This window comes from Microcoleus sp. A2-C3 (genome assembly GCF_036706065.1).
Lineage (GTDB): Bacteria > Cyanobacteriota > Cyanobacteriia > Cyanobacteriales > Microcoleaceae > Microcoleus.
In genome coordinates this window covers 1-43,734 of sequence record NZ_JAUBVX010000054.1, presented here as the reverse complement: position 1 = coordinate 43,734, position 43,734 = coordinate 1, and the positions used below count along the sequence as shown (strand labels likewise).

At 45.2% G+C, this 43,734-nt stretch carries 36 protein-coding genes and 1 riboswitch; of the genes, 21 read left to right on the top strand and 15 right to left on the bottom strand.

All coding sequences use genetic code 11. From position 1 onward, the window contains the following. Positions 1-1,172 (top strand): leucine-rich repeat domain-containing protein (locus QUB66_RS24030; protein WP_332969946.1); only part of this gene is annotated, 1,172 nt, incomplete at its 5' end. Between the two features lie 321 nt (positions 1,173-1,493). On the opposite strand, the gene QUB66_RS24025 is transcribed toward QUB66_RS24030, so the two are convergent. The 3 genes from QUB66_RS24025 to QUB66_RS24015 all read right to left on the bottom strand — a co-directional run bounded on the left by QUB66_RS24025 (position 1,494) and on the right by QUB66_RS24015 (position 7,749). Next, entirely contained in the window at positions 1,494-4,697 is a 3,204-nt protein-coding gene (locus tag QUB66_RS24025) for an efflux RND transporter permease subunit (protein WP_332969947.1), read from the bottom strand. Between the two features lie 278 nt (positions 4,698-4,975). After that, positions 4,976-6,754, bottom strand: a complete 1,779-nt coding sequence (locus tag QUB66_RS24020; protein WP_332969948.1) for an efflux RND transporter periplasmic adaptor subunit — start codon at positions 6,752-6,754, stop codon at positions 4,976-4,978. A 455-nt stretch (positions 6,755-7,209) separates the two neighbouring features. Then, positions 7,210-7,749 (bottom strand): PadR family transcriptional regulator, encoded by a 540-nt coding sequence (locus QUB66_RS24015; RefSeq protein ID WP_265237381.1) that lies wholly within the window; start codon positions 7,747-7,749, stop codon positions 7,210-7,212. An 84-nt stretch (positions 7,750-7,833) separates the two neighbouring features. Between QUB66_RS24015 and QUB66_RS24010 the strand changes: the two genes are divergently transcribed. Next, positions 7,834-7,968 carry a hypothetical protein gene (locus QUB66_RS24010; protein ID WP_265237380.1) on the top strand — a complete coding sequence of 45 codons (135 nt, stop codon included), beginning with the start codon at positions 7,834-7,836 and terminating at the stop codon, positions 7,966-7,968. Positions 7,969-8,076: 108 nt separating this feature from the next. Here QUB66_RS24010 and QUB66_RS24005 read toward each other — a convergent pair whose 3' ends face one another. The 3 genes from QUB66_RS24005 to recQ are packed head-to-tail and all read right to left on the bottom strand — an operon-like array spanning position 8,077 to position 12,164. Continuing rightward, on the bottom strand, positions 8,077-8,775 hold the full coding sequence (locus QUB66_RS24005; protein ID WP_265237378.1) for a hypothetical protein: 699 nt from the start codon (positions 8,773-8,775) through the stop codon (positions 8,077-8,079). After that, positions 8,772-9,917 (bottom strand): AAA family ATPase, encoded by a 1,146-nt coding sequence (locus QUB66_RS24000; protein ID WP_265237376.1) that lies wholly within the window; start codon positions 9,915-9,917, stop codon positions 8,772-8,774. The genes QUB66_RS24005 and QUB66_RS24000 overlap by 4 nt, the downstream gene beginning before the upstream one ends. Positions 9,918-9,977: 60 nt before the next feature. Then, positions 9,978-12,164: a DNA helicase RecQ gene (recQ, locus tag QUB66_RS23995; RefSeq protein ID WP_332969949.1), complete on the bottom strand. Its 2,187-nt coding sequence runs from the start codon at positions 12,162-12,164 to the stop codon at positions 9,978-9,980. 97 nt (positions 12,165-12,261) lie between these two features. Here recQ and QUB66_RS23990 point away from each other — a divergent pair, with 97 nt between their 5' ends. Continuing rightward, positions 12,262-12,546, top strand: a complete 285-nt coding sequence (locus QUB66_RS23990; RefSeq protein WP_190656114.1) for a DUF427 domain-containing protein — start codon at positions 12,262-12,264, stop codon at positions 12,544-12,546. A 310-nt stretch (positions 12,547-12,856) separates the two neighbouring features. On the opposite strand, the gene QUB66_RS23985 is transcribed toward QUB66_RS23990, so the two are convergent. Beyond that, positions 12,857-13,522: an L-threonylcarbamoyladenylate synthase gene (locus QUB66_RS23985; protein ID WP_332969950.1), complete on the bottom strand. Its 666-nt coding sequence runs from the start codon at positions 13,520-13,522 to the stop codon at positions 12,857-12,859. A 75-nt stretch (positions 13,523-13,597) separates the two neighbouring features. Here QUB66_RS23985 and larC point away from each other — a divergent pair, with 75 nt between their 5' ends. Next, positions 13,598-15,085: a nickel pincer cofactor biosynthesis protein LarC gene (gene larC, locus QUB66_RS23980; RefSeq protein WP_332969951.1), complete on the top strand. Its 1,488-nt coding sequence runs from the start codon at positions 13,598-13,600 to the stop codon at positions 15,083-15,085. Positions 15,086-15,240: 155 nt separating this feature from the next. Here larC and QUB66_RS23975 read toward each other — a convergent pair whose 3' ends face one another. Together QUB66_RS23975 and QUB66_RS23970 are read right to left on the bottom strand one after the other, a co-directional pair. Then, on the bottom strand, positions 15,241-16,089 hold the full coding sequence (locus QUB66_RS23975) for an energy-coupling factor ABC transporter ATP-binding protein (protein ID WP_332969952.1): 849 nt from the start codon (positions 16,087-16,089) through the stop codon (positions 15,241-15,243). Between the two features lie 271 nt (positions 16,090-16,360). Continuing rightward, on the bottom strand, positions 16,361-17,230 hold the full coding sequence (locus QUB66_RS23970) for a class I SAM-dependent methyltransferase (RefSeq protein ID WP_332969953.1): 870 nt from the start codon (positions 17,228-17,230) through the stop codon (positions 16,361-16,363). Between the two features lie 213 nt (positions 17,231-17,443). After that, positions 17,444-17,599, bottom strand: a riboswitch (cobalamin riboswitch). Here QUB66_RS23970 and QUB66_RS23965 point away from each other — a divergent pair. The 4 genes from QUB66_RS23965 to QUB66_RS23950 all read left to right on the top strand — a co-directional run bounded on the left by QUB66_RS23965 (position 17,560) and on the right by QUB66_RS23950 (position 20,525). Further along, positions 17,560-17,760 (top strand): hypothetical protein, encoded by a 201-nt coding sequence (locus QUB66_RS23965; protein ID WP_332969954.1) that lies wholly within the window; start codon positions 17,560-17,562, stop codon positions 17,758-17,760. (Overlaps the previous riboswitch by 40 nt.) A gap of 3 nt (positions 17,761-17,763) precedes the next feature. Further along, positions 17,764-18,828 (top strand): metal ABC transporter substrate-binding protein, encoded by a 1,065-nt coding sequence (locus tag QUB66_RS23960; protein ID WP_332969955.1) that lies wholly within the window; start codon positions 17,764-17,766, stop codon positions 18,826-18,828. A 66-nt stretch (positions 18,829-18,894) separates the two neighbouring features. Further along, entirely contained in the window at positions 18,895-19,671 is a 777-nt protein-coding gene (locus QUB66_RS23955) for a metal ABC transporter ATP-binding protein (protein WP_332969956.1), read from the top strand. After that, positions 19,671-20,525, top strand: a complete 855-nt coding sequence (locus QUB66_RS23950; protein WP_332969957.1) for a metal ABC transporter permease — start codon at positions 19,671-19,673, stop codon at positions 20,523-20,525. The genes QUB66_RS23955 and QUB66_RS23950 overlap by 1 nt, the downstream gene beginning before the upstream one ends. A gap of 52 nt (positions 20,526-20,577) precedes the next feature. Here QUB66_RS23950 and QUB66_RS23945 read toward each other — a convergent pair whose 3' ends face one another. Together QUB66_RS23945 and lepA are read right to left on the bottom strand one after the other, a co-directional pair. Next, a complete protein-coding gene (locus tag QUB66_RS23945; RefSeq protein ID WP_332969958.1) occupies positions 20,578-21,171 on the bottom strand; it encodes a Uma2 family endonuclease in 594 nt (197 codons plus the stop codon). A 406-nt stretch (positions 21,172-21,577) separates the two neighbouring features. Continuing rightward, the gene (gene lepA / locus QUB66_RS23940) at positions 21,578-23,392 is read right to left on the bottom strand and encodes a translation elongation factor 4 (protein ID WP_332969959.1); all 1,815 of its coding nucleotides are present in this window, start codon (positions 23,390-23,392) and stop codon (positions 21,578-21,580) included. A gap of 514 nt (positions 23,393-23,906) precedes the next feature. Between lepA and QUB66_RS23935 the strand changes: the two genes are divergently transcribed. Both QUB66_RS23935 and QUB66_RS23930 read left to right on the top strand, forming a co-directional pair. Beyond that, complete coding sequence (locus tag QUB66_RS23935) at positions 23,907-24,134, top strand: type II toxin-antitoxin system CcdA family antitoxin (RefSeq protein WP_265237347.1); 228 nt, start codon at positions 23,907-23,909, stop codon at positions 24,132-24,134. Positions 24,135-24,891: 757 nt separating this feature from the next. After that, positions 24,892-26,790, top strand: a complete 1,899-nt coding sequence (locus tag QUB66_RS23930; protein ID WP_265237345.1) for an ATP-binding protein — start codon at positions 24,892-24,894, stop codon at positions 26,788-26,790. A gap of 628 nt (positions 26,791-27,418) precedes the next feature. On the opposite strand, the gene QUB66_RS23925 is transcribed toward QUB66_RS23930, so the two are convergent. Next, positions 27,419-28,945 (bottom strand): PAS domain-containing protein, encoded by a 1,527-nt coding sequence (locus tag QUB66_RS23925; protein ID WP_265237343.1) that lies wholly within the window; start codon positions 28,943-28,945, stop codon positions 27,419-27,421. Between the two features lie 634 nt (positions 28,946-29,579). Here QUB66_RS23925 and QUB66_RS23920 point away from each other — a divergent pair. The 7 genes from QUB66_RS23920 (at position 29,580) to QUB66_RS23890 (ending at position 37,491) form a co-directional block, all read left to right on the top strand. Beyond that, a complete protein-coding gene (locus QUB66_RS23920) occupies positions 29,580-30,230 on the top strand; it encodes a DUF3386 domain-containing protein (RefSeq protein ID WP_265237341.1) in 651 nt (216 codons plus the stop codon). 129 nt (positions 30,231-30,359) lie between these two features. Further along, entirely contained in the window at positions 30,360-30,599 is a 240-nt protein-coding gene (locus QUB66_RS23915) for a NifU family protein (RefSeq protein ID WP_193975189.1), read from the top strand. A gap of 313 nt (positions 30,600-30,912) precedes the next feature. Beyond that, positions 30,913-33,159: a glycoside hydrolase gene (locus QUB66_RS23910; RefSeq protein WP_332969960.1), complete on the top strand. Its 2,247-nt coding sequence runs from the start codon at positions 30,913-30,915 to the stop codon at positions 33,157-33,159. A 229-nt stretch (positions 33,160-33,388) separates the two neighbouring features. Continuing rightward, positions 33,389-35,929, top strand: a complete 2,541-nt coding sequence (locus QUB66_RS23905; RefSeq protein ID WP_332969961.1) for a PAS domain S-box protein — start codon at positions 33,389-33,391, stop codon at positions 35,927-35,929. Between the two features lie 406 nt (positions 35,930-36,335). Then, positions 36,336-36,728: a response regulator gene (locus QUB66_RS23900; RefSeq protein WP_265237324.1), complete on the top strand. Its 393-nt coding sequence runs from the start codon at positions 36,336-36,338 to the stop codon at positions 36,726-36,728. Between the two features lie 82 nt (positions 36,729-36,810). Next, positions 36,811-37,173: a hypothetical protein gene (locus QUB66_RS23895; RefSeq protein ID WP_265237322.1), complete on the top strand. Its 363-nt coding sequence runs from the start codon at positions 36,811-36,813 to the stop codon at positions 37,171-37,173. Positions 37,174-37,368: 195 nt separating this feature from the next. Beyond that, positions 37,369-37,491, top strand: coding sequence for a hypothetical protein (locus QUB66_RS23890; protein WP_332969962.1), 123 nt, complete (start codon positions 37,369-37,371; stop codon positions 37,489-37,491). A 192-nt stretch (positions 37,492-37,683) separates the two neighbouring features. Here QUB66_RS23890 and QUB66_RS23885 read toward each other — a convergent pair whose 3' ends face one another. Beyond that, a complete protein-coding gene (locus QUB66_RS23885; protein WP_015176459.1) occupies positions 37,684-37,827 on the bottom strand; it encodes a chlorophyll a/b-binding protein in 144 nt (47 codons plus the stop codon). A gap of 626 nt (positions 37,828-38,453) precedes the next feature. On the opposite strand from QUB66_RS23885, the gene QUB66_RS23880 reads away from it, so the two are divergent. Beyond that, positions 38,454-39,119, top strand: coding sequence for an NYN domain-containing protein (locus QUB66_RS23880; protein WP_332969963.1), 666 nt, complete (start codon positions 38,454-38,456; stop codon positions 39,117-39,119). A 216-nt stretch (positions 39,120-39,335) separates the two neighbouring features. Next, positions 39,336-40,049, top strand: coding sequence for a ribonuclease III (rnc, locus tag QUB66_RS23875; protein WP_332969964.1), 714 nt, complete (start codon positions 39,336-39,338; stop codon positions 40,047-40,049). Between the two features lie 241 nt (positions 40,050-40,290). Here the strand turns inward: rnc and QUB66_RS23870 are convergent, their stop codons facing one another. Next, a complete protein-coding gene (locus QUB66_RS23870) occupies positions 40,291-41,226 on the bottom strand; it encodes a polysaccharide deacetylase family protein (protein ID WP_332969965.1) in 936 nt (311 codons plus the stop codon). A gap of 217 nt (positions 41,227-41,443) precedes the next feature. Between QUB66_RS23870 and QUB66_RS23865 the strand changes: the two genes are divergently transcribed. Beyond that, positions 41,444-41,923, top strand: a complete 480-nt coding sequence (locus tag QUB66_RS23865) for a DUF1824 family protein (RefSeq protein ID WP_332969966.1) — start codon at positions 41,444-41,446, stop codon at positions 41,921-41,923. Beyond that, positions 41,904-42,101 carry a hypothetical protein gene (locus tag QUB66_RS23860; protein WP_332969967.1) on the top strand — a complete coding sequence of 66 codons (198 nt, stop codon included), beginning with the start codon at positions 41,904-41,906 and terminating at the stop codon, positions 42,099-42,101. The genes QUB66_RS23865 and QUB66_RS23860 overlap by 20 nt, the downstream gene beginning before the upstream one ends. A 28-nt stretch (positions 42,102-42,129) precedes the next feature. Here QUB66_RS23860 and glgA read toward each other — a convergent pair whose 3' ends face one another. Then, positions 42,130-43,557: a glycogen synthase GlgA gene (gene glgA, locus QUB66_RS23855; protein WP_265237306.1), complete on the bottom strand. Its 1,428-nt coding sequence runs from the start codon at positions 43,555-43,557 to the stop codon at positions 42,130-42,132. Positions 43,558-43,734 lie beyond the last annotated feature (177 nt).

Below are 43,734 nucleotides of genomic sequence, written 5' to 3'. Positions count from 1 at the left end.
CCTCATTCTCTCCCGGCGCGGTGGCTCTAGTTCTTCTTTTGCCACCGTTCTCATCTTTATTTAGTCTAAACTACAGTAAACTGAATACGCTCTCCCTCGGCGAAAATAAAATCAGCGATATCCAACCGCTAGCATCCTTGACTAACCTGAGACAGCTCGCCCTCAGTAACAATCCTATCAGCGATATCAAACCGCTAGCATCCTTGGCTAACCTGAGACGGCTCGGCCTCAGCAACAATCCTATCAGCGACATCAAACCGCTAGCATCCTTGACTAACTTGATTTCACTCAGCCTCAACAACAATCCTATCAGCGACATCAAACCACTAGCATCCTTGACTAACCTGAGTGAGCTCAGCCTCAGCAACAATCAAATCAGCGACCTCAAGCCCTTACAATCTTTGACTAACATTCAGAGTCTTCGTGTCAACAACAATCCTATCAGCGACATCAAACCGCTAGCATCCTTGACTAACCTGAGTGAGCTCAGTCTCAGCAACAATAAAATCAGCGATATCAAACCACTAGAATCGTTGACTAAACTGGTTCGGCTCGACCTCAGCAACAATCAAATCAGCGATATCCAACCGCTAGCATCCTTAACTAATCTAATTCGGCTCGAACTCGACAACAATACTATTGGCGACACCAAACCGCTAGCATCTTTGACGACTAACCTGACTGAGATCAGCCTCAGCAACAATCAAATCAGGGACATCAAACCGCTAGCATCCTTGACTAAACTGATTTGGCTCCACCTCAGCCACAATCGAATCAGCGACATCAAACCGCTAGCATCTTTGACTAAACTGGGTTGGCTCTGGCTCGACAACAATCAAATCAGCGATATCAAACCGCTACCATCTTTGACTAACCTGATTCAGCTCAAACTCGACAACAATACTATTGGCGATATCAAACCGCTAGCATCCTTGACTAACCTGAGTGAGCTCAGTCTCACCAACAATCAAATCAGCGACATCAAACCGCTAGCATCCTTGACTAACCTGAGACAGCTCAGTCTCACCAACAATCAAATCGAGGACATCAAACCACTAGCATCTTTGACTAACCTGAATCTGCTTTCCCTCAGCGGAAACTCTATCGCACCCAAGACTTGTCCTCTCAAGCCAGAGTCTATCTGTAAGTGGGAACCACAAGCTAAACCATAAAACTTGAAAATGACGCCCGATCGCACTTAAATGCTTTAGTCGCGATGGCTGTGGTGCTGATAAAGTACGATCGCCAATTCTATCCTCACATCGGCTTCAGTCAGGGGGAGATTGTCGGGAAGGTCGATCGTAATTTGCATGATTTAAGGTACTTTTTAATTTCTAGTTTATCTTTAAGTTTCACAATTTGACAATCCTACCAGAGCGCAATTATTAGCTAAATCTGCCAATTCTTGCCAAGTGTGAAAGGAAAAGTAGCGTTTGTTTGTTGCCTGATTCCATTCACCCTTTGGAACACTCCTCTCATGGCCGATCGGGCGGTTAAAGTGGCGCTACTGGATCGCGTTCAACCTCCTCGCGAGGAGCCGTTTTCCCGTCCAAATTTGTGTCATCATGGGGCGGATTTTGCGGGCGATCGCGTTTCGTAAAGCGATCGCGAGCCGAGACAACCACCACATACAGCACCGGCACCATAAACAAACTCAAGAACGTAGAAACAACCATCCCGCCCGCGATCGCATTCCCCAGCGATCGGCGACTTGCCGCCCCCGCACCTTCCGGGTTAATTAGGGGAGCAATCCCCAAAATAAATGATAAAGAAGTCATCAAAATCGGTCGCAAACGCTCTTGAGCCGCCTCAACTGCCGCCTTAGCAATTGGATATCCCCGCTCCCGCAACTGATTAGCAAACTCCACGATTAAAATCGCGTTTTTACTAGCCAACCCAATCAACATCACCAAACCAATCTGGCAATAAACATCATTCGCCAAACCCCGCAACGACTGAGCTAAAAGTGCACCTAAAATCGCCAGAGGAACCGCCAGCAAAATAATGAAAGGATCGACATAATTCTCGTACTGAGCCGCCAAAACCAAGAACACAAAAACCAGCCCCAAACCAAAAATAATCGGCGCTTGACCCCCAGACTCAATTTCTTCTAAAGAACTCCCCGACCATTCATACCCAAAACCCGACGGCAAAACTTGAGCCGACACCTTTTCCATCGATTTTAGCGCCTGTCCAGAACTCGATCCCGGAGCCGGAGAGCCACTAATTTCAATTGACCTATATAAATTGTAGTGGTTAACAGTTTGCGCTCCCACCACCGGAGTTATCTTCACCAAATTGCTCAAAGAAATCATTTCATTCTTTCCAGAGCGGACATACAACTTACTAATATCTTCAGGGTTATCACGAAACTGTTTATCCGCCTGAACATACACCCGATAATTGCGCTGCTGTAGATTAAAATCATTCACATACTGAGAGCCCAGAGCCGTTTGTAACGTACTGAAAACATCATTAATGGGAATATCTAGAGCCTTAGCTCGATTGCGGTCAACTTCCACAATTAACTGAGGCGTATTCGCAGCAAACGTACTAAATACCGCTTGCAATCCCGGCGTCTGATTCGCCTGCTTTAAAATTCCACCCATCGCCTCAACCAGAGAATCTAAACCGCTGTTACCTTTGCGGTCTTGCAATTGAAATTGGAAACCTCCAAATTGACCTAAACCTTGAATAGCCGGCGGATTCACAGGGAAAATTCTAGCTTCTGGAATCGCGAAAAACTTACCCCGCAATTGACCAATAATCGCCTGTACAGTTTGCTCTTCTCCGAGACGTTCTTTCCAGGGTTTAAGGGTAGTAAATATAATCCCCTGATTGGAACTGTTACCACTAAAACCAAAGCCACCTACAGAAAAAGTCCCCACAACTTCAGGAACTTTGAGGATTTCTTTTTCAACTTCGTCCATCACCTGCTGAGTGTATTGCAGCGAAACGCCTTGAGGCCCTTGAATAATTGTCAGAAAATAGCCCTGGTCTTCCTCTGGGATAAATGCAGTCGGTACTGATAAATAAAGCCAAGCTGTGAATCCCAGAGAAGCAATAAACAACAGGGTGACAACGGTTTTAAATCGGGTTAAGAATATTAAGGAATCTCTATATTTCTTTTGCATCCAATCCAGAAAAATATTAATCCGGTTAAACACCCAACCCAACGGGCCGCCAAACTTCTTACCTGGGCGCAGTAATATAGCGGCAAGTGAGGGAGTAAGAGTAACCGCCATAAAGGTAGAAATGAGCACTGAAAAAGCAATTGTCAGGGCAAATTGTTTATAGAGTGCTCCCGTTGTCCCAGGGAAAAATGCCACGGGTATGAACACGGCCATCAATACTAAGGAAGTGGCAATTACAGCACTAAAAAGTTCCCGCATTGACTCGGAAGCTGCTTGGCGGGCATTCATACCTTGGCGGACTAGGCGGTCAATATTTTCGACTACGATGATCGCGTCATCAACCACTAAACCTGTTGCTAAGGTAAGACCAAATAGAGACAAACTGTTAATCGTAAAGCCGAATGCTTTGATAAAGGCAAATGTCCCAATCAAGGAAATGGGAATTGTGATGGTGGGAATAATCGTAGTGCGCCAATCTTGCAGGAAAACAAAAATTACTATTACCACTAGCAAGACTGCTTCAAACAGAGTTTTGATTACTTCTGCCATTGACTCTTGGACAAATTGAGTCGTATCTAGTGCGGTTCTATGTATCACCCCTGGAGGGAAGTTTTTAGCTAATCTTGCCATTTCTGTTTTGACGGAATTGGCAACATTTAGAGCATTACTTCCGGGCAATTGGTAAATTCCTAAACCCACCGCGTCCTTACCTCGAAATCGCAGAAAAGAGTTATAATTTTCTGCTCCTAATTCGGCTCTACCAACATCTTTTAACTTAACTAAAGTTCCATTTGTTTCGTTTTTAATAACAATTTCTTCAAATTCTGTGGGGCTTTTGAGACGGCTTTCTGCACTTAAATCAATCTGATACATTTGCCCTTCTGGGGCGGGTTCTTGACCAATTCTTCCTACACCAACTTGCAAGTTTTGTTCGTTAATTGCTCTTGTTACATCTTGCATTGTTAGATTACGAGCCGCTAATTTATTGGGGTCGATCCACAGGCGCATAGCATAGCGTCTTTCCCCAAAAATTCGCACGTCGCCCACGCCTTTTACTCTTTTTAAAGTATCTGCTAAATAGAGGTCGGCGTAGTTGCTTAAAAATATGGTGTCGTATTCTTTGTTTTCGGTGAATAATCCTATAGCCAGCAGCAGGCTGTTAGATTGTTTTGTAACTGTAACTCCTGTGCGTTGTACGGCATCTGGGAGTTGTGGTTGAGCGACTGCAACTCGATTTTGCACATCGACGGCGGCGATATCTTTGTTGCGGGAAGTATCAAAGGTGGCTGTAATGGTGCTGGTTCCACTGTTAGTGCTACTGGAAGTTAGATATTTCAGTCCTTCAATGCCGTTGATTTGCCTTTCTAGGATGTTTGTTACCGCATTTTCGACAACTTCAGCATTGGCACCGCTATAGTTGGCTGTGACGTTGATTTGGGTGGGGCTGATGTCCGGGAAGCGTTCGATCGGCAATGTGGGAATGCTGATTGCGCCTACCAAAATGATAATTAAGGCGCAGACGCTCGCAAAGACAGGCCGTTTGATAAAGAAATCTGCAAACATTATTTGGGTAATTGGTAATTGGTAATTGGTAATTGGTAATTGGTAATTGGTAATTGGTAATTGGTAATTGGTAATTGGTAAGTAGGTGGGTACAAATAAACATTAAATGGGTCGGGCGGGTTTTGCCTTCATCTTCGGGCTGATCTCATAGATTATTAGCTAAACCCGCCCATACAAGCGATTGGGATTTAAGGATTAAAGGATGAACAGGATTAATTTTAGTCATCTTCAATTCAATCCTATTAATCTTCAAAATTCTGTAAATCCTGATGCAGAAATTAATTTTTCCCTCCCACTGGTAATTTTCCCCCTTCCCCAACAGCTTGCTCTTGAGCAGTAACTGGAGCGCCGTCAGTCAAGTTGAGAATGCCTGCTACAATCACTTTTTCTCCGGCTTGCAAACCTTCGATAACTTGATAATTGTTCCCCTGAATGGTTCCCAATTTCACTGGTTTTTGCCGCGCGATTAAAGGTGGCATTCCAGGTTTTGGCTGTTCCGGTTTTTGAGCTGTGAAGACAAACGTTTGCCCGCCCAAGCGAGTGACTGCGATGACGGGAACTAAAATTCCCGGCTTTTCTTGCCAGATGACTTTGGCTTTGACAAATTGCAGGTTGAGCAGTTCGCCGCTGGGATTGGGAAAGGTGGCTTTAGCTAAGATTGTTTGGGAATTGGCGCTGACGTTTGGGGAGATGAAACTGATTTGACCGCTCGCGATCGCCTTGCCTTGATTATCCAGCATTTCTACGGGCAGCCCCAAGCGTAATTGAGGCTGACGCTCTAAAGGAATTGATAACCGCAAGTCGAGCAATTTGTTCTCTGTCAAAGTGGCGATCGGGTCACCTGTTTTCAAGTAATCACCCACTTTCACAGGTATGTCGCCGATGACTCCGGCGAAGGGCGCGGTGACAGCAGTTTCTTGCAGTTGTATTTCAAAGCCGCGCACTTGGGCTTGAGCTTGGGCAACTTGCGCTTCGGCTTGATCTATCTGCTCTTGGCGAGTGCCGTTGGCTAACTGGGCTAATTTGCTCTTGGCTTGTGCGACTTCGGCTTCGGCTTTGGCTATTTCTTCTGGGCGCGCACCGTTTTGCAATTGCCGCAAGGCTTGCTGCTGCTGTTGCAAGGCTGCTGTGCGCTGCTGGATCTGGGTTTGCCTGTTTTTTTGGCGCTGATCCAACCGCCTTTGAGCTTCTCGGAGGTTGGCTTGGGCGCTGGTTTGTTTTTGGATGTATTGCTGGAGGGTGTTTTGTGACTCTGCGCCTTCTTTTGCCAATGCTTGATATCTGGCCAACTGCTGGCTGGCTAACTGTGCTTCGGCTTTGCTTGCCTCTATTTGGGCTCTGGCTTGGGCGATGTCTTCTAACAGAGTTCCGCTTTGGGCATCGGCTAGGTTGGCTTGGGCTTGGGCGACGCGGGCTTGGCCTTGGCCAACTTCTTCTGGGCGATTGCCCGATCGCAGTTGAGCTAGGTTGGCTTGGGCTTGGGCTACCTGGGCTTGAGCTTGGGCGATTTCTTCTGGCCTGGTTCCGGCTTGCAATTCGGCTAAGCGCGATCGAGCGGCGAGCAGGCTGGCTTGGGATTGTCTTAATTGAGCTTGGGCGCTGTCGCTTTTGATCCGGGCGATGGCTTGTCCTGTTTCGATCGAGTCCCCGGATTTGACAAAAATCTGCGTGACTAGCCCTTCTGTTTGGGGTTTGATTTGTACAGAACGCTTGGCTTCTAGGCTGCTGACAAATTCCGAAGCATCTTGGACTGAGCTGGTTTTAACGGCTGCCAGCTTGACTGGTATGCCTTTGGGTTGATTTGCTGCTGCCTGTGGTGGGCGATTATGGCTAGATTGCCATGAGTACAAGCCGTAACCTGCGCCTGCTGTGCCGATCGCGAGCGCGGCAATTAGGGGCCAGCGCGATCGCGGTTTAGCAACAGGGAGGGGGCGATCGTCAACAATTTCAAAATCCTGCGGTTGATAGCTGTCTGCATCGATTGGGTGCAGTTCCGGTGTAGTAGATTTTTGGTCTTCAGTTTCAACGACGGATTCAGGGGATTTAGGATAACTCATTATCAACACCACTAATTTTTTTTATCAGAAAGAATTGGTTTAAAGCCTCTCTCTTGTAGGGAGAAATTAAAAGAAGACTATTCATTACTCCAATCCTCTTGCTTCCAGGTAGAGGTAGCTGTCAACTGTCAACTGTCAACTGTCAACTGTCAACTGACTTACCTAGAGTTTGGCGGCATCTTTGCTCCACCTAGCTTAGGGAATAAGGACAAGCCATCTTAAACAGAATGGAATAAGGACAAGTCGTCTTTTTAATCGGGGGATGTGCTTGGCTTTAGTCCGATCGCAGTTAGCCAAGCCGGGCCGCGATTATTTTTAGGAAAGTTGTTTGTTATCTCTCAAAAGTTATGATGTGCCACTGAGATTAGACATCCTCCTTATGACTCACTTGAGTGGGTGAGTGGGAGGGATTTTCTCACTTGAGTCGCCGGATTCAGGGGAGGTTGGGGAGTCAGTCACGCACAAGCCGAGATCGCGCGTTGTTCTTGGGCTAGTTGCTCTGTCAACCACTCGATTTCTAACTGGAGGGTAGCCGTACACCTTTCCCAGGATGCTGCTTGATACGAGTCAACGGGATTGTCATGTTCAGTTTGTTGGCCCTCTAGGTCGTCTTGGCGCAGGTAGCAAACTCTCAAGCGGTGTTCGAGCAACTTGATTCTTTCTGGGCTTTCTAAGTCACCAAAAAAGAAAAATTTGATTTGGAAGCGCGATCGACTGTTGACCCAGCTTTCTTGATGGTGTTCGAGCATTTTTTGTCGCCAGAGATCGCGCCCTTGGGCTGTAATGCCGTAGATTTTGCGCGGATTGCCGCCGTCTCCGGCGACTTCGGAAACTACCGAAATCTCGCCTCGCTCTTCCAACCGCTTCAGCAGCGGGTAAATCGCTCCGTAGTTGACGCTGATGCAACTGCTCATAAATAGCTCCAGTTGTTGCTTTAGCCGATAGCCGTGCAGGGGTTCCCGCTGTAGCAGACCAAGGGCTGATAATTCAAGCATTTATATCACTTTGATATTATAGTCTGGACTGTACAACTCTACCTGATTGAATGGCGATCGGCAAATAGCTAGTTTCACAAAAATTTGAGAGTTAAATACACATTTTATAAAGTTTGTCAATATCCTGAAGATGTATTGTTTGATAGTCAAGAGAGGGCGATCGCTCGATCGACTAGCAAGGGGTTTGTGGGCGATCGGTGCGATCGCGTGACATTTTAGTAAAAAACCCGGTTTTGCGTCGGCGCTGAGCAAAATTGAGGATTTAGATTATATTGAGTTCTACATATAGAGGTTCTGCCTAAGTCCTGTAATTGTTGCCGTTTAATCTTACAATCTGGATTTAACTATATTGCAAAAATCGACAAAATCACGAAAAGTAGTCAATTGCCCTGGCTTCTCTTCAATTCTTTTCAATAGCTGTTCCAAATAAAATGGCTTTAGCACATCTCCAGGTCTTTTTTTAGAATATGTGGTGTTTTTAGCTTCAAATAACACTTTCAAATAAGCTCCATGAAACTGAGCATGGGTATTAAAATCTAAATATTTTCCCATTTTTTCAGGACAGTCAACTGAAACATTATAATATTTAGTATAATCTAATAAAAGTTTGGTTTTAGGATGTATTAACTTTTGAGAATGTGTTGCATAAATATTGCGATTGCCCAGCAGCCAAGTTTCCAAGCAGCGATTCTGAACAATTAGCACAAGTTCTGCATTTTTTAATTCTAGTTTTTCCTGATTGAAAAAATCATAAATTTCTGCGTGTCGTTCCGCAACAGTATTTTCCTCGGCATCAAGGCATACTACAAAATAGTTGTATTTTCCGCTTAAATTGATTTCCTCAATCGAAGGAGGAATGAAATCATATAATGATGGATATCCTTCGCCACTAATCAGGTAATAATTTTTGTCTTTCACCTCATCGTAACTCTGAACTTGTGTGAATTCAGGCAATAGATGACTTAACCAAGCTGGATAAACTTTTCTCTCCGATTGCATCCCTTCGACTAAAAAATATAGATTCATTCAACAAAGATTCCTTCGCTATATTCTTCAAGATTAATCAGTTGCGTAAACGCCTGATGCCTAGATTTTCCCAAGTTCAAATCTTTCGCATCCTTGACGGTGACAACGCCTCCTGTGCGGGTTACTATTTTCCAGTATTCCATGCTGATATTATTGATAATGTACGGGTGATGACTGGTGAGGATAAATTGAATATTTCTATTTTCCATGAGCAAATCGGTAACAAAATCGATACAGTTAATCCCTAAAGCATTTTCAAATTCATCTATCAGAATTACAGTTCCTTCTGGCGACAAGTAGATTTCGCTAATCAGAATTAGCGTTTTCAGCATTCCAGAGGAAATGTTATTTTGAGAAATCCAATTATTGACACCTTTTTCTCTGATTTTCACGGGATAACCTGAAAATGATAGACTATCATTTTCTTTTACTGCTTCTATTTTAACATCTTCAACTTGAGGAAATACCTCTCTAAATATGCGTTTAATGTTATCAAACACATCTGGATAATCGGTGGCTATTAAAGCCATTTTTAGAAGTATTGGTAAATTACTTCCTTTAATACTATCCAATGAAATGTTAATTTTTAATGAAACTTTACTTGATGTAAATATTGACATTAACCTGTGATGTATCGCTAATCCTCCATTGAAAGAGCTATAGTTATCACTGTAAATAACTTTATTAAAACCCTGCTGAACAGGGAAGATATCTTCTTCTTGATTTAAAATTTGCACTGCGCTTTGAAACGGTGATAATTTTGGCGTTGTCTTTCCTTTAAACTTGATTTCGGTAGAGTTTCTTTCGATAATTGTATCCCCATTTCTAGATAAATGCTCGCGAAGAATCCTAAAGTTACTGGCTTCGTCTTCCTCATCTGGAATTAGGACAGGAACTTTTTTTGTTTCAAACTCGCCTTGCCATTGGTACTCCACATCGTTGATTGTCGAAAATGTGATATCCCACGCTAAACCGTTTGACGAAGCACCATTCGCTATCTCTTTTAAACGCAAAATTCCTTTAAGTATTTGAGTTTTGCCAACCCCAGATACCCCAACTAGCAATGCAAGATTAGAAAAATAGATGGGTTCAAAACGCCACTCTAATACATGATCCCAAAAAGCTACTTGTTTAATTCTCATTTCCCCCTCCTATTTATCAATTATCTGCGTCCATTAGCGTTCATCCGCAGACATCTGCGGTTAAAAACTGACATAATTTTGCCGCCACCAAGCCCGCACAAACTTAATCTCATCAAACGTATAACGTTCTTGCAAAAACTCATAAATTGCTCTCAATCTTTCATCTCCAATAACTTCAATTGCGTTTACGATAGCCTGCTGGCTTTCCGATTCCACCAACAAATTTATATCAACTTCCCGGCCCATATCCATCAATTCTACCAGATGCCCAGAAATAGTATTAGGACTCATCCCCCGCGCATTTGCTATGGCTTGAACTGTCAAACCTTTTCGATATAATTCCCAGGTTTGCATCTGGGAATAAGATGGAGAATTTGCTAGATTAACGACATCAGGAGATACAGGGCTAGTTGGCAATCCTTGTTCTTTGCAAAAAGTACGAATTGCTTCTAAGAAAACTTTGCCGTACTTATCGCGCTTGTTGCTGCCAACGCCGTAAACTTCCTCGAATTCGGTGAGAGTTTGCGGACGTTTTTCTGCCATGTCTCGCAAGCTTCTATCAGCAAAAACTACGTAAGGTGGCACAAATTGTTCGTCGGCAATTTGTTTGCGGAGACTTCGTAATATGGAAAATAAGCCTTCTACTTCTACGGCTAAAGACCGCACTCTTCCCTGTACTTCCCGCGGCGCTTCGATGGCGATTTCAACTGTGCGCTGGCGTTTCATGATTTCCCAACTTTTTTCGTTGAGTTTCAAAATGGGAAAGCCGTCTGTTTTTTCGTCTAAGAAGCCTTGATTTATCAGCGAACGACTTAACCTTTTCCACTCGTCTGGACTTCTATCTTTGCCAATGCCGTAAGTAGAAAGTTGGTTGTGCTGGTATTGCAATATTTTTTGATTTTTTGAGCCGCGTAGCACGTCAATAATATGATTCATGCCGAATTTTTCTTGGCATCTGGCGATGCAGGAAAGAAATTTCATGGCTTCAAGTGTCCAGTCTTCTACTGGTTTTTTGTTGCAACAGTTGTCGCAATTTCCGCAATTTCCGGGAAATGAATCGCCGAAATAACTTAACTGGACTGTGCGGCGGCAATCGCTGGATTCTGCATAGTTGATTACTCGCCGTAATTGTTGGCGGGCTATTCTTTGTTCTTGTTCGTCGGGTTTTTGTTCGATGATGTATTCGATGGTTTTGACATCGCCGAATCCGAAAAATAAGGTGCAGTGAGATGGTTCGTTGTCTCTGCCGGCGCGACCTGATTCTTGATAGTATCCTTCTAGGTTTTTGGGTAAGTCGTGGTGAATTACAAATCGCACGTCTGGTTTGTTGATTCCCATGCCGAAGGCGACTGTTGCTACCATTACTTGTACGTCGTCGCGGATGAATCGGGTTTGATTCGTCGATCGATCTACATCGTTCATTCCGGCATGGTATGGTAGGGCTTGGATGCCGCTTTGCTGCAATTTGTAGGCAACTTCGTCAACTTTTTTGCGGCTGAGACAGTAAATGATTCCTGAACCGCCTTTTTTTTGGATGATTTGCACAACTTCGGCAAAACTGTGCTTGGTTTTGGGGCGGACTTCGTAGTATAAATTTGGCCGGTTGAAGCTGGCGACGTGGATGTAGGGATTTCGCAGGGTTAACTGCTGGATGATGTCTTGGCGGACGCGCTCGGTGGCGGTGGCGGTTAGTCCCATAATTGGTATGTCGGGATATCGATCGCGCACTCGCTCCATTTGTCTGTATTCTGGTCGAAAGTCGTGTCCCCATTCCGAAACGCAGTGGGCTTCGTCGATCGCAAATGCCGAAATTCCTAACTTAGAAGCTACTATATCTAAAAACGGTAAAAATCTCTCACCCAGTAAGCGTTCGGGCGCAACGTACAGCAGTTTAATTTTACCTTCGAGAATTGCTGTTTCGCGCGATCGGGTTTCCATCGCGCTCAAAGTGCTGTTGAGAAAAGTCGCCCCAACGCCATTATCCTGCAAAGCTTCCACCTGGTCTTGCATTAAGGCAATCAGGGGCGAAACCACCACCGTCAATCCCGGTTTCAATAAAGCAGGTAATTGAAAGCACAAAGACTTGCCACCGCCAGTCGGCATGACAATCATCATATCCCGTTGTTGTAAAGCAGCTTCGACAATTTCCCGCTGCCCCGGGCGGAAAGAGTCATAGCCAAAGAAATGTTTGAGGGATTGTTCGAGGGATGAGGGCGCGAGAGATGTTGGCGGATTCGACCCTGACATTTGCAGTAATTGGTTGTTGACTTCTACCCTATTCTAGGTCTTTTGAGCACAAATACAGTTACAATATTTGAGAATCTCAATTTAAGCAGAGAAACCGATGCCGAAAGCAATTTGGAATGGTGCCGTTTTGGCCGAGAGCGATAAGTGCGAAATGGTAGACAATAACTATTATTTCCCGGCGGATGCAATCAACCGCGAGTATTTCAAGGACAGCAGCACTCACACTACTTGCGGTTGGAAAGGTGTTGCTAGTTATTACAGTGTTGAAGTTGGCGGACAAGTTAATAAGGATGCTGCTTGGTACTACCCTACTCCAAAAGATGCTGCTAAAAATATTGCAGGATATATTGCTTTTTGGAAAGGAGTTAAGGTAGAAGCTTAGGTTTTGTCCGCAGATTTGTTGTTTGCGATTCTGACAGATCATCGTGGAAAATAGAGGACACAACAATGTTCATTTGTGTCCAATTTAGCTGCGAACGTACTCATAAACTTCTGTTTACCGCCGAGGCCAGATCCCCCCTAGCCCCCCTTAAGAAGGGGGGGACAAGAGTATTCTCAAAGTCCCCCTTTTTAAGGGGGATTTAGGGGGATCTAGACTTGGATACTAACCAGAGATACAAAGGTTTGAGGCAATTGTTGACATGAATGAACATTGTTGTGTCCCTACAGTTTATCGCAATAGCCTACAAATTTTAATCTTTATCCCAAGCAGCGGCCGCTTCCCATCCCAAACCGCGACGAACCACAATCGGCTCGCTTTCTGTCAAATCAAGAATGGTAGAAACTTGATATCCCGGATCGGAATCATCATCGACAATGATATCTACTAACTTTAAAAAAGAGTCAAATAATTCAGCTTTGCCAAAGCTTTCTTCTTGTCCAAACGGCACGGGTGCTGCACCTTCATCATCAGTGGTAATATGAGCAGATGTGGAAATAATCGGATTGCCCAAAGCTTCCACAAGTGTAAAACAAAGCGGGTGGTCGGGAACGCGAATACCGGTGGTTTTGCGTTTTGGACTCATTACCAATTTGGGCACTAACTTGGTAGCTGGTAGCACAAATGTGTAGGGCCCAGGGATTAACCGCTTGATAATTCTGTATGCTTGATCGCTGACGGCAGCATATTCGGTGATATTTGACAATGAGGAACACAGGAATGTTAAAGGCTTATCATTGGATAGTTGCTTGATCCGCCTGACTCGTTCTACGGCAGACTTGGAGTTTAGATCGCAGCCGATCGCGTAAACTGTATCTGTGGGATAAAGCATCACTGCCCCATCTTTGAGAGCTTTTGCAATCTTCTCGATTCTGTCTTTTTGGGGTGCAACTGGATGCAGTCCGTAAATAATTGCCATGTTAAGATATTGCAGGCTAAGTGGGCGATCGAAATATCGACTGAAACAATCAATGTTGAAAATTAATTGCTAATAATGAATAAAATAGCTTATTTTGACTGTCCAACCGGCATTGCTGGCGATATGTGTATCGGAGCTCTCCTCCATGCTGGTGTTCCTTTAGACTACCTAATTGACAAACTAAATTTACTAGGCATTTCGACTGAGTACCAATTGCGGGCAGAATTAGTCCACCGGAATACTCAACAAGCAACTAAATTTTATGTGGATTTAGCAGCCGATTTGCCTTTAAAATCCAACGATCCGGCTGCTGACTCCGCCCTCGATCCCTCGGAAACGGAATCCCCGACTTTCGACAATCGGCACCACCACCACCATCATCACGGGGAAGAACATTCTCACAGTCACGGCGAAGAAAAGGCAGAAATTAGCCACACTCATCATCGCAACTTGCCAGAAATTGAGCAAATTATTGTCTTGGCAAAGTTGCCTGCGCGGGTGGAAGCGTGGAGTTTGGAGATATTTCGCAAATTAGCAGATGCAGAAGGTTCTGTGCATGGTATTCCAGCAAATGAGGTTCATTTTCATGAGGTGGGGGCTACGGATGCACTTGTTGATATTGTCGGTACTTGTTTGGGTTTGGATTGGTTGGATATTGACGAGTTTTACTTTTCGCCGATGCCGACTGGTGGGGGTACGGTGAAGGCTGCACATGGTAGGTTGGCGGTGCCCACGCCTGCTGTGATGCGGTTGTGGGAAACTCACCGAGTGCCTGTTTATAGCAATGGGATCGATCGCGAATTGTGCACTCCTACGGGTACTGCGATCGCTTGTACTCTCGCCTCTGCTTTTGGCCCGCCGCCGCTGATGCAGGTTCTGACTATTGGTTTGGGTGCGGGTTCTAGAAATCTGGCAATTCCTAATATCTTGCGCCTCTGGATTGGTAGGAAGGAAGAAGGAAGAGGGAAGAAGGAAGAAGGTTCGGCAGCGGATTTTGTAACGGATGTAACGGATGTAATAAAGAGGGGAGAAGGAAGATTGGCAGCGGATTTTGTAGCGGATTTAACGGATGTAAGAAAGAGGGAAGATTTAACTGATCATCAATTAGCCATTACCAATTTGCAAGAAACAGTCTGTGTTTTGGAAACGCAAATTGATGATTTGAGTCCGCAGGCGATCGGCTATGTTTTTGATGCTTTGTTTATCGCCGGATCTCTGGATGTTTTTACTACGCCTATTGTGATGAAAAAATCGCGGTTGGGTGTGCTGTTAACTGCGATTTGTCATTCCGAATTTCAGGATGCTTGCGAAGCTGTAATGTTTCGGGAGACTACTACTTTGGGCATTAGGCGATCGACTCAACAGAGAACTTTTTTGCACCGAGAATTTGAGACGGTTAAAACTGAGTACGGCGAAGTGAAAATCAAAGTTGCTAAGTCGGGAGAAACGATTGTTAATGTGCAGCCGGAGTACGAAGATTGTGCGGAAATTGCCCGACTTAAAAATGTTAGTTGGCGCGAGGTTCATCGCTTGGCGCTGCAAAGTTGGTACGATCGCACTTAATACACTATTCTGAAGAACAGGCAAGATGCCTGTTCCACAAAAAATTAATTTTCTTGTGGGGTGGGCATCCTGCCCGCCAATGAAGGCTAAATCCAGAAGACACGGCGGTTTCAACCGCGTCTATACAGACAAAACCTGCCTCCGCAGGTTGAAGATTAAAGTCGTCGGCGCGCGTCTAAAATTTGTTGTTGCAATTCCTCGAAAGCGGGCATTTTTGAGTTGTCATTTTTCTCGATGATCGCCTTTATGTGGTCGATTAGCTCGATCGCCAGCGGTACACCAAGTTGCAATTGTTCCAAGACATCCCGTTGAGCAAAAACGGCTTCCGGTGTTCCTTCTAGAATCAGTTTTCCGCGATCCATCACAAACACCCAATCAGCCCAGCGGTAGATGAAATCGAGGTCGTGACTTGCTAAAAGTATGGTGGTTCCGGCCGCATGAATTTGTTGCAGCAAACCGATCAGTTGTCGGGTGTGGCGCGGATCGAGATAGGCGGTAGGTTCATCTAACAGTAGCAGTTTGGGCTTGAGCACCATGATATCTGCGATCGAAACGCGCTTTTTTTGTCCTAAACTGAGGTTATGGATTGGTTCGCGGGCTAGCTCACTGAGGTCGAATTGCTCGATCGCCTTTTCCACTTTTTCAGCAATTTCAGATTCGGGCAATCCTAAGTTGTACAATCCGTAGGAGATATCTTCTTCTACCGTGGAAGCGACTAATTGATGTTCGGGATTTTGAAAGACGAGTCCGATTTGTTGGCGCAGTTGCGTGAGATATTTGCGATCGTAGCGGAAGGGTTCACCTTCCCAGCTAATCATGCCCTGTTGCGGTTGGTACAAGCCATTTGCTAACAGAAAAAAGGTGGTTTTGCCACAGCCGTTTTGACCGATTAGCCCGCAGCGTTTCCCAGCGGGGATTTTGAGGCTTAAATCCTGAATTGCTACTCGCGAACCGCAGGGATATGAGTAAGAAGTGCGATCGAATTCGAGAATTGATTGAGACATATAGCCTTTCTCAGAAAGATGAGGTACAACTGGGCATAGGGCATAGGGCATAGGGCATAGGGCATAGGGCATAGGGCATAGGGCATACCTCACTTTTTTGAGAACCGCTATATATTGATAATTAGATAAGACGGCGGTTGAAACCGCGTCTAGACAAAGCAAGTCTGCCTCCGCAGACTGAATAAGATAACGTAATTTTAACGGCTTTTTCTTCAACCCGCGGAGGCGGGTTTTGTCTGTATCGACGCGGTTTCAACCGCCCGGTTTTCAATCAACCGCGTTCATCTTTTTCGATCAACTGCCAAAGTTGAATCTCATAACAAAGATGCTGTTCAAAAAGTTGACTCGCCTCCAATCCTTCTACCACCAATTTCTTAAACCAGCGACGAAATATCCAACGCAGGAATTTATGAATGGGCGGAACTGCGATCGAAATTAAATCCGCAACATAGATCATTGTGTTCAGTCCATACCTGCGGAAAGTATCGACATATAGGTCAATTGTTGGTAAAATATGAGTGGAAATATCCTCAGCTTTTACTAAATTAAACCCCGCTTGCATTAATGCAGTTTCCAGCTCTTTGACAACATGACAATTGGAAAACATTCCTTCTGTATAATTAGGATTAGATCGCATCATATCCGCAAGCAGTACGTAGCCTCCAAGATTGAGTACACTCGCCGCACCTTTAGCTATATCGATAGCAGACATATATTGGCTACTTTCGCTAAACAGAACCAAATCGTAGGAGTGGGTGGCTTGGAAGTCTTCAAATTTGGTGAGGTGGAAGATGGCGCGATCGCCTGTACACTTGAGAAAGCGCTGTTGTTGGAACGGATCGGGCGCGAGTCCTTCCACTGCAAAAGCGCGATCGAGCAAATAAGCCGCATTTCCACCAATCCCGCATCCTACATCCAGCACAGTCTTGACTTCTTTGGGGATAAAATCTAACAATTTATCTGTGTAAGCTTGCTGAGCAATGCGTAACCGCCCGATGGTGAGTTCATCAGCAGGCACAGGCAGAGTCTTCCAATAGCCGTAATGAAGATAGGGCGAATCTGTCAGCCCCAAATAGTAATTCAGCGCTGCATTTTGGTAGCGAGTTACTTTGGAAATAGAGATTGATTTTTGCTTCGACATGAGGGGAATTGGGTAAATTTGAGGATTTCCGGGAGGGTTGAAATTCTTCCCAGCGCTTGCATATATGTTAATAACACGCGATCTGCATAAATTTCCAACTTTTGCCACAAAATCCAAAATTCCCTTGTCATTCGCGATCGACAAACCGACAACAACAGCAGATTAATTGTAAAAATACTGAACTAACCATCATCTATACCTCGCAGATGAAAACAACAGGTAAACAAATCGGCGGGCATCCTGACTCAGAGATTTAACTATCCTAGTATTATCTCATTACAGTTGCGGGACAGCGCCGGATTTTCACCGAACTTTCCCCCTTGCGTCTGATGGCTGTTCTCCATCAGAGCCGATCGATCTGCCGAGATATTAGCACTATTTTAGATATTTCACAAAATACTGATTCTGCTGGGCGATCGCCCATTTACCCCAGTTTTCATAATTCTTTCATTTTTACGGGTTCTGTGGTAAATTTAAAAAATGAAAATATTATGAAAATCAGCGATCGTCGATCGGGCTGTCTGCCGTAATCTGTGGCAAATTTAGCTAGCATTTTGAAATATATGCCCAAAAATCCTCAAATTCTCACTCCATCTCGCCCTTTCCCCCTATCCCTCTTCTCCCCTCCCGTTTGGAAACAGTATCAGATAATTGGGTTGGGGCTGTTGCTGGGAGTGTGCGTCAGCGGGTGCAACACTCAGACGACAGCGGAGCCTCAAACCAATCAAAATCGAGCTTCTAGCCCTACTGCCACCGATTCGACCCGAAAAGACAAAAAAGTCATTCTCACCACCTTTACCGTGCTAGCAGACATGGCGCAGAATGTCGCTGGTGACAAGGTAACTGTTGAATCCATCACAAAGCCCGGTGCGGAAATTCACGGCTATGAAGTCACTCCTAGCGACTTAAAACGAGGGCAAGGTGCTAGTTTAATTTTGGATAACGGATTGAATTTGGAACGCTGGGCAACTCGGTTTTATAACAGTTTTCCCAAAGTTCCTCGCGTTACTTTGACCGAGGGAGTTCAACCAGTTAATATTGCCGAAGACTCCTATAAAGGCAAACCGAATCCTCATGCTTGGATGTCCCCTAAAAATGCTTTAATTTACGTTAAAAATATTCGCAAAGCTTTATCAAATGTCGATCCATCTAATGCTGCAATCTATGAAGCAAATTCGACAAAATACAGTGATGAAATTCGGGCGATTGATGAAAGGCTCAAACAAGCTATCTCAGCGATTCCCCCAGAAAAACGCTATATAGTTAGTTGCGAAGGTGCATTTTCTTACATTGCCCGCGACTACGGCTTGAAAGAAGTTTACATTTGGCCTGTTAATGCCGAACAGCAATCTACACCGAAACAAGTTGAACGGGTGATTAATACAGTCAAAGCCAACAAAATACCCGCCGTATTTTGCGAGAGTACCGTCAGCAACGAAGCACAGCTTCAGGTAGCAAAGGAAACAGGCGCAAAATTTGCTGGGGTGTTTTATGTCGATTCTCTATCTCCATCCGAAGGGCCTGCATCAACCTACCTGAAGATGCTTGAATATAATGTCAATACTTTGATAAAAGGTTTACAGGGTAATGGGGCATAGGGCATGGGGCATAGGGCTATGGCATAGGGAATTAGTGATTGGTAATGGTAATTTGGAGAAATTGGTATGGATAGAATCAGCGTCGATATTGAAAATGTGACGGTTGCTTATCATGGTAAAGTCGCCTTGCATAGCGCCTCGTTGCAACTTAAAGCGGGGACAATTTGTGGTTTGGTGGGGATGAATGGCGCGGGAAAATCGACGCTATTCAAGGTGATGATGGGGCTGGTGAAGCCGACTACTGGACGAATTTTGATGAATGGATTGCCGATTCGTCAAGTCCAAAAAAGCAATTTGGTAGCTTATGTACCTCAGTCGGAGGAGGTAGATTGGAATTTTCCGGTGAGTGTTTCTGATGTGGTGATGATGGGGCGCTACGGCTACATGAATCTGTTGCGGATTCCTCGATCTATCGACAAACAAGCGGTGCGAGAAAGCTTGGAAAGGGTGGAAATGTGGCCAATGCGCGATCGGCAAATCGGAGAATTATCTGGCGGACAAAAGAAACGCGCCTTTTTTGCGCGGGCTTTGGCGCAACAAGCAACGGTTTTGCTGCTGGATGAGCCCTTTGCCGGAGTTGATATCAAAACTGAGAAAATGATGATTGATTTGCTGATGGAACTGCGTCAAACGGGGCATACAATTCTCGTTTCAACTCACGATTTAGACTCTATTACCACGTTTTGCGACCAAGTTGTGTTAATTAATCGCAGCATTCTCGCCTATGGTAACACCTCTGATGTGTTTACCGAGGAAAATCTGTCTCGTACCTTTGGTGGTGCGATCGGTGATTTATCTTTGGCCAAAAATCGTTTAACTCAAGTCAATCAGGAGGAGCAATAATGGACTTAATTCAGTGGTTTGCCGCACCGTTGCAGTATGAATTTATGGTGAAGGCGATTTTAGTCAGCGCCTTAGTAGGGGTTGTTTGTTCGGCGCTTTCGTGCTATATGACTTTGAAGGGATGGGCATTGATGGGTGATGCGGTTTCTCATGCGGTGATGCCGGGGGTTGTGATTGCTTATGTGCTGAATATTCCTTTGGCGGTGGGGGCGTTTGTGTTTGGTGTGGGTTCGGTAATTGCGATCGGCTTTATCAAAGCGAAAACTCGCATCAAAGAAGATACGGTAATTGGTTTAGTGTTTACTGGATTTTTTGCCTTTGGTTTGGTGTTAATTTCTAAAGTCAGAAGTTCGATCGATTTGACGCATATCTTATTTGGCAATGTCTTAGGGATTTCGGATTCGGATATTATTCAAACTGTGATTATTAGTATTATTACCATAGTGACGCTGGCAATTTTACGCAAAGATTTAATTCTGTTTTGTTTTGATTCGACTCACGCGCGATCGATTGGCTTAAATATCACATTTCTTTATTACGTGCTGCTATCTTTGCTATCGCTCACCGCAGTGGCGGGACTTCAGACAGTCGGGATTATTTTAGTAGTAGCAATGTTAGTAACTCCGGGAGCAACCGCCTATTTATTGAGCGATAATTTTGACCACATGATGCTAATTGCGATGGCTTCGGGCGTATTTTCTAGCGTCATCGGAACTTATATCAGCTATCACATTGATGGTTCGACGGGCGGATGTATTGTGGTGCTGCAAACGCTGCTGTTTGTGTTGGCGATGATTTTTGCTCCGAAACACGGTTTGTTGGTTAGAGCTAGGAATTCACGGGCGATCGATTAATAAGACTGGGCGATTTAAACCGCTCCTATACAAACCAAATCCGCCTAGATATTTAAGCCGGATTTGGTATGACATCAAACTCAATATTTTCATACAAATCTGCCACCACAAATTCCACAGAAATAGAAGTTAAGGAAACTCGATCGCCCGCGCAGGTATATTCCAAAAAAATCCACTTATTCGCGTCAGTTTTAGAATATTGCTGCACCTGTAGCCGATATTGGTCGATTAATAAATACTCCTGAAAACTCGGAATACTGCGATAGGCTGCAAACTTTTCATCACGGTCATAAGCTTTGGTACTTTTAGAAAGCACTTCCGCAATCAGCACAGGATTGGTAATTGTGTCCGTCCGTCCAGATTGCAATTCGATCGGGCGCGCTACTACCATCACATCAGGGTAAGTATAGTTGTTAAACTGCGGAACCCAAAGCCGTTGATCTGATGCAAAAATACTGTAAGTTTTACCCTTGAGACTTACTCTCAATACAGAATTTAAGATGCTCGTAATTTCGCTATGATTTGGTGTGCCACCTGCTATCAGAATTATCTCCCCATTGATAAATTCATGTCGCTCTTCAGAATTGATTTCCAATTCTAGATATTCCTCAGCCGTGTAGGTTTTCGTTTCAACTTGCGCGATCATACACAACTCTCTCCTTTAATCGACTAATTCCAGTTTATCATATTCTTCTATGAGGACTGTCAAGGAAACATCAGCTAATTTTGACGACGGTTTTAGTAATATTTGAGTATTCATAATAATAAATTCAACTAACAATTATGCCCTTAATTATAACTGGATTGCTCGCTCTTTAGGGCGATCGCACTCCAACCAAAGAAACCGGGTTTTTCACCAATTCTACGGGCTACAACCAAGGATTTTCGTAAAAAACCCGGTTTCTGGCCACCCGTGCATCCAAGAGTTAGGACAGGCTAGAAGCCCATCCCACAATTGTTTTTTCTTGTGGGATGGGCTTCTAGCCCGTCCCGAATCTACAATTTAAATGGGCAACAGACGATCGCACGCGCGATCGCCCTCCTCACACAAACTACGAATCGCGATCGAGCTTCAGCACAGCCATAAAAGCCTCCTGCGGCACATCCACAGTACCAACAGACTTCATCCGCTTCTTACCCTTCGCCTGCTTTTGCAGCAACTTCTTCTTCCGCGAAATATCACCACCGTAACACTTCGCCAACACATCCTTCCGCAAAGCCGGAATATGTTCCGAAGCAATCACTTTCGCGCCAATAGTCGCTTGAATCGGCACCTTAAACTGGTGGCGAGGAATCAACTCCTTGAGTTTCTCCGTCAAGCCCCGGCCAACATTGTAAGCCTTATCCCGGTGTACGATCATCGCCAAAGCATCAACCGGATCGCCATTAATTAAAATGTCCAATTTCACCAACGGATTTTCGCGATAACCGATCAGGTGATACTCCATACTCGCATAACCGCGCGATCGCGATTTCATCTGATCGAAAAAGTCCGTCACCACCTCCGCCAAAGGCAACTCATAAACCAGCGTAGTCCGCCCCTGACTCAGATACTTCATATCCATAAAAATGCCCCGCCGATTTTGAGATAATTCCATCAGCGCGCCCACATAAGTTTCCGGCGACAGCATTTCTACCCGCACATAAGGTTCCTCAATCTTCTCCCGATACTGAGGATCTGGCAAGTGACTCGGATTGTCAATTGTTAACACTTCTCCCTTAATTGTTGTGACTTGATAAACCACAGAAGGAGCCGTAACAATCAAATCCAAATTGTATTCTCTCTCAAGTCTTTCTTGCACAATTTCCATGTGCAGCAAACCCAAGAAACCGCAGCGGAAACCAAATCCCATTGCGCTCGAAGTTTCCGGTTCGTAGGAAAGCGCCGCATCGTTGAGTTCCAGTTTTTCTAGAGCTTCCCGCAAGTCTGGAAATTGGTCAGCATCGATCGGGAATAAGCCACAAAAAACCATCGGTTTAGCCTCTGTATAACCCGGCCAAGGCTCAGATGCAGGCTTTTTGACCAAAGTAATCGTATCCCCGACGCGAGCATCAGCTACCGCCTTAATTGCCGCGCCCAGATAACCAACTTCCCCCGCGTGCAGTTCATCTACTTGCACTTGCGTCGGTGAAAGGATGCCCAATTCATCGATGACATATTCCTTCCCCGAAACCATCAACAACACCCGATCGCCCTTTTTGACACTTCCGTCCATCACCCGGAAGTACACAATTACCCCACGGTAAGCATCATAATAACTATCAAAAATTAGCGCCCTTAGCGGTTTATCAACAGTATCCTGCGGCGGCGGCACCAATTCGACGATCGCCTCCAAAATCTCATCAATACCAATTCCTTCCTTAGCAGAAGCCTCAATCGCCCCGCTACAGTCCAGACCGATAATCTCTTCAATTTCCCCTTTAACCCGTTCCGGTTCCGCCCCCGGTAGGTCAATTTTATTTAGAACCGGAATAATTTCCAAATTATTTCCCAAGGCAAGGTAGACATTTGCCAAGGTTTGTGCTTCCACGCCTTGAGATGCGTCTACCACCAGCAGCGCCCCTTCGCAAGCGGCCAGCGATCGCGAAACCTCGTAGGAGAAGTCAACGTGTCCGGGAGTGTCGATCAGGTTCAGCACGTAATCCTGACCGTCCTTGGCAGTGTAATTCATCCGAGCCGCTTGCAGCTTGATCGTAATGCCACGTTCACGTTCGATATCCATATTGTCTAAAAACTGCTCCTTCATCTCCCGTGCTTGGACAGTCCCAGTTTGCTGCAACAGGCGATCGGCCAAGGTGGATTTTCCGTGGTCGATGTGAGCAATAATCGAAAAATTACGAATGCGAGATACAGGAACGTTTGTCATAAAACCTATCGGCAAAAGATTGACTTTTGTTGTATTATAAAACTTCATTCAATCTACAGTCATTTATAGTCATTTAGAGACTTAGATCCAATTTAATTTTTTATCGGCGGTGGGTTGACAGATCCATTATATTTATGCTATGTTCATCAACCACACTTCAGTCAAAACGCCCTGCTGAGAAAAAAAATTGATTTCTGTGATTGTACAAAAAGCTGTTGAACGGTTGGGAATATCCCCGATCGCCAACATTCGCCCTCAAACCTCCAGTCCAGTCAGGTTATTCTATAAAAGGCGATCGTCAACTTAAAAATATTACTGAGAAGTTGCTGGCGCTTGACAATAAGCAAATAATTTGGTCAAATAACGGAAGCGGGACGGTAAGGATCTAAAAAGTATAGGTTTTGATCCGCTGTGCATCTCTACCAGGGATCGGGCATCACTTCCTTCACAACAAAAAAGCGTAAATTCCTAGAAGGAATTGAAACTTAAGAATTAAAACTAGGACTTTTTAACTATGAGCGAGTCAAGGATACCATCCCACAGTTCGTCAGAAAAAGTGGAACTATCTATCCATATAGATTCTGAACTGCTAGACCAAATTAAGCACCTGACGAATGACCCCAGCAAAGTCATTGAAACAGCAATCAAGCAGTGGCTCAGAGGCGAGCGCCGCGAAGACGATCAGGCTATGAGCTTGCGTCGCAACCCTCCAGTCCCGCCCCGTGGCGAGTGGAACGACTGAGGTTCTGTCCTCTCTCGCCCGATACAGCGCGTGCAAATCTGCTGGGTGCAAATCTGCTGGGTGTGAAATTCGCCCGCGCGAACTCTGGCTGCGATCTCCGGCAGATTTCAGGGCGAAATACAGGTTGTTCGGAGCAATCTGGGGCAAACTCACAACCTGGGAACTTTTCTCTTGTGACGGCAAAAAAACGCCAGCCAGTCCCCGACTTGAGTTACCCGCAGCCTAAAATTTTGGTGGAATTTTCAAACTAGATCGTTAATCAGTGCAGACTACTAATTCCTAAATCTTAATTTGTATTTTTTGATTCCCCAAAATAGCTGACAATAAATAGTTGTGAGTTTTGAGTTGAGTTCTGAATTAAATAATTAATATTGTTTGAGTTCATTAATAACTCAAAACTCAATGGTATCAGCCTAAAATAGTTGTGAAGTGTGAGTGTTGAGCTGTGAATTATCAATTAAAAAGCCAACAACTTTTTAATTAATTAATATAGCAACCGCGCCCGACGGTGAGGAAGTTCTTAATTGCTGAAACATAAACGGTCAATTCCTTCTATCCGTGACATCCGTTAAATCAGTTAAAAAATCCGTTGCCGAACTTCCTCCTATCCGTTAAATCCCGTACATTGCTCGTTGCCGAACTTTCTTCTGCCATAACTCACAACTTAACCGTCGAAGCCCAAAACAATTTTGAGTATTGATTTTTGCATTTAAATTTCAAAACTCAAAAATCTGAACTACTTTCATCCCCAACTCTGATGGACTCTAACACCGATTTCCGGCGATCGAGCCTCGCCTCTACAGCATTTTTTCAAGAGTTAGGGGCAGAATTAGTATTTACCCAAGACGCAAGGGGTCGATATCTATCTTTTTACTGGGAAAAAGCCGATCAGTACAACCTCATAGCAGACCAAATTGTCGATCGCCCCCTCAGCGAAACCCTACAACCCATCGCCCCTGTACCTTATCTAGATCGCCTGCGCAGGGTGCTAGAAACCCTCGTCCCGCAAAGGTTCAGCTATCCATTTTGCCACGCCGGACAATATTTTCTGTTAGATTTGACAGTCACTCCCGCGATCGACTCCAACGGCAAAGCTACAAAAGTCTTAGTTATGGGAAGACTGCTGTCTGACAAACCCACAGACAGGCCACCAGATTCCGCAGAATTCATGCTCTATCGAGCTGTGCCATCCCCCTCCGACGCGCGCCAACAAATGCTGCTTCCCGCAAGCCGCAACCGCAGTCGATCGCTCCCTCCCTACTCAAAAATCGATCGCACAATCATCTCCCAAATTGCTCAAAACCTGCACAGAACCCTCGATCTAGAGACAATTTGGCAACAAACAGCTAACAGTTTGGGTCAAGTTTTGAACGCGAGCCGCTGCATCATCTGTTCCTCCAAAAAAGACAGCGAAAACCTCGAATATTCGGACTTTCTTCCCTCAGAAAATCCCCAAAATTATCCAGTCCCAACAGCCGAATTACAACAATCAATTACCAGCGATCGATCGCCCCCGCTGTCTGCCGATCAAATCGAAAATCTCCAATCCAAAACCTTTAAAATAGTAGCTGAGTACCGCCAAGAATCTTACTCTTCGATGCTGGGACTAGAACTGCGCGCAGCCGAACAGGCGGGATGGATTCAAACTTTAGCCACCTTAAAACCCGTAGCAGTCGATTACGCATCCCCCATTGTCGATCGCTTCGATCGCCATTCCGTCCTCGTAGCAGCTACCTCCTATGAAGGCCAACCCAATGCCCTCATCTGCTTGCACCGCTGCGGCAGTTCCCCAAAATGGAGTCCAGTCGAACTCGAATTCGCCCGCGAATTAGTCGCCCAAGTCGGCAGCGCGATCGCCCACGCTACACTTTACCAAGAATTAGAACAAGCCCGCGCCGAAGCCGTAGCTCTTTCCCAACTGAAAAGTCAATTTCTTGCCAATACTTCCCACGAACTCCGCACCCCCCTCAACGGCATTCTCGGCTTCCTGAAACTGGTGATGGATGGCATGGCAGATGACCCCGAAGAAGCGCACCAATTTATCACAGAAGCTTATCAATCGGCATTACACTTGTTCAATGTGATTAACGATATTTTGGATATCGCTAAAATCGAAGCTGGCAAAATGGAGTTAGATCTCGCTCCAGTCAAACTAGGCGAACTGTTGCAGCAAGTAGAGAATTTTACAATGGTTCAAGTGCAGCAAAAGCGATTGCAATTTCAAATCCAAACATCTACCGCCGAGGACGAGATTATTTTGTACGCCAACTACCAACGCCTGCTTCAGGTAATCTTGAACCTCACTGGAAACGCGATTAAATTTACCAAGGAAGGGGGAATTCGCATCAGTGCCGAAGTTATTCAGAAAAAAGTGACTGTTAACAACCAGGAGTTCCCCGGAATCGTGAAAATCCGAGTCGCTGATACTGGCATTGGGGTTTCTCTGGACAAGCAATATAAATTATTTGAGTCGTTTTTTCAGGTGGACGGCGATCGTACCAGGCAATATGGCGGCACCGGTTTGGGATTGGCTATTTCTCAAAAGCTGGTAGAAGCAATGGGCGGTACAGTAAATTTTTACAGTATGGGGGAAGGACTCGGATCAACTGTTACTTTTACCGTCCCGCTTTATCAAGAACCGCTCTTTAAAAATTAATCATCGGTAATCTGGACGTTGCAAGAAGAAGAAGCAAGAAGCAACAAGGGAGTTAGCTGCTATCAGGAGCAAGGAGGAATCTGGGCACCAGTAAAGATTTAAGTCCCGTATTCAAAAAGTCGAATATTTACCGTGCAGACAAGTCTTCTGCCTGGAAAATATGACACTTGCATCTATATATTCCTTAACAGTTGACAGTTAACAGTTGACAGTTGACAGCGAAGTTTTCAGGCAGGGGATTTAAGCCCCAGCCTAAAAACAATCCACCTAAAGGTGGGGGCTTAAATCCCCTGTGCTTTGGTTAATAAATTCGGTGGCTGGTTACTCAATTATTTTTAGGTAATGAGGGTTTTGTGCAGCACAGCATACCAACTACCAAACGTAGCATCTGGTATACTTATCCTATAGCGGTTCTCAAAAAAGTGAGGTAGGCTCTATGCCCTATGCCCTATGCCCCATGCCCTATGCCCGAAGCGTACCTGATCTTTCTGAGAAAGGCTATATGATGTGCGATCGAATTAACCCCATCAAATAGGTTATTTTATCGGAAATGATATTTGCCAGCATAAGATGGCAGTTTCGCACTTTTAATGTTTTTAACTTGTGCTTGACGAAATTACCGATCGCCCTATTTTTTCTTGGTTGGTGGAGGGCTGACATAGCGCGCCCAAAAAGGTTCTTCCATATTTTTCACTGCTGCTAGTTTTTGGCGTTCCTCCTGTATGCGCTGGCGTTCTGAAAGGTTAGAAAATATGTTGATACTGCCGAAAATCTCGCCAACCGCATCTTGCACGGGTGCAGCCCAAACCCAAATATCGATCGAACTACCGTCCTTTTTCAACAAAGACACTTCCAAACCGCTTTCCGCTTTTCCATTACCCGCAGACTTCAGCAGCGCGTAAAAATCTTGCTTTTGCCCTTCAGGAATATTCGGCAATGGTTGCCCTAAAACCTCAGCCGCAGTCCAGCCAAAAAGTTGTTCGGCGGCGCGGTTCCAGACAAGAGTACGGCCGTCATTGCTGGTACAATTAATCGCTAGTGGCGCTGATCCAATTTGTGCTTGCAAAACTCCGCCCGCGAGTTGCAGTTTCAATTCTACTTGCTTGCGATCGGTAATTTCCTGACAAGCACCCCACAAACGAACAACCCGCCCTTCAGTTTTGTCCCACACCGCTTGCCAGCAGTCCCGCACCCAGCGCACACCACCATTTTTGTTAACAATGCGATACTCATTGACCCCCATACTTCTAGAAATACAGCCTTCTAATTGTTTAATTAACATTTCCCTGTCATCAGGGTGAACGATATTTGAACTCCACCAGCCCGACGCAATTAATTCTTCAGGAAGATGACCACTCACGCGCGCCAAAGCTTCCGTTACCCACTCACAAACAAAGTTACCGTTGGGAAGTGCCTGAAAAGAATAGGCAAAATCCGAAGTAATTTGTGACATAATTTTGTAGTGCCGTTGCGAATCTTGGATGGCAATTTCTGCTTGCTTGCGTTCCCCAATTTCGCGATAATTAATCAAAATTCCCTGCACACTAGAATCGTAAAGCAAATTGTTGCCGATCGCCTCCATGTACCTCCAAGAACCGTCAGCGTGGCGTTTCCGATATTCGATCGGCCCCGCAATTCCTGGCTTTTCTAGCAACTTGCCAAAATATGCCTGCCAAGTCAGCAAATCGTCTGGATGAATCAACTCGCCATGAAACTTGCCAATTCTCTCTTCGGGCTTGTAACCAAAAATTCGCTCTAGGGCTCCGCTGTGGTATCGGACTCGCCCGTCGGAGGCGATAATACTAATTAGATCAGGAGAACTACGCAGTATAGTTTGCAGTTTTGCTTCACTTTTAGTTAATGCTTGATTGTGCCGGCGCTGCTGACTGATTTCTTTGTCCAATTTCTCCTGTAGCTGTCTGATTTGCGCTCTTTGCTGCGCGATTGTGCGTTCCAAAAGTCGATTTAAATTTTCTGCCTCAACTAACTTTGCTGCATTATTAGTCACGCTTTCAAACTGGGGAATGGTTGCCATTTCCTGCAAAGAATTTGACAGATTTTCCACGGTTTTTATTAAAATCGCCTGTTGCGGAGTTGGCAAATGGTTAACTTGTTCCTGCAACGTTTCTAAGTATTTGTAAAGTGTTTCTAGCATTTTATTAATTAGGGAACCGAATAGTTGCCACAGGTGGAAAATCTTAAAAGCGGACAGAATTTTTTTTTAAGATAACCCATAACTAAGACTGCTGTCAGGCGATCGAATGTGATTTTAATCCCACCTTCGGCACCCTCAACTGTCACAATCGGTTTTTACTTACTTTTATTGATATATTAAGTTATAAATTATACTTATATTATACATTTTAAATGATAAATATTTTAGCAAAGGCATAATTTATCACTTGAAAAATCGATATTTTCCGAATAATTATACCGTGTGACACCCTAAATGCGGAAGGCTGTCCTGATTTTGTGGTGATAAGAAAACCGCATATCCTTACTCCGAGGGCATCATAGAATCACAAACAGTTGTGCTTGATACCGTATACATCATAAACCCAGGAGAGCCATGCGTGGAATGTGATTTTAATTACTAGCCATATTATGACTTTATTTTTCAAATTATAGCAACCGAGACAGAAAGTAAATTTTTATTGCGCTAAGATTAACATCGCAGCAGCAGCCTCAAGAAGTGCTCGTGCCAGAGTCGGGAACCCGCCTATGCACTGAATGTGGGGGCAGCCAGCGGTTAAGCTAAACTAGATGGGTGTCAACACAAAGAGGAATTTATGTCAGAGCAAGCCAACGGTCGCGATTTGTTTCGCGCTGCTTACGAACACCGTTATACCTGGGATGCCAACTTTCCCGGTTACAGCGCCGATATTGAACTCAAACAAGGCAACGAAGTATATACGGGTCATGTTTCCATCAAACCAGACATGACAGTGGAAGTCAGCGGGATTGCAGATGAGGAAGTAAAGCAGAGCGTTTACACCCAAATGCGGGATATTGTGACTCACCGCAAGCGCTCCACCTTTGAAAAATCCCACGGCAAAAACAGCTTCACCCTGGGCGAAAAGGACAGCACTGACGCTGTGGATATTTTAGTACAAGGCGACTCAATGGGCTCGAATTATAAAATCCGAGGTCTGTCAATTTGTCAAGTCAGCCGGGTGATGGGCCGCATGGCTTTCGTCATTGACACGCACAAAAGCTTAGAGACTCCTGAAGGTTCTTTGGCTAGCCACTACGATGCCGTTTTCCGCAACCCCGAAACCAACGAAATCACTAGAGAACTGGAATTTGAAGATACTTTTGACAAGATAGGCGACTATTATGTCATGACTAAGCAAGTAGTGCGATCGAAAGAAAAAGGTCAAGAAACGACAACCGAGTTTAACTACTCCAACGTCAAAATGCTAGAACCAGCAGTAGTCTAGGGTTACAGGTAAGGTGCGCAGTGCGCACCCTACATGAATCGAAGTTGTGCGTCAGTCCTGCTGGATTTAGCAGCAAGTAACGGTACGATCGAACTAAGTCAATTGTACGAATAATTTTTGAGGTAAAATATGACGACACTAGCACTAACCAGAGATAACGTCGAAACAGTTCTCGATGAAATGCGCCCCTACCTGATATCCGACGGCGGCAACGTGGAACTCGTAGAAATCGACGGCCCAGTCGTACACCTGAGACTGCAAGGAGCTTGCGGTTCTTGCCCAAGTTCCACAATGACTCTGAGAATGGGCATTGAACGTCGCCTGCGCGAGGCCATCCCAGAAATTTCTGAAGTCGAACAGGTAATGTAATTAGTCAGTTGACAGTTGACAGTTGACTGTTGACAGTTGACAGTTGACGGTTGACAGTTGACAGTTGACAGTTGACGGTTGACTGTTGACTGTTAACTGTTAACAATTACTAATTCCCGAAGATAGCGGTTCTCAAAAAAGTGAGGAGAGCCTCATGCCCTATGCCCTATGCTCTATGCCCTATGCCGGATAGTACCTCATCTTTCTGAAAAAGGCTATATCAATCACTAATTATCAATTACCAGTTACCAATTATCAATTCCCTAATATCAATCACAAATTACCAATTACCAATTACCAATTACCAAAATCAATGTCTCATCCCCTTTACGTAGCCTTCATTTGGCACCAACACCAACCGCTCTACAAATCCAGAGTATTAGCTAGCGCAGGAGCATCCGAGTATCGACTGCCTTGGGTGCGCTTGCACGGAGTTAAAGACTACTTGGATTTAGTGCTGCTTCTGGCAAAATATCCCAAACTGCATCAAACCGTAAACCTGGTTCCTTCCTTGATTTTGCAGATAGAAGACTGTATCGCAGACCAAGCATTAGACCCTTATTTGGCGGTGACATTAAAGTCGGCAAAAAGTTTAAACATCGAAGAACAAGAGTTCATTTTAGAACACTTCTTTGATGCTAATTACCACACCCTGATTCAGCCGCATCCCCGCTACGCTCAACTCTACACTCAGCGGCAGGAAAAAGGCATTCAGTGGTGCTTGGCAAACTGGAAAGTGCAGGATTTTGGCGACTTGCTGGCGTGGCACAATTTAGCTTGGATTGACCCAATGTTTTGGGATGACCCGGAGATTGCAGGGTGGCTGAAACAAGGACAAAATTTCAATCTGGTAGACCGAAAAAATATCTATTCAAAACAAAAAGAAATCCTCGCCAGAATCATTCCACAGCACCGTAAAATGCAAGCTGAGGGACAGTTGGAAGTCTCCACAACTCCCTACACGCACCCGATTTTACCGCTACTTGCTGATACCAATGGCGGCCGCATAGCGATTCCTAACATGACGTTGCCAGAACATCGGTTTCAGTGGGCAGAAGATATTCCCAGACATTTGAGAAAATCTTGGGATATGTATCAAGATAGGTTCCATTGCGAACCGCGGGGTTTGTGGCCGTCGGAACAGGCAGTTAGCCCGGAAATTTTGCCCTATATTGCTAAACAAGGCTTTAAATGGATAGTCTCGGATGAGGCAGTATTGGGGTGGACAATTAAACACTTTTTTAACCGCGATGCGACGGGGAATGTCTGTGAACCAGAATTGTTATATCGCCCTTACCGTCTAGAAACTCCTGATGGCGATTTGGCGATCGTATTTCGAGACCACAGATTGTCTGATTTGATTGGTTTTACCTACGGTTCGATGGAACCGGAAAAGGCTGCATCGGATTTGGTGGGACACTTGGAGGCGATCGGCAGAACTCTCAAACACCGACAACCCGACGGCCAAACAGCTTTAGAAAATCCGTGGTTGGTGACGATCGCCCTAGACGGCGAAAATTGCTGGGAATTCTATCCCCAAGACGGCAAACCGTTCTTAGAATCACTCTATCAAACTCTCAGCGACAATCCAGATATCAAATTAGTCACAGTCTCGGAATTTCTCGACAAATTCCCGGCCACCGAAACCATACCCGCCGCCCAACTACACACCGGTTCCTGGGTTGACGGTTCCCTGACAACTTGGATCGGCGATCCCGCAAAAAATCGCGCTTGGGACTTGTTAGGGGCGGCGAGACAGGTATTGGCAAACCATCCAGAAGCCACAGAAGAGAGCAATCCAGAAGCTTGGGAAGCGCTGTTCGCGGCGGAAGGTTCCGACTGGTTCTGGTGGTTTGGCGAGGGCCACACGTCGAATCAAGATGCTATGTTCGATCGGCTATTTCGCGAACACGTAGCTGCAATCTACGAAGCTCTGGGCGAGCCTGTACCCCTAGAAGTGTGGCGGGAAGTAGAGGTGCACGAGGTTCAAGGTGACCACCAGCCGCTGAGCTTTATTCACCCGATTATCGACGGTATCGGCAACGAACAGGATTGGGACAAAGCCGGCCGGATTGAAGTTGGGGGAGCAAGGGGCACGATGCACCGGAGTTCGGCAATTCAGCGGCTTTGGTACGGGGTTGATCACTTGAATTTTTACCTTCGCGCCGACTTCAAGACTGGGGTGCGGCCGGGTATTGATTGCCCGCCGGAGTTAAATTTGTTGTGGTTTTATCCCGATCGCACAATGCACAATAGTCTGATGCCACTGTCTGGTTTGCCCGACGAAGCACCGCTAAACTATCGATTCCACCATCATTTAGAGATTAATTTGCTGACGAAATCGATTTGGTTTCAGGAAGCAGGAGAGGGCGATGAGTGGCATTCCCGCATCAGCCGCGCCCAAGTGGGATTGGATAAATGTTTGGAGGTAGCAGTGCCCTGGGCGGATTTGAATATTACGCCGGACTGGCAAATGAGGCTGATTGCGGTTTTATCGGAAGGGGAGCGTTACTCTACCTGTATGCCGGAAGATGCTTTGATTGCGATCGGAATGCCTTAAAGTGTCAGTTGACAGTTGACAGTTGACAGTTGACAGTTGACAGTTGTCAGTTGTCAGTAGTGCGAACTTAAGAGATCGCGAACGTTATTAGTTATCATCGGGTTTGCGTTTGCACGGGCATTATAATTTTCGCCGGTTCGTAGTGAGGACTTCAGTCCTCATTACAAACCCGATAGTGAGTAAATTTATTGGAAATCAGATCATTAGTCATTGGGAAATTATCAAGCTAATGAGCCGCATTTTGCTATTGGTCGATCGCCTCGAACAACATTTGCCGATCGCACACCTCAACACCGAGCATGAGGTGATCGTACTCGATCGCACTTCCGAACCAAGCTCCGAATTTTCGATTGCCAAAATCGCTTTTGACTTGTGCATTCTCGACGAGGCAAATTTCGATCGCATTGGGCCGGTGGTAGAAGCATTAAAAGCTGCCACCGAGCCGATATTTTTACCGTTTTTGCTCCTGAGAAAATCCCAAATGTCGGCTGTTTCTGAGCCACCGTTTTCTCTAACAGCAAAACAACTCCAAGGCAAAATTGACGATTTAATCACAACTCCCGTAGATGCCACCCAACTGCACTTACGGGCAGAAAATTTGTTGGCGCGCAGGCGATTGTCCCTAGAAATCCATAGACTTCAGGAAGTAATTAAAGAACCCACTTTTACCGAAAGTTTGTTAATCGATTCGCTGCAAACGGCAAACGAAAACTTGCAACAGGAAATCCCTAAGCGGGCCCAGGTTGAAGCTGCACTGCGATCAAACTCCTACCTCGATTTGCTGATGAATGCCATGCCAGATATTGTCTGCTTTAAAGATGGCGAGGGCAGGTGGCAGGAGGCAAATCAAGCGATATTGGAATTGTTCGAGCTATCAGCAGATGAATACCGCGGACTCACAGATTCTCAGTTAGGAGAACTTAGCAGTTTTTACCGGGAGGCACTACAGGCGTGCGAAGTGAGCGATGGAGAAGCGTGGGCAAAAGGTACACTTTCTAGGGGAGAAGAAGTGGTTCTGCGATCGAATGGTACTGTGAAAATCTACGACGTGATTAAAGTACCGGTATTTTACCCCGACGGCAGACGCAAAAGTATCGTGATTTTGGGTCGCGACATTACCGAATACAAACAAGCACAAGACGAACTCGTGCGCTTAGCGTCCATTGTCGAGTCTTCCGATGACGGTATCATAGGAAAAACCATCGCCGGGACGATTCAAAGCTGGAACGCCGGGGCAGAGAATATTTACGGCTACTGTGCGCAGGAAATTAAAGGAAAGTCGATCGAGATTTTAGCAATTCCCGAACGCCCCAAGGAAATTCCCCAAATTCTGGAAAATATTCGGGCTGGAACCACCATTGACCATTACGAAACCGTACACTTGCGCAAAGACGGCCAACATATAGATGTGTCCCTAACGATTTCTCCGATTAAAGACGCGACAGGAACACTAACGGGCATTTCGACAATCGCTCGCGACATCAGCGACCGTAAGCGCATCGAAAAAGCGCTCGAACAACTCCGCCACCAAACAGAAATGATTTTGTTCTCCGCAGGAGAAGGAATTTGCGGGTTGAACAAACAAGGAAAAGTAACTTTTGTGAATCCGGCGGCGGTAAGAATGACCGGCTGCGAATCTAAGGAATTGATCGATCGACCACTTTATGAAAGCTTACACCGTTCACAGGCAGAATGCTCGCGGGCGATCGAGCAAATCTCATCTTTAACAGACATCAATTCCGCATCTCAACTTCCCCCAGATAGCGCCGCACCTGCGATGGGCCAACTGTCGAACCCAGTAAGTTCTCAAATTTTAGCCACCTTGGCAGACGGAGAGGCGCGGCGCGTCACCGATGAGGTTTTTTGGCGGCGAGATGGCAGCAGTTTTCCGGTTGAGTACGTTGTCGCTCCGATGCGAGAACAAGGCGAAATTATTGGCGCTGTGGTGACTTTTAAAGATATCACCGATCGGCTGGCGATCGATCGCATGAAAGATGAATTCATCTCCGTTGTCAGCCACGAACTGCGGACGCCCATGACCTCGATTCACGGCGCTCTCGGCCTGCTCAACAGTGGCATCCTTGAGGCTTACCCCCAGAAAGCCAAGCGGATGCTGGAAATTGCTGTCACTAATACTGGCCGCTTGGTGCGATTGATCAACGACATCCTGGATTTAGAGCGCATGGATTCTAATTACAGCACTGCAATCAAACAAACTTGCAATGTCGCTGAGCTGATGTTGCAGGCGGCAGAAGAGATGCAGGGCATGGCTCAGCAGGCGGGAGTTACTCTGGAGGTTCGGCCTGTGGGAGCGCAATTACTGGCTATTCCCGATCGGCTAATTCAGACCTTGACAAATCTGCTCAGTAATGCTATCAAATTTTCGCCTCCGGGTGCTACGATTTGGCTAAGCGGGGAGTTGACGCACGATCGAGATTTGGCAGAAAAATCTGGGTTGAAGTCAGTGTCGTCTCCTGAATCTACCGGCATCAATCCGCACGTAGCAGTGAGTTCGGAAATCCTGATTACTGTGAAAGACCAAGGGCGGGGCATTCCGGCGGACAAGCTAGAGATGGTCTTTGAACGCTTCCAACAAGTTGATGCTTCTGATTCTCGCCAAAAGGAAGGTACTGGTTTGGGGCTGGCTATTTGTCGCAGTATCGTGCAGCAGCACGGAGGCCGGATTTGGGTGGAGAGCGTTTTGGGGGAGGGCAGCACTTTTTTCTTAAGTCTGCCAGTGATCAGGGAAGGGCTGGCGAGTGAAAGTTAATTTCTACCCATGTTTACCCACAGTTAGTCATTTTGTGCAGATTCTTGGCTGAAGTCATCGACAAACAATCTCAGCCTTTTATGCCATCATGGACTGCGGGCAAACATCGCGATTTGAAGTCGAAAAGCGGATTTTTGGGGACTCGGTTGTATAGCAACGCCCAAGGCGGTTACGACGTTCTTAATTGCTGAAACCCTTGCGGTTGATTGCTGCTCTCGCGACGATAACTAAAGCCTTCCTTCTTCCCTCTTCCTTCTTCCCTCTTCCTTCTTCCTTCTTCCTTCGGAAGCCTTCTGCTATACAGTTTTGAAAATTTACTGTAAAGTTCGATCGGGTAAAACAGTTGGCTTTACAAAATATTCACATTTAGCCTCTAGTCTGTGATCAGTTCTGATTGTTAAAAAAAATGTTAATTTTGACTGCCAAGCGCATCTTGGTGATTGATGATGCGGAAGATATTCGGGAAGTGGCTCAAGTCAGTCTTGAGGTGGTGGGTGGCTGGGAAGTCCTGACCGCGAGTTCTGGCCGCGAGGGTGTGGCTAAGGCTCTTGCTGAACAGCCTGATGCTATTCTCTTGGACGTGATGATGCCCGACCAAGATGGGCCTACTACTTTTAAACAGTTACAAGCTAATCATGCTACCCAGCATATTCCGGTAATTTTACTGACGGCTAAGGCTCTCGCTAGCGACAGGCGGATGTTCGCGGATTTGGGGGTGGTGAGTGTGATTGCTAAGCCTTTTGAACCGATGTCTTTGGCTACTCAGGTGGCTGAAGCTTTGGGCTGGGATCAAGCATAGGTCGTTAGCGCAGCCCTCGAAGAGGATCGTACACCTTGAATTCTATAATCAAAAAAAAATAAATTCTGCCTGCTCGGTTTTTATGCTGAATATAATTGGGCAGGATGATATTTTCTTTTGTAACAACTTGCCGATCTTCATCAGTTCTTCAGGTTTGGGCTTTAATTTAAGCATAGTGTCAGGGATCGATCCTGACTGTTGGCAGACACCTTGGGACAAGACGATTATGCCTTCAGCTTACATTTTGCTACTGATAGTTTCTCTGGCAGCAGTCTGGATTTACTGGCAAACCTCTCAAGATATTTTTGTTCTGGTTGGTTTGGCTGGACTGGGTTGCTTTGTTTGGGGTTTCTCTTTAGCCCCTTGGATTGTTCAGCTTCTGATTATGGTGTTGCTTTTTGGCGTGCAAAAGTGCTACTTGCGAGACGCTCAAAGTTTTGAGTGAAAAGAGATTTTTTTTGTCATGTCTGAATTTTAGATGCCCCGGCATTCGTCAATCCCTGTAATGAATTCGTTATCGATCCATATCTTAAAGAAGGTTTAAAATACCATGAATAGTTGCCCTTGTTGCTCATCTACACTGCTCCGACACGCTCGCCACAATCGCGTTTATTGGTTCTGTTCGCGCTGCTGGCAGGAAATGCCGGATCTGTCGGAGATGATTTTAGGTAATAGCCTGCGGACTCACAAACGGGATGGTTTGGTGAAGGTTCCGGCTTTGATTCCTCAAGTCAGGATTTTAAATTCAGTAGGAATTGCTTAGGAAAGCTGGAGTTAGTCTCGATATAAATATTGAGACGGAAAAGATTTTTGATTGTGCCATCGGTTTGAGTTTTTAATAAAAAGGCAAAAGCCCCTTCACTATCAATGAAGGGGGCTTATTGGTGAGCGATCGCACTTGTAAGGGGGTCGATCGCCTACCACATATTACAGCTATTGTATGGAGTTAAGCTGATTACATCAAACCGATTTGAGAGAGAATGCCTTGACCGGTGAGGAACTCGGTAGCTAAGCCAATAACGAAGCCCAGCATTGCCAAACGGCCGTTCCAGGTTTCAGCGAACTCGGTGAAGCCTACTTTTGCGTCTTTGTTTTCCATGACCAGAAACCTCGTTTAATTTCAACCTTATGTAACTAAACTTAACATAACAACAGAAACATTGCAACATATTTTTACATTTGTTTTTCAAATGCTGGCGATAAGTGGGATGAATCTATGGGTCGAGGGGCTTGTGGGCGATCGCACGGGGGGCGAGAAACCGGGTTTCTTGCGTGATTTCTCGTGACTAATCGTCAAAACTCGTAGAAACCCGGTTTCTGAAGGCGCGTAACTGGCGGTGTCAGGTGGGCGAAAATCTCAAAGGGCGATCGGGAAGGGCGATCGGCAATATTAGTAATAAATACTCATTGCATTTAATTGCTATTAGTGCTTTCCTAGTAATAAGGCTGATTTTTCAGCATCCAAAAGCGCCAAGCTGTGGGATGTTGTTGCAGGCGCAGGAGTTCTGGTTACGACCGATCGAGTCGTCAACCGTGAGACTGGATGGACAGCTATATATTTTGTTAAAAAATGAGCTAAACCTTCAGATTTTTAATCGAATGTTTAGCTGTGTATCCATTCTCACGCTTGACCACTCGTTCAGTCGTAACCAGAACTCCTGCGGGTTCTGCAACTTTAGACCCACCCCCCCAGTAACACTTAAAAAAAGTTACTGGCGGAGAGAGTTGTTAGATTGGGGAATTTCCAAAACGGAAATCCTCTCTTCAATGCTTCTTGTGCGCCAGATGCGTGATTTAAACGCCGTCAAGCAAACTAACAAATCTGGATGTACTAAAATGACTCACACTCATCGAACCATCGGCCAACAAACCAGCAAGTCTCCGCGAGTTGCTATGCTTCTGGATGTTCAGAACGTCTCTTTAAAGCAAAAGCAAGCTGAATTACTGCTGGATTTTGCCACATCAAAAGGGCGTTTAAATTGGCTAAAACTTTACTACAACTCGCAGCACGACAATCAAGTTATTGCCAAAGAGAACCTAGAAAAGCTTGGTTTTAAAGGCATTGATGTCCCCGATTCAGGTAAAAATAGTGCAGACATAAAATTGGTGTTTGACTGTACTAAACTATTTGCAATTAAGCCTTGTCCTGAGATAATTATCCTAGTCCTAGGAGATAGGGACTTTGCAGGTTTAATCGCCCTTTTGATGGCTTCTGGTAAAACAGTCATCGTTTTTGCACGGCGCGACAGTGCTAGCCAAAAAGTGATTAAGCTCGTTGGTGAGGATAACTTTCATTATGTAGACGAATTGTCTAGTTTGTGTGCAGGATTGAAACCGCAACTAAAACATCCAAAACAGTTGTCAATAAAAGCAGATAAATTATCTGCATAAAGTGGCACTGCCCGCCAGGGAATTAATTCCCTGGCGGACTGGTGGACTAACGGCCCAAGCCCAAAATCTCGGTTAAAATCAACCCCGCCACAGATAGCAAAAATCCAGTTTATTTGATAAACTAGATTTTCCAAGCAAACCGCTATCTGCGGCTCTTTCATGTCCGCCAACATAACAACACGAAACTCCAAAATCAATCACAATCATCAAACTCCCATGCTACTAACTAACAAAACACAAGAAATCGAAATAACCATTCCCCAATTCCAGAATGAAAAACTATTGCGCCAAGCCCTAACTCACCGTTCCTACGTCAACGAAAATCCCACATTTCGCGAAGCAGACAACGAACGCTTAGAATTTCTCGGCGATGCTTTGCTGACATTTCTGAGCGGCGAATATCTCTATCAGCGTCACCCAGAAATGGGAGAAGATCAAATGACTCGCCGCCGTTCTGCATTGGTAGATGAAAAACAATTAGCCAGATTTGCTACTGAAATCAATTTAGACTTAAAAATGCGGCTCGGAAAAGGAGCTTATCGAGAAGGCGGGATTACCAATCCAAATTTGCTCAGCAGCACCTTGGAAGCATTCATTGGCGCGTACTATCTCGATACGCAAGACATGGACAAAGTTCGCAATTTTGTGTGGCAAATGTTTGATTCTGTGCCCGACAATGTTGTGGAAACGCGATCGACTGTAGACTCAAAAAACCGCTTTCAGGAGTGGGTACAAGCCAACGGTGACACGACTCCGCCCAAATACGTCACAGTCCAAGCAGGAGGAACGCCCCACCTTCCCGAATTTCTCGCTAAAGTTTATGTTGGAGACAAATGCTACGGAGAAGGTAAAGGCAAAAGTAAGAAAGATGCTGAGAAAAATGCGGCCGAAGATGCGCTAGCAAAGCTCAAAAAACGCGGACTGATCTAAACGCGAAAACATCGTTCATTCAGTTGACAGTTGATAGTTGACAGCTACCTGGAAGGAAGAGGATTGAAGCAATGAATAGTCTGATTTTAATTTCTCCCTCAAATGGAGAAGCTTTAAACCAATTCTTTCTGGTAAAAACTACTAGCTTTTTTGCCCGATGACACAATGAGCACGCGCATCCCCAACTCTGGGGACAAATAAACTCGCCCAATCAAGGAGATAGAAAAACCCCAAATGCTGCCTAAAGCGACTCTTTTTTTGTCAGAGTAGAAGCTCTTTTCGCTATGCGAATTAAAGCTCTAGGCGACATATCTTTATCGACAGTGATGCGAGAAATGCGGTAGTTATTTTTCAGTCGGTTTACTCTGAATAAATGGTCATCGTACAAAAAGCCTGTTAAATGATATTTAGGCAAAAGCTTTTCCACTTCCCTGTCTGATGCGCCGTAGGGATAGGCGATGTGAGCGCCAATAACTTTATTTTTGTCCAAATCTCCCATACATTTTCTCAATTCAGACTTAGATTTAGCAATTTCAAATTCTAATTCTTTTCCGCTAATTTGAGTAAAATTTTTATGAGTAAAACCGTGAGACTGAACGTCATAAAAACCTTTTTGATATCCGTCTCTTAAATCGTTGCAAGTAGTGTGGGCTATAAAATTTTTGCCCATATTCACACCTAAAAAGTGAGGATTTACAAATAACACAAATTTGCCTTGTTTGTTGTGAACTACTGAAAGTTTTTCTAAGATCGGAAGTGCATTTTCATGAACGCCTTTATACCCGTCATCAAAGGATATCATAATCGGTTTTTGACCCAATCTTTGAGCTGGTATTGGCTGGGACTTGTCGATAAAGTATACGTACAAGTCTTGAGATGATAATAACCAATAGTTTTCTTTAATTATATATTCTAAAAATACTGAGAAATCTTGTTTGGTGTAGTCAATGGAAAAAGCAAGCCGCTTTGGTGGCAATTGGGCGGGATTGCGAGTGTCTACAATGTCGTGAAAGCCGATTAGAGGAATTTTGATGAAATTAGATTCTACTGTCCAGCCCGAAATACCTATACAGATGCCAAATATCAGGAATAAGTAGAGCGGTTTGGCTTTGTGTAGCAGCCGAAACATAAATTCGATCGCAAATTTTATGTTTTTTAACAATTGCTCGAACTTCATACTTTCTTTACTAATTTGTGTGCTTTTTGTCTATACCATTAATAGAGGCAAATTCAGCTAACTTGACATTTTTGTGATATTTCTTTGAAATCTAGGTAGAGTGTGCGATGCAGTAGGTCGATCGCCCAAATTGATTTCCAGATCCACAATTAGGCTATAATCGGGACTGGCGCGAGTGTTACCGCCGTCGATCGAGGGTTGCAATAGCAGAAATCCGTTGACGAGTACCCGAATGTCGATCGTACTTTTGGAAATATCAGAGCAATTGATGTCTACTCAAAACCCGACTACCCTGACTGTTGAAGCGGCACAGCAAATCCTCAAAGATTTTACTTGTCTGGATATGCAATCTGTAGCATCGCCGCTGGAAAAACAGGCGCTGCGTGAAGCGATTTTGCTGGTAGCAAGTTTGTCGGATTACCAAATGCTGGGAGTTTGCGCTACTTCGACGGATGAGGGCTTTTCAGCTTTAGCAACTTATTTGAAGGCTTTGGGATATCAAGCTGTTTTAGATCCAAGTGCTTTTGCTTCATTTACTGGTTCGGTTTATATTAAGTTTAATACTTTGAAGGGTTCGTATTATGTTGATGGCTATCCGGGAACTTATCGGGGCGTGTTAGTATCGTGCCAATTTTCCTCGGAAGATGGAGTTAGCGGGACTTACGGTCATTTACCTCTTGATTTATTTGTTGATTAATTGGGAAGAAGGAAGAAGGAAGAAGGAAGAAGGAAGAAGGAAGAAGGAAGAATGCGAATTTAGATTATGTCATTGCGAGGAACGAAGCAATCTCTCTTACCCTGGGATTGCTTCGTTCCTCGCAATGACACGTTTTCGGGTGCGTCAGGAAATATGCGATCGCCTAAATCGACAATAACGCCTGACGCACCCTACAAAGAAAGAGATTAACCTTTACCAATGATTAATTGTGGCTCAGGTTCTGGTGATGTTTCTTCTGGTGAAATGCCGAGAATTTCGCTGTACAAGTTGACGTATTTCTGGGCAGAAAGATCCCAGCTAAAGTTTTCTCTCATGCCGCGTTGTTGCAGTTCTTTCCACTTATCTTTGTAGCGGAAACCTTCCCATGTTCGGATCATACAGGTGAACAAGTCGAGGGGCTCGTAGCGATCGAAACAGTAACCGGTACCGGTATTATTAATTGGGTCGTTGTGGGAAACGGTATCGACTAAACCGCCTGTACGACGCACCATTGGGACGCAGCCGTAGCGGAGGGCGAGCATTTGGCTGATGCCGCAGGGCTCGAAACGGCTGGGCATCAGGAAGGTGTCGCAGCCTGCGTAAATGCGCCGGGAGAGGGCGTCGTTGTAGAGTAATTGGGTGGACATCCGACCGGGATAGCGGGCGGTCATTTGCCAGAGTTGGGTTTCGTAGTAGCGATCGCCCGTTCCGAGTACAATAAACTGAGCGTCGGTATAGGCCATGAAGCGATCGAGCATTTGAATGATCAAATCCAACCCCTTCTGTTCTACCAGCCGCGTCACCATGCCGATTAAAAAGGCATTTTTATTCACTTCCAAACCGACTTCTTCTTGCAGCGCAATTTTGTTAGCTGGGCGCTTTTCTAGCGTATCAACACTAAATTGTTGGTGGAGGTACTTGTCAGTTGCTGGGTTGTAAGATTCTGTATCAATTCCGTTCAAAATTCCCGAAACCTTGCCGCCTAGAAAAGATAGCAAACCTTCCAAAGTTTCCCCGTAAGCTGGGGTTTTGATTTGTTCGGCGTAAGTCGGTGAAACTGTATTTACGCGATCGGCAAACTGTACTGCCGCAGCCATTGTATTGTGACCTTGCATATACCAGGGGCACCAAGTCATCTGATCCAAACGCCAGCGCCACGGCCCTTGATAAGCTAAATTGTGAATAGTAAAAACTGTGCTGATATCGGGGTCTTGCTTCATCCAAACAGGTATCATCCCCGTATGCCAGTCGTGACAGTGCATAATTTGTGGTTTCCAGTGATTCCAGGCAAATTCAGCAGCAGCATTGGCAAAGAAAGTGAACCTCCAATCTTCATCTACGCCGCCGTAAACGCGGCGCGGCAAGAAAGATGGATGTTGCAATAAGTATAAAGGTACATCGGTTCCCGCCAAAACACTTTCAAAGACGGAGAAGCTTTGGAACATGGCCGCCCCCTGGAAAACGGGTTTTTTGGGAACGTCCATTTTGTCGGGGACGAAGCCGTAGTAGGGCATGAAGATGCGGACATCGTGACCCATGCGGCGCAGAAATTTAGGCAAAGCGCCGACGACATCGCCCATACCGCCTACTTTGGCTAGGGGTGCTGCTTCGGCGGATACAAATAAAATGCGCATTATTTTTTTGTGTTCCTTGAGATACTTAGTCTAGATTAAGTTTAAATGGCGATCGGCACAATAGACCTCTTGCAAAAAAAATCTATGCTATAATAGACCTCGGTAGTGCCATGAAGGAAAGGATAGAGTAAACTTAAGCTACTATTAGAGAGAAGTGTTTGCCATTAGTGATATGAC

Bases quoted from the DNA above. Each gene is read 5' to 3' on its own strand.
- QUB66_RS24025 (WP_332969947.1), bottom strand. From the start codon at position 4,697: ATGTTTGCAGATTTCTTTATCAAACGGCCTGTCTTTGCGAGCGTCTGC.
- QUB66_RS24020 (WP_332969948.1), bottom strand. From the start codon at position 6,754: ATGAGTTATCCTAAATCCCCTGAATCCGTCGTTGAAACTGAAGACCAA.
- QUB66_RS24015 (WP_265237381.1), bottom strand. From the start codon at position 7,749: ATGCTTGAATTATCAGCCCTTGGTCTGCTACAGCGGGAACCCCTGCAC.
- QUB66_RS24005 (WP_265237378.1), bottom strand. From the start codon at position 8,775: ATGAATCTATATTTTTTAGTCGAAGGGATGCAATCGGAGAGAAAAGTT.
- QUB66_RS24000 (WP_265237376.1), bottom strand. From the start codon at position 9,917: ATGAGAATTAAACAAGTAGCTTTTTGGGATCATGTATTAGAGTGGCGT.
- recQ (WP_332969949.1), bottom strand. From the start codon at position 12,164: ATGTCAGGGTCGAATCCGCCAACATCTCTCGCGCCCTCATCCCTCGAA.
- QUB66_RS23990 (WP_190656114.1), top strand. From the start codon at position 12,262: ATGCCGAAAGCAATTTGGAATGGTGCCGTTTTGGCCGAGAGCGATAAG.
- QUB66_RS23985 (WP_332969950.1), bottom strand. From the start codon at position 13,522: ATGGCAATTATTTACGGACTGCATCCAGTTGCACCCCAAAAAGACAGA.
- larC (WP_332969951.1), top strand. From the start codon at position 13,598: ATGAATAAAATAGCTTATTTTGACTGTCCAACCGGCATTGCTGGCGAT.
- QUB66_RS23975 (WP_332969952.1), bottom strand. From the start codon at position 16,089: ATGTCTCAATCAATTCTCGAATTCGATCGCACTTCTTACTCATATCCC.
- QUB66_RS23970 (WP_332969953.1), bottom strand. From the start codon at position 17,230: ATGTCGAAGCAAAAATCAATCTCTATTTCCAAAGTAACTCGCTACCAA.
- QUB66_RS23965 (WP_332969954.1), top strand. From the start codon at position 17,560: ATGGCTGTTCTCCATCAGAGCCGATCGATCTGCCGAGATATTAGCACT.
- QUB66_RS23955 (WP_332969956.1), top strand. From the start codon at position 18,895: ATGGATAGAATCAGCGTCGATATTGAAAATGTGACGGTTGCTTATCAT.
- QUB66_RS23950 (WP_332969957.1), top strand. From the start codon at position 19,671: ATGGACTTAATTCAGTGGTTTGCCGCACCGTTGCAGTATGAATTTATG.
- QUB66_RS23945 (WP_332969958.1), bottom strand. From the start codon at position 21,171: ATGATCGCGCAAGTTGAAACGAAAACCTACACGGCTGAGGAATATCTA.
- lepA (WP_332969959.1), bottom strand. From the start codon at position 23,392: ATGACAAACGTTCCTGTATCTCGCATTCGTAATTTTTCGATTATTGCT.
- QUB66_RS23935 (WP_265237347.1), top strand. From the start codon at position 23,907: ATGAGCGAGTCAAGGATACCATCCCACAGTTCGTCAGAAAAAGTGGAA.
- QUB66_RS23930 (WP_265237345.1), top strand. From the start codon at position 24,892: ATGGACTCTAACACCGATTTCCGGCGATCGAGCCTCGCCTCTACAGCA.
- QUB66_RS23925 (WP_265237343.1), bottom strand. From the start codon at position 28,945: ATGCTAGAAACACTTTACAAATACTTAGAAACGTTGCAGGAACAAGTT.
- QUB66_RS23920 (WP_265237341.1), top strand. From the start codon at position 29,580: ATGTCAGAGCAAGCCAACGGTCGCGATTTGTTTCGCGCTGCTTACGAA.
- QUB66_RS23915 (WP_193975189.1), top strand. From the start codon at position 30,360: ATGACGACACTAGCACTAACCAGAGATAACGTCGAAACAGTTCTCGAT.
- QUB66_RS23910 (WP_332969960.1), top strand. From the start codon at position 30,913: ATGTCTCATCCCCTTTACGTAGCCTTCATTTGGCACCAACACCAACCG.
- QUB66_RS23905 (WP_332969961.1), top strand. From the start codon at position 33,389: ATGAGCCGCATTTTGCTATTGGTCGATCGCCTCGAACAACATTTGCCG.
- QUB66_RS23900 (WP_265237324.1), top strand. From the start codon at position 36,336: ATGTTAATTTTGACTGCCAAGCGCATCTTGGTGATTGATGATGCGGAA.
- QUB66_RS23895 (WP_265237322.1), top strand. From the start codon at position 36,811: ATGCTGAATATAATTGGGCAGGATGATATTTTCTTTTGTAACAACTTG.
- QUB66_RS23890 (WP_332969962.1), top strand. From the start codon at position 37,369: ATGCCGGATCTGTCGGAGATGATTTTAGGTAATAGCCTGCGGACTCAC.
- QUB66_RS23885 (WP_015176459.1), bottom strand. From the start codon at position 37,827: ATGGAAAACAAAGACGCAAAAGTAGGCTTCACCGAGTTCGCTGAAACC.
- rnc (WP_332969964.1), top strand. From the start codon at position 39,336: ATGCTACTAACTAACAAAACACAAGAAATCGAAATAACCATTCCCCAA.
- QUB66_RS23870 (WP_332969965.1), bottom strand. From the start codon at position 41,226: ATGAAGTTCGAGCAATTGTTAAAAAACATAAAATTTGCGATCGAATTT.
- glgA (WP_265237306.1), bottom strand. From the start codon at position 43,557: ATGCGCATTTTATTTGTATCCGCCGAAGCAGCACCCCTAGCCAAAGTA.